Source organism: Vibrio sp. B183, assembly GCF_000740665.1.
Classification (GTDB): domain Bacteria; phylum Pseudomonadota; class Gammaproteobacteria; order Enterobacterales; family Vibrionaceae; genus Vibrio; species Vibrio coralliilyticus.
The window spans coordinates 1-57,671 of the sequence record NZ_JPQB01000011.1 but is presented as its reverse complement, the minus strand read 5'-3'; the positions used below and the strand labels follow the sequence as shown (position 1 = coordinate 57,671).

At 42.2% G+C, this 57,671-nt stretch carries 50 protein-coding genes (1 of these 50 running past the window's edge); 35 read left to right on the top strand and 15 right to left on the bottom strand.

What is annotated here, in order from left to right:
* On the top strand, positions 1-477 hold the 3' portion of the coding sequence (locus IX95_RS12755) for a YhgN family NAAT transporter (protein WP_006957309.1). Its footprint begins 108 nt before the window's first position; the window shows 477 of its 585 coding nt (coding positions 109-585); its start codon lies off the left edge, out of view; its stop codon occupies positions 475-477.
* Positions 478-530: 53 nt separating this feature from the next.
* Here IX95_RS12755 and IX95_RS12750 read toward each other — a convergent pair whose 3' ends face one another.
* Together IX95_RS12750 and rsmD are read right to left on the bottom strand one after the other, a co-directional pair.
* A complete protein-coding gene (locus tag IX95_RS12750; protein ID WP_006957308.1) occupies positions 531-797 on the bottom strand; it encodes a DUF1145 domain-containing protein in 267 nt (88 codons plus the stop codon).
* Positions 798-809: 12 nt separating this feature from the next.
* On the bottom strand, positions 810-1,409 hold the full coding sequence (rsmD, locus tag IX95_RS12745) for a 16S rRNA (guanine(966)-N(2))-methyltransferase RsmD (RefSeq protein ID WP_038160648.1): 600 nt from the start codon (positions 1,407-1,409) through the stop codon (positions 810-812).
* Between the two features lie 209 nt (positions 1,410-1,618).
* Here rsmD and ftsY point away from each other — a divergent pair, with 209 nt between their 5' ends.
* The 6 genes from ftsY to glpG all read left to right on the top strand — a co-directional run bounded on the left by ftsY (position 1,619) and on the right by glpG (position 7,033).
* The gene (ftsY, locus tag IX95_RS12740) at positions 1,619-2,764 is read left to right on the top strand and encodes a signal recognition particle-docking protein FtsY (RefSeq protein WP_038160644.1); all 1,146 of its coding nucleotides are present in this window, start codon (positions 1,619-1,621) and stop codon (positions 2,762-2,764) included.
* Positions 2,765-2,791: 27 nt separating this feature from the next.
* On the top strand, positions 2,792-3,466 hold the full coding sequence (ftsE, locus tag IX95_RS12735; protein ID WP_019274063.1) for a cell division ATP-binding protein FtsE: 675 nt from the start codon (positions 2,792-2,794) through the stop codon (positions 3,464-3,466).
* A complete protein-coding gene (gene ftsX, locus IX95_RS12730; protein WP_038160642.1) occupies positions 3,456-4,424 on the top strand; it encodes a permease-like cell division protein FtsX in 969 nt (322 codons plus the stop codon). Before ftsE ends, ftsX begins: the two co-directional genes overlap by 11 nt.
* 170 nt (positions 4,425-4,594) lie before the next feature.
* On the top strand, positions 4,595-5,452 hold the full coding sequence (gene rpoH / locus IX95_RS12725; protein ID WP_006957304.1) for an RNA polymerase sigma factor RpoH: 858 nt from the start codon (positions 4,595-4,597) through the stop codon (positions 5,450-5,452).
* Between the two features lie 415 nt (positions 5,453-5,867).
* Positions 5,868-6,194, top strand: coding sequence for a thiosulfate sulfurtransferase GlpE (glpE, locus tag IX95_RS12720; protein ID WP_006957303.1), 327 nt, complete (start codon positions 5,868-5,870; stop codon positions 6,192-6,194).
* An 8-nt stretch (positions 6,195-6,202) separates the two neighbouring features.
* Positions 6,203-7,033 (top strand): rhomboid family intramembrane serine protease GlpG, encoded by an 831-nt coding sequence (glpG, locus tag IX95_RS12715; protein WP_038160639.1) that lies wholly within the window; start codon positions 6,203-6,205, stop codon positions 7,031-7,033.
* 36 nt (positions 7,034-7,069) lie between these two features.
* On the opposite strand, the gene IX95_RS12710 is transcribed toward glpG, so the two are convergent.
* A complete protein-coding gene (locus tag IX95_RS12710; RefSeq protein WP_006957301.1) occupies positions 7,070-7,477 on the bottom strand; it encodes a flagellar basal body-associated protein FliL in 408 nt (135 codons plus the stop codon).
* 165 nt (positions 7,478-7,642) lie between these two features.
* Here IX95_RS12710 and IX95_RS12705 point away from each other — a divergent pair, with 165 nt between their 5' ends.
* Together IX95_RS12705 and ubiA are read left to right on the top strand one after the other, a co-directional pair.
* Positions 7,643-8,182: a chorismate lyase gene (locus tag IX95_RS12705; protein ID WP_019274065.1), complete on the top strand. Its 540-nt coding sequence runs from the start codon at positions 7,643-7,645 to the stop codon at positions 8,180-8,182.
* Entirely contained in the window at positions 8,183-9,037 is an 855-nt protein-coding gene (gene ubiA, locus IX95_RS12700) for a 4-hydroxybenzoate octaprenyltransferase (protein WP_019274066.1), read from the top strand. It abuts the gene before it with no gap.
* A gap of 60 nt (positions 9,038-9,097) precedes the next feature.
* Here the strand turns inward: ubiA and plsB are convergent, their stop codons facing one another.
* Positions 9,098-11,530: a glycerol-3-phosphate 1-O-acyltransferase PlsB gene (gene plsB, locus IX95_RS12695; protein WP_029235941.1), complete on the bottom strand. Its 2,433-nt coding sequence runs from the start codon at positions 11,528-11,530 to the stop codon at positions 9,098-9,100.
* A 203-nt stretch (positions 11,531-11,733) separates the two neighbouring features.
* Between plsB and IX95_RS12690 the strand changes: the two genes are divergently transcribed.
* From IX95_RS12690 to dinF, 4 genes are all read left to right on the top strand, one after another.
* Positions 11,734-12,096 (top strand): diacylglycerol kinase, encoded by a 363-nt coding sequence (locus tag IX95_RS12690; RefSeq protein ID WP_021458056.1) that lies wholly within the window; start codon positions 11,734-11,736, stop codon positions 12,094-12,096.
* Between the two features lie 98 nt (positions 12,097-12,194).
* The gene (gene lexA / locus IX95_RS12685; RefSeq protein WP_006957296.1) at positions 12,195-12,812 is read left to right on the top strand and encodes a transcriptional repressor LexA; all 618 of its coding nucleotides are present in this window, start codon (positions 12,195-12,197) and stop codon (positions 12,810-12,812) included.
* Positions 12,813-13,004: 192 nt separating this feature from the next.
* A complete protein-coding gene (locus IX95_RS12680; RefSeq protein WP_038160635.1) occupies positions 13,005-13,817 on the top strand; it encodes a class I SAM-dependent methyltransferase in 813 nt (270 codons plus the stop codon).
* A 27-nt stretch (positions 13,818-13,844) separates the two neighbouring features.
* Positions 13,845-15,200, top strand: a complete 1,356-nt coding sequence (gene dinF / locus IX95_RS12675) for an MATE family efflux transporter DinF (protein ID WP_081885434.1) — start codon at positions 13,845-13,847, stop codon at positions 15,198-15,200.
* Positions 15,201-15,242: 42 nt separating this feature from the next.
* Here the strand turns inward: dinF and sthA are convergent, their stop codons facing one another.
* Positions 15,243-16,673, bottom strand: coding sequence for a Si-specific NAD(P)(+) transhydrogenase (gene sthA / locus IX95_RS12670; RefSeq protein ID WP_080568950.1), 1,431 nt, complete (start codon positions 16,671-16,673; stop codon positions 15,243-15,245).
* Positions 16,674-16,926: 253 nt separating this feature from the next.
* Between sthA and fabR the strand changes: the two genes are divergently transcribed.
* Together fabR and IX95_RS12660 are read left to right on the top strand one after the other, a co-directional pair.
* Entirely contained in the window at positions 16,927-17,574 is a 648-nt protein-coding gene (gene fabR / locus IX95_RS12665) for an HTH-type transcriptional repressor FabR (RefSeq protein WP_006957289.1), read from the top strand.
* Entirely contained in the window at positions 17,574-17,954 is a 381-nt protein-coding gene (locus tag IX95_RS12660) for a YijD family membrane protein (RefSeq protein ID WP_006957287.1), read from the top strand. Before fabR ends, IX95_RS12660 begins: the two co-directional genes overlap by 1 nt.
* Before the next feature lie 61 nt (positions 17,955-18,015).
* On the opposite strand, the gene trmA is transcribed toward IX95_RS12660, so the two are convergent.
* Positions 18,016-19,125, bottom strand: coding sequence for a tRNA (uridine(54)-C5)-methyltransferase TrmA (trmA, locus tag IX95_RS12655; protein ID WP_038160627.1), 1,110 nt, complete (start codon positions 19,123-19,125; stop codon positions 18,016-18,018).
* Positions 19,126-19,504: 379 nt separating this feature from the next.
* On the opposite strand from trmA, the gene IX95_RS12650 reads away from it, so the two are divergent.
* From IX95_RS12650 to IX95_RS12635, 4 genes are read left to right on the top strand one after another with little or no spacing between them, the layout of a single operon-like run.
* A complete protein-coding gene (locus IX95_RS12650; RefSeq protein WP_038160624.1) occupies positions 19,505-20,911 on the top strand; it encodes a tyrosine-type recombinase/integrase in 1,407 nt (468 codons plus the stop codon).
* A gap of 4 nt (positions 20,912-20,915) precedes the next feature.
* Positions 20,916-23,384 (top strand): hypothetical protein, encoded by a 2,469-nt coding sequence (locus IX95_RS12645; RefSeq protein WP_038160622.1) that lies wholly within the window; start codon positions 20,916-20,918, stop codon positions 23,382-23,384.
* An 11-nt stretch (positions 23,385-23,395) separates the two neighbouring features.
* Positions 23,396-25,573 carry an integrase gene (locus IX95_RS12640; protein WP_038160619.1) on the top strand — a complete coding sequence of 726 codons (2,178 nt, stop codon included), beginning with the start codon at positions 23,396-23,398 and terminating at the stop codon, positions 25,571-25,573.
* A 3-nt stretch (positions 25,574-25,576) separates the two neighbouring features.
* Positions 25,577-26,122 carry a hypothetical protein gene (locus IX95_RS12635; protein ID WP_038160614.1) on the top strand — a complete coding sequence of 182 codons (546 nt, stop codon included), beginning with the start codon at positions 25,577-25,579 and terminating at the stop codon, positions 26,120-26,122.
* Positions 26,123-26,430: 308 nt separating this feature from the next.
* Here IX95_RS12635 and IX95_RS26660 read toward each other — a convergent pair whose 3' ends face one another.
* The 4 genes from IX95_RS26660 to IX95_RS27060 form a co-directional block, all read right to left on the bottom strand.
* Positions 26,431-26,640, bottom strand: a complete 210-nt coding sequence (locus IX95_RS26660; protein WP_234352380.1) for a hypothetical protein — start codon at positions 26,638-26,640, stop codon at positions 26,431-26,433.
* 40 nt (positions 26,641-26,680) lie between these two features.
* On the bottom strand, positions 26,681-26,965 hold the full coding sequence (locus tag IX95_RS12625; RefSeq protein WP_038160611.1) for a bacteriocin immunity protein: 285 nt from the start codon (positions 26,963-26,965) through the stop codon (positions 26,681-26,683).
* Between the two features lies 1 nt (position 26,966).
* Complete coding sequence (locus tag IX95_RS12620) at positions 26,967-29,543, bottom strand: T6SS effector antibacterial DNase (protein WP_038160608.1); 2,577 nt, start codon at positions 29,541-29,543, stop codon at positions 26,967-26,969.
* Positions 29,544-29,972: 429 nt separating this feature from the next.
* The gene (locus tag IX95_RS27060; RefSeq protein ID WP_038160605.1) at positions 29,973-32,180 is read right to left on the bottom strand and encodes an SEC-C metal-binding domain-containing protein; all 2,208 of its coding nucleotides are present in this window, start codon (positions 32,178-32,180) and stop codon (positions 29,973-29,975) included.
* Positions 32,181-32,535: 355 nt separating this feature from the next.
* Between IX95_RS27060 and IX95_RS12610 the strand changes: the two genes are divergently transcribed.
* Positions 32,536-34,641, top strand: a complete 2,106-nt coding sequence (locus IX95_RS12610; RefSeq protein ID WP_152562028.1) for a tetratricopeptide repeat protein — start codon at positions 32,536-32,538, stop codon at positions 34,639-34,641.
* A 347-nt stretch (positions 34,642-34,988) separates the two neighbouring features.
* On the opposite strand, the gene IX95_RS12605 is transcribed toward IX95_RS12610, so the two are convergent.
* Positions 34,989-35,195 (bottom strand): helix-turn-helix domain-containing protein, encoded by a 207-nt coding sequence (locus tag IX95_RS12605; protein WP_011149149.1) that lies wholly within the window; start codon positions 35,193-35,195, stop codon positions 34,989-34,991.
* Between the two features lie 92 nt (positions 35,196-35,287).
* Between IX95_RS12605 and IX95_RS12600 the strand changes: the two genes are divergently transcribed.
* The 7 genes from IX95_RS12600 to IX95_RS12570 all read left to right on the top strand — a co-directional run bounded on the left by IX95_RS12600 (position 35,288) and on the right by IX95_RS12570 (position 40,462).
* On the top strand, positions 35,288-35,830 hold the full coding sequence (locus tag IX95_RS12600) for a hypothetical protein (protein WP_011149150.1): 543 nt from the start codon (positions 35,288-35,290) through the stop codon (positions 35,828-35,830).
* The gene (locus IX95_RS12595; protein ID WP_038160595.1) at positions 35,824-37,206 is read left to right on the top strand and encodes a DEAD/DEAH box helicase; all 1,383 of its coding nucleotides are present in this window, start codon (positions 35,824-35,826) and stop codon (positions 37,204-37,206) included. The genes IX95_RS12600 and IX95_RS12595 overlap by 7 nt, the downstream gene beginning before the upstream one ends.
* Positions 37,207-37,249: 43 nt before the next feature.
* Positions 37,250-37,555, top strand: a complete 306-nt coding sequence (locus IX95_RS12590; RefSeq protein ID WP_011149152.1) for a hypothetical protein — start codon at positions 37,250-37,252, stop codon at positions 37,553-37,555.
* 19 nt (positions 37,556-37,574) lie between these two features.
* Positions 37,575-38,099: a hypothetical protein gene (locus IX95_RS12585; RefSeq protein ID WP_038160589.1), complete on the top strand. Its 525-nt coding sequence runs from the start codon at positions 37,575-37,577 to the stop codon at positions 38,097-38,099.
* Between the two features lie 399 nt (positions 38,100-38,498).
* Positions 38,499-39,059, top strand: a complete 561-nt coding sequence (locus tag IX95_RS26855; RefSeq protein WP_235202634.1) for a hypothetical protein — start codon at positions 38,499-38,501, stop codon at positions 39,057-39,059.
* Positions 39,056-39,481 carry a hypothetical protein gene (locus tag IX95_RS26850; protein WP_235202633.1) on the top strand — a complete coding sequence of 142 codons (426 nt, stop codon included), beginning with the start codon at positions 39,056-39,058 and terminating at the stop codon, positions 39,479-39,481. The genes IX95_RS26855 and IX95_RS26850 overlap by 4 nt, the downstream gene beginning before the upstream one ends.
* A gap of 114 nt (positions 39,482-39,595) precedes the next feature.
* Positions 39,596-40,462, top strand: a complete 867-nt coding sequence (locus IX95_RS12570) for a hypothetical protein (RefSeq protein WP_038160585.1) — start codon at positions 39,596-39,598, stop codon at positions 40,460-40,462.
* Positions 40,463-40,584: 122 nt separating this feature from the next.
* On the opposite strand, the gene IX95_RS12565 is transcribed toward IX95_RS12570, so the two are convergent.
* The 3 genes from IX95_RS12565 to IX95_RS12555 are packed head-to-tail and all read right to left on the bottom strand — an operon-like array spanning position 40,585 to position 43,953.
* On the bottom strand, positions 40,585-40,887 hold the full coding sequence (locus IX95_RS12565) for a cyclic-phosphate processing receiver domain-containing protein (RefSeq protein ID WP_038160583.1): 303 nt from the start codon (positions 40,885-40,887) through the stop codon (positions 40,585-40,587).
* A gap of 56 nt (positions 40,888-40,943) precedes the next feature.
* Complete coding sequence (locus tag IX95_RS12560; protein ID WP_038160581.1) at positions 40,944-42,776, bottom strand: ATP-binding protein; 1,833 nt, start codon at positions 42,774-42,776, stop codon at positions 40,944-40,946.
* 1 nt (position 42,777) lies between these two features.
* Entirely contained in the window at positions 42,778-43,953 is a 1,176-nt protein-coding gene (locus tag IX95_RS12555) for an SIR2 family protein (protein ID WP_038160579.1), read from the bottom strand.
* Between the two features lie 385 nt (positions 43,954-44,338).
* Here IX95_RS12555 and IX95_RS12550 point away from each other — a divergent pair, with 385 nt between their 5' ends.
* The 8 genes from IX95_RS12550 to murI all read left to right on the top strand — a co-directional run bounded on the left by IX95_RS12550 (position 44,339) and on the right by murI (position 56,724).
* Positions 44,339-47,020, top strand: a complete 2,682-nt coding sequence (locus IX95_RS12550) for a class I SAM-dependent DNA methyltransferase (protein WP_038160576.1) — start codon at positions 44,339-44,341, stop codon at positions 47,018-47,020.
* A gap of 31 nt (positions 47,021-47,051) precedes the next feature.
* Positions 47,052-49,079 carry a DEAD/DEAH box helicase gene (locus IX95_RS12545; protein ID WP_038160573.1) on the top strand — a complete coding sequence of 676 codons (2,028 nt, stop codon included), beginning with the start codon at positions 47,052-47,054 and terminating at the stop codon, positions 49,077-49,079.
* Positions 49,080-49,082: 3 nt separating this feature from the next.
* The gene (locus IX95_RS12540; protein ID WP_038160569.1) at positions 49,083-50,345 is read left to right on the top strand and encodes a GIY-YIG nuclease family protein; all 1,263 of its coding nucleotides are present in this window, start codon (positions 49,083-49,085) and stop codon (positions 50,343-50,345) included.
* 125 nt (positions 50,346-50,470) lie between these two features.
* Complete coding sequence (locus IX95_RS12535; protein ID WP_038160567.1) at positions 50,471-51,565, top strand: nucleoid-associated protein; 1,095 nt, start codon at positions 50,471-50,473, stop codon at positions 51,563-51,565.
* A 6-nt stretch (positions 51,566-51,571) separates the two neighbouring features.
* Positions 51,572-52,771 carry a hypothetical protein gene (locus IX95_RS12530; protein WP_038160565.1) on the top strand — a complete coding sequence of 400 codons (1,200 nt, stop codon included), beginning with the start codon at positions 51,572-51,574 and terminating at the stop codon, positions 52,769-52,771.
* Positions 52,772-53,344: 573 nt separating this feature from the next.
* On the top strand, positions 53,345-55,165 hold the full coding sequence (locus IX95_RS12525) for a TonB-dependent receptor domain-containing protein (protein WP_038160563.1): 1,821 nt from the start codon (positions 53,345-53,347) through the stop codon (positions 55,163-55,165).
* 50 nt (positions 55,166-55,215) lie between these two features.
* Entirely contained in the window at positions 55,216-55,887 is a 672-nt protein-coding gene (locus IX95_RS12520) for an ATPase (RefSeq protein ID WP_038160561.1), read from the top strand.
* A gap of 45 nt (positions 55,888-55,932) precedes the next feature.
* Entirely contained in the window at positions 55,933-56,724 is a 792-nt protein-coding gene (murI, locus tag IX95_RS12515) for a glutamate racemase (RefSeq protein WP_038160558.1), read from the top strand.
* Here the strand turns inward: murI and IX95_RS12510 are convergent.
* A complete protein-coding gene (locus IX95_RS12510) occupies positions 56,690-57,130 on the bottom strand; it encodes an RNA recognition motif domain-containing protein (RefSeq protein ID WP_029235943.1) in 441 nt (146 codons plus the stop codon). The genes murI and IX95_RS12510 overlap by 35 nt on opposite strands.
* Positions 57,131-57,671 lie beyond the last annotated feature (541 nt).

Below are 57,671 nucleotides of genomic sequence, written 5' to 3'. Positions count from 1 at the left end.
AAAGTTCTGGTGCGCGAGTTGTGCTTCGCACTGATTATCCTGATGCTGTTCCTGTTTGCAGGTCAGGCGATTCTGAGTTTCCTTCATGTTGAGCCCGAAACGCTGAGTATTTCTGGCGGTATTATCCTGTTCATCATCGCGATTAAGATGATTTTCCCGAGCGCGGGCAGCATTACAGGCCTCGCGGCGGGCGAAGAACCGTTTATTGTCCCTATGGCTATTCCTATGATTGCGGGGCCATCAGTGATTGCGGCACTGTTACTCCTGTCGACCCAGCACCCAGACAAATTGCTTGAGTTGTCTGGCGCTGTCTTGTTGGCGTGGGGGGCGACCTTCTTTATCCTGATGTTCTATAACTTCTTCCACCGTATCTTAGGTGAGCGAGGCTTAAAAGCCATTGAGCGCCTGATGGGACTGCTGCTAGTAATGATTTCGACTCAGATGTTCCTCAACGGAGTGAAGAGTTATCTAAGCTAAGAAAAAAAACGCCGCTCAAGATGAACGGCGTTTTACATTGGATGGTGTGGGTTTTACATCATGTACTTGCGACGAATATCGAGCAGGGCAAAGATGCCGAAAATCAGAATCGACCATTTTTCCCAACTGGTCATCTTAATCTTGTCACCAAACGCGCCGATAAAGATGGCTGATTGCAAACCATGCATGATGAACAGGAAGGCCGTCATAATGTAAAGCGCAATCGCCGCTTTGCCCGGAAAGGGCATAAAGAAGTTCAGGATCAGGATGAACCACACAAAGCCAATCGCGGCTTTGGCAAGAAAAAGTAGAGCTTTCATGAGACTTCCTTTTTAGTCTTGTTGTCTTTCAAATAATCGGTAACTGACTTGGCCTGCCGTTTTTTCTCGGTGTAGGTGCCAGTTGGTTGGAATGCCTTCCAACGCAAGTTCTTTCTCAGTTTCAATGTAAATCATGGCATCGTTGGCCAACCAGCCATTGCTTTCCAGCAAAGTGACGGTTTGTTCCAGCAAGCCTTTGCGAAATGGTGGGTCGATAAATACCACATGATGCGGAGTACCTGCTTGTTGAAGAAAGCTCAACGCATCGCTGTTAATTGCGGTAAGGTTATTCGAATTAAGAGCCGCAATGTTTTTTTCTAACTGCTTGAATGCATTCGGGTTGAGCTCAATCATGGTGACCTTATCAGCCTGACGCGAAGCTGCTTCAAAGCCCAATCCGCCAGAACCGGCAAACAAGTCGAGGCATTTTGCCTGAGGCACATCCTGAGCCAGCCAGTTGAAAAGGGTTTCTTTGACGCGATCCGTTGTCGGGCGTAGCCCTTCTGCATCATGAACAGGCAGTTTTCTTCCTCTCCATAAGCCGCTAATAATTCGAACAAAGCCCGTTGAAGGCTTTTTTTGTGATGTGTTTTGCTGGCGACGCCGTACCATAGATTTTTTGACCGCTAATAAAGTGATACTATACCCAGTCGCTCAGTGAGTTCGTCCTGAGTACAGCCCAAATTTTGTTGATGACAAAGTGTATACCATCGTTATTACGCTGGAAACTTTTCACTCTGTTGTCATTTTTCTTTTCTTTACCGGGACAATACCCGGCGAAAAGTGTCAGAGTAAATTAAGACAATCTAGGATATCCCCAGATGACGGAAAAAAAGAAGCGCGGATTACTTTCTTGGCTTGGCTTCGGTGATGAGGAGCAACAAGCCAAGCAAGCTGCTGAAGAAACCCAATCGGAAATAGTTGAAGAAGTTGCAGAAGAAGCGCAAACCGTTGACGACGTTCAGCCAGAGCCTCAGGCTGACTTAGCAGAAGCAGAAGCAGAACAGCCACAAGAACCTCGTGTGATTGAGCAAGAGAAGCCAACCGAAAGCTTTTTTGCCCGCTTAAAGCGTAGCTTAGCGCGTACAAAAGCTAACATAGGTGCTGGCTTCTTTGGCTTGTTTAAAGACAAACAAATTGATGATGAGCTGTTTGAAGAGCTGGAAGAGCAGCTACTGATTGCCGATGTTGGTATGGATACCACGGTGAAAATCATCGACAACCTGACAGAAAAAGCCTCACGTCAAGAACTGAAAGATGGCGAAGCACTGTATGGTCTGTTGAAAGAAGAGATGGCAGGCATTCTCTCGACCGTTGAAAAGCCGCTTGAAATTGATACCAATAAAACCCCTTACGTTATCCTGATGGTTGGCGTGAATGGTGTCGGTAAAACGACAACAATCGGTAAGCTGGCTAAGCAATTCCAATCTCAGGGTAAAAAAGTCATGCTGGCTGCAGGCGATACCTTCCGTGCTGCGGCCGTTGAGCAGCTCCAAGTATGGGGTGAGCGCAACCAAGTACCTGTTGTGGCTCAGCATACCGGCGCAGACAGTGCATCGGTTATTTATGACGCCATTGAGTCTGCAAAAGCCAAAGGTGTTGATGTGGTGATTGCCGATACTGCGGGTCGTCTACAAAACAAAGCTAACCTGATGGAAGAGCTGCGTAAGATCGTTCGAGTGATGAAGAAGGTCGATGACTCTGCACCGCATGAAATCATGCTGACATTGGATGCGGGTACGGGCCAGAATGCTATTAGTCAGGCAAAACTGTTCAGTGATGTTGCACCGTTAACCGGCATTACCCTCACCAAATTAGATGGTACCGCTAAAGGTGGGGTTATCTTTGCGTTGGCCGATCAGTTCCAGATTCCTATCCGCTATATTGGTGTGGGTGAAGGCATTGATGATCTACGCCCATTTGAAACTCAGGAATTTATTGACGCATTATTCAGCCGCGAAGACTAATCAGTAGCTCAGTAAGAGGAACGACGAGTGATAAAGTTTCAGCAAGTAAGTAAAGCGTATCGCGGAGGCAGACAAGCGCTGCAAAAGGTGGATTTCCACCTACGCCGCGGAGAAATGGCTTTTCTCGGTGGCCACTCCGGCGCTGGAAAAAGCACTTTGCTCAAGTTGATTTGTGCCATTGAGCGCCCAACGGACGGAAAAATCAGCTTTAATGATCACGATATCACTCGTATTCCCAATAAAGACATCCCGTTCTTGCGTCGAAACATCGGCATTGTCTTTCAGGACCACCGTTTACTGATGGATCGTTCGGTATTTGATAATGTCGCATTGCCGATGCGTATCGAGTCTATCTCTGAGAGTGAGATTAAACGTCGAGTTTCTGCAGCGCTGGATAAAACGGATTTACTGGATAAAGCTAAATGCTTACCCAGTCAGCTGTCTGGCGGTGAACAGCAGCGTGTTGGTATTGCTCGCGCTGTAGTCAATCGACCAACGTTGCTGCTGGCGGATGAACCTACGGGTAACTTGGACCCTGAACTGTCAAATCGAGTCATTAAGCTCTTTGAAGAGTTTAACCGCGCTGGAGTCACCATTCTGTTGGCGACGCACGATATTGGCCTGGTCAACACACGGCCACAATATCGCCACCTTGAATTGAACCAAGGTTTCCTGAGTGAGGTAGAAGATTATGGCTGCTAATGTGCGCAACAAAAAATCGGCTAAAGGACGCCCGAAAAACCGTGTAAAGCGTGACAGTTTCTTTACCGTTCATTTCAAGCAGGCCAGAGCGTCTTTTGCTGTTATGTGGTCTCGGCCTCTGGGTAACATTCTTACGTTGGCGGTGATTTCGATGGCGTTAGCCATGCCCGCGGCTTTGTACCTCCTGGGCAAAAACCTTGCAGCGGCTTCAAGCGATGTAACCAGTCCATCGAAAGTGAGTGGTTACATACAAGAACAAACGCCAGAAGCTCGCATTATGGTGTTGAAAGACCAACTGGAAAGTATGGAAGAAGTGGCCAAGGTAGAATATATCTCGCCACAACAAGGTCTTGATGACCTGAGCCAGTACTCTGGGTTTGATCATGCAATTTCTTTGCTGGATGACTATGCGCTACCGGGTGTGCTTATCGTCACGCCAAGCGTTGAAGATAAAATAAAGATCAAACAGTTGGCAGCAACATTAGCGGGTGAAGAAGAAGTGACGGATGTTCGCCTTGACGAAGATTGGCTGACGCGTCTTGATGCGATCAAGAATCTGGTCGGGGGCATAGTGATCACCTTGTCTGTTTTGATGCTGGGTTCGGTATTTTTGATTGTCGGTAATACCCTGCGTTTCAATGTCCTTGCCAATAAAGAAGAAATTCAGACTATGAAGCTGATAGGGGCAACCAACAGCTTTATTCTCCGACCGTACCTGTACTCAGGGATGTGGTTTGGTCTGTTGGGAGCACTTACTGCCTGGATCATGACGGCGATTATCACTGTGGTACTGAACAGCAGCGTAGAGCAATTGGCTCTGCTGTACGATAGTCGTTTCCGCCTGATTGGACTAAGCTGGGATGAAAGCTTGTTATTATTGATGCTTGGCACCTTCTTAGGATGCTTGGCAGCGAAAGTTTCAGCGCAGCGTCATTTGAAAGAAATTGAACCTGTATAAATAGTTGTTGTCCTAATTATTTGAAAAAGTATACGCCACCGTGTACTTTTTTACTTGTATAGACGAAAGGTTTATGCATAATAACTTTCCCCCGCTTGAATCTTGTTCATTTTAGGTTCAAGATTGATGGGCTAAAACCTACTCCAGATCAGAAATTGATGAGGAATTGAATGACTAACCAAGCGTATCCAATGGCTGTAGTTACACAAGATAGCTTAGATAGCTATATCCGCACAGTGAACGGCTATCCAATGCTGACCGCTGAAGAGGAGCGTGGACTGGCTGAGCGACTACACTACAACGGCGAAATTGAAGCGGCAAAAGGCCTGATTCTTTCGCACCTTCGTTTTGTGGTGCACGTAGCTCGTGGTTACTCTGGCTATGGCTTGCCAATGGCAGACTTAGTACAGGAAGGCAACATCGGCCTGATGAAAGCAGTAAAACGCTTTAATCCGGAAGTCGGTGTGCGTTTGGTGTCATTTGCGGTGCACTGGATCAAAGCTGAAATTCACGAATACGTACTGCGTAACTGGCGTATTGTGAAAATTGCGACCACTAAGGCTCAGCGCAAATTGTTCTTCAACCTGCGTAAATCGAAGAAGCGCCTTGGCTGGTTTAACAACGGTGAAGTTGAAACTGTTGCTAGAGAGCTGGGTGTTGAGCCATCTGAGGTGCGTGAGATGGAATCTCGTCTTGCAGCTCAGGATGCGGCATTTGAAATGCAGAACGATGATGACGATTCAGGTGTTTCTTACACAGCGCCAATGCTGTACTTAGAAGATAAAGCCTCGGATGTTGCCGACAATGTCGAAGCGGCCAACTGGGAAGCGCATACGAACAACCGCTTAAGCTTAGCCTTGTCGAGTCTGGATGAGCGTAGTCAGCATATTGTCCGTTCACGATGGCTTGAAGACAATAAGTCGACGTTACAGGAATTGGCGGAAACCTACAGTGTGTCTGCTGAACGTATTCGTCAGCTTGAAAAAAATGCCATGAAGAAGTTAAAGGCTGCCGTCGGCGACTTCTAATTCTCATCGCGATCGAATTTAAAAACCGAGATCATTTGATCTCGGTTTTTTCGTTTTATCGATCCAATAATACCCTGAGGCCTAGACTTTTCTGGATCGAATTTTGCCAAGCAGCCTGTGGGTAACTCTGTGGTAAATTTCTTCGCTATATGTCAGAAAGGCGGGTGAATAAAGGTATCAGAGGCATTTTTCTCATGGGGATACTTTTACTCTTACACACAAAAAAATAAGGATCATCACTACATATTGTGGATCCAACTTCCTTTGGATACTTTATCAACGTAATCCACAAATTTATCCACAGATGGTGAAGAAATGATCGCAAGTGGATAACCTTACTGCGCTGGTGTACTTGTTGACCACTGGATAGGTTACAATGACGCCCAACTCCCTATTCCTATTTAAGAGACAGTAAATGGACCAGTTTCAACACATTGATGTAGCAGGTGCACAGGCCTTACTTGAACAAGGTGACGCTCGTTTAGTCGACATTCGTGATCCACAATCTTTCGCCGTTGCTCATCCAGAAGCCGCCTTTCATCTGACGAACGACACTATTACTAAGTTTATGGATGAAGTGGAATTTGAACAGCCTGTACTGGTGATGTGTTACCACGGTATTAGTAGCCAAGGGGCGGCACAATATTTGGTTAACCAAGGCTTTGAGCAGGTGTATAGTGTTGATGGGGGCTTTGAAGCCTGGCAACGCGCTCAGCTGCCTGTTGAATCCAACCTGCCATAGGAACCGCTATGATAAGACTGATCTCGATTTCCAATCCGCGCATGGCGCAAGCGTTTATCGACTATATGGCATCACGTCATATTGATATAAAGATGATGCCGGAAGGAAGTGGTCAGTTTGCATTGTGGCTTGCCGATTCTCAGCATCAGATTGAAGCAGAAGCAGAGCTGCAACATTTTCTCGACAATCCCAGCGACGCTAAATACCAAGCTGCGTCATGGGACATGGCTGAAAGTCGAACCAGCCAGTTTAGTTATCAGTCTCCCAGTATGTTAGCGATGGTGAAGGCCAAAGCTGGTCCTGTGACGTTAGCTGTGATGTTGGTGTGTATCATCATCTTTGCCTTACAGCAGTTTGGAGCAGGCCAGGCGGTTTTCTCAGCCTTGCACTTTCCCGCGCTCGCCGGACAAGAGTGGCAGCTGTGGCGCTGGGTCAGTCATGCGGTTCTGCACTTCTCGGTCGTGCACATTGCGTTTAACTTGTTGTGGTGGTGGCAACTAGGGGGAGACATTGAGCAGCGATTGGGTGCGAAAAAACTCCTTCAGTTGTTTGTTGTGTCAGCGGCATTGTCAGGTGCAGGCCAATACTGGGTAGAAGGGGCCAACTTCGGTGGCTTATCTGGCGTAGTGTATGCGTTGGTCGGCTACTTATGGATGCTGGGATACAAAGCACCACAGCTTGGGCTCAATATGCCAAAATCTATTATAGGTTTTATGCTGGTCTGGCTGGTACTAGGGTTTGTTCAACCCTTTATGGCGATTGCCAACACGGCCCATCTGGTTGGCTTGATTTCTGGTGTCGTATTTGGCTTGGTGGATGCCAGTCGAGCAAAGAAATAAAAAAAGCGGCCGAAGCCGCTTTTTTGCAAAATGTGGTTACTGGTAGAGGTATTTGGTAAACAGCAAATCGGCAATGATCGTTCTACCTGTTTCTGGCAGCAAAATAGAGTTCAGCTGCTCAACGAGGTTTTTGCGTAAATCTTCGCGGCCCGCTAATGAAGTGATCGTATCCGAGGATTGTTTACCCAGCAGCTCAATCACTGCATCGCGGATGAGTGGTTGATGTAATTCGATGATCGCCAGATCAGTCTCATTCGCCACCATAATATCAATACGTACCTGAATGTAACCGAGCTGTTTGCCTTTGGTATAAAAATTTGTTGTCAGATCCGGCTCTAGGGTAAAGTAGGCCAACTTAGGTTCGCCGCCTTCTTCGGCGATAGATGAGAGGCTAACCAAGACGCTCAAAGCGACAAATATTTGGACTAAGTAACGTTTAATCATATTTCTGTCTTTTCTTTCTTCTAATCACGATACTCGAATCGTCTGAGTCTTGTTACAATAGAGCATCTATTTGTAATAATTATGCGTTAAGCACTCGATGGGGTGGTTAACAACTAAGATCGAAGCTTTATTGTACGACGATAAAGCTACTTATTGAATACTAGTATGAATCAATTTACTTCGCTTTATTTATCTGCTCTTCGCCAAGTCGAATGGCAAGATCCTGATAAGTTTAGCTTTCCTACACAAAATGCGAAAAATTGGTTGTTGGAACAGGGCTCATTGTCACGTTTATTAGAAGCCCACTGCCAGACATTAAGTGTAGATTTGTTGCATAACAAAGTAGTTAAAGCAGAGAAGCTCAATCCGCAGGAAATTGAGCTTCTTGCACAAGAAGAATGCTTGCTGCGCAAAGTCGTCTTGAAAGGGGATGGTAATGCTTGGGTTCTGGGCAGAACCTTAATCCCGCAATCCTCTATGGATGGTCAGCAATTCGATTTGACGCGCCAAGGCGAAATTCCGCTTGGTTTGACGGTATTTAATGCTGAGAACGTTAAACGCGATGCGCTGCAAGTGGGTTGGGCTGAAACGCCAGACGGTCAGTTCCTTGCTCGCCGTTCTCGTTTATGGATGAATCACAAACCTATGCTGGTGGCAGAGCTGTTTTTGCCAACCGCACCGATGTACTCGAAGGAGAGCGTTTAGATGACTGCGGCAAAAGCTCAGGCTTATTGGCAATTAATGCGCATGGATAAGCCGATTGGTACCTTGCTTTTGTTATGGCCGACTCTGTGGGCTCTGATTATTGCAGCGCAAGGCGTGCCTGATCTGACGGTTTTAGTCGTGTTTATTCTAGGTGTGGTGTTTATGCGCTCTGCGGGTTGCGTGATCAATGATTTCGCAGACCGCAAAGTCGATGGTCATGTCAAGCGCACCAGTCAGCGTCCTTTGCCTTCAGGAAGAGTGACGTCAAAAGAAGCGATTGGGCTTTTTATTGTCTTATCTGTCGCGTCTTTCCTGCTGGTACTGACCATGAACCCACTGACCATCAAACTCTCTTTTGCCGGCCTGTTTCTCGCTTTTATCTACCCATTCATGAAGCGCTACACCCATTTACCGCAACTATTCCTTGGGTTAGCGTTCAGTTGGTCGATTCCAATGGCTTGGGCCGCTCAGGCTAATGAATTGCCTGCGATGGTGTGGTTTATCTTTGCCATCAACGCACTTTGGACGATTGCTTACGATACTCAGTATGCCATGGTGGATCGCGATGACGACCTCAAAATTGGCATCAAGTCGACAGCCATTCTGTTTGGCCGCTTTGACAAGATGATTATTGGGGCGTTGCAGTTAGTGACGATGGCGATGCTTATTGCTGTTGGGAATTGGTATGAGTTAGGCGCCAGCTATTATTGGAGCCTGCTAATCGCGGGTGCGCTGTTTGTTTTTCAGCATCACCTGATTCGTCATCGAGAACGAGATTTGTGTTTCCGCGCTTTTCTGAATAACAACTATGTCGGGATGGTGATCGCCGCTGGATTGTTGATTGCGTTCTGGTAAGAATTTGAAAAAATAAAAAGGGCATCCAATCGGATGCCCTTTTTGTATCTTGGCTGTCGATTACGCTTCGCCGACCTGACAGATACTTTCTTTAATCGTTAGGCGAACTTCTGGGTAAAGCATAGAGTAAAGCAGCTCGGCCAGAATCTGACTTTTCTCTTTATCGCAGTTACCGTCTTTGTCCAGATACGCTTGTTGCTGCAGCGTGGTAAACATAGCGGAGAAAACCCCTTTGTCGAAGAACTCAGGCGCATTAATGCCGTGCAGTCGACCCAAACGCTGAGCGATGTCTTGGCTCTTTTGCTCAAGATCGGCTTTGCCCAATTCCGGGTTGGCGGTTAGCAGGTTAAGTGCAATCGAGTAACGTTGCAGGGTTTCCGTAATGGTGCGACCAAGCAGCATCAAGACCTGGGTGTTAGCCTGCTTGAGTGCCACATTCTGCTCTGTGTCGATAGCAACCAGACCAAGACGAGCGATCTCCTCGATGTAGGCTTCCGTGACATCACCGAGCTGTTCTTCTTCAATGCTCAGGAACAATTCCTGTTTCAGGAATGGATACACCAAAGCCACATTGGCTTTGATTTGCTCCAAGCTAAGCTGCTGATGACGGATCAGCATCTGAGCTATCAAAGATGGAATCGCGAACAGGTGAATAATGTTATTGCGGTAGTAGGTCATTAGGATCGACTGATTGCGATCCAGTGACACGATCTCGCCCATGGTGTCAGACTCGATGACAAACTTGTCCAGCGATTCTGCGTGTTTGACCAAGGCTTCCGCATCTTCGTCCGGCACCGTGAAAGTAGACGAATAAGGTACGTTCTTAAGTAGCGACAGATAACATTCGATTTGTTTGACTAGGCTGTCACGAGAAAGAGCACGTTGACGTGAAGCAAGCAGCGCAGTAGCACACAATGTCAGTGCGTTGGTCGCAGCCGCATCGTTTATGTGCGTCATCATTTTAGTCGCCAAGTCGTTAACCACTGGGTTTAGCCACTGTGGCTTGGTGCTCCCCATAGGGTCAATATCTTGTGTCCACTCTGGCGCGTTTTCATTCAGGTACTGGTTGAGTGGAATCGGCTCGCCAAAGTTCACGTAGCCTTGACCAAAATTGCGCAGTTTGCGAATCGTACGTAGCACTAGGCCAGCGTTTTCTTTTTCTTTACGTTTGCCGCGAAGTTCTTTGGCATATGTGCTCACTTCCATGACGTGTTCATAACCAATATAGACAGGCACCAGAGTGACTGGTCGGTTGAGGCCGCGCAGCATCGCCTGAATGGTCATTGCCAACATACCTGTTTTAGCCTGAAGCAGTCGGCCCGTGCGCGAACGTCCACCTTCACTGAAGTATTCAACTGAATAGCCTTTGGTGAACAGCTCCGCCAGATATTCGCGGAAAATAGTGGAATAAAGTTTATTCCCCTTAAAGCTACGGCGAATAAAGAACGCGCCTCCGCGACGGAATAGTGGCCCCGCTGGGAAAAAGTTGAGGTTAATACCTGCAGCGATATGTGGCGGTACCATGCCTTCGTGGAATAAAACGTAAGACAGAAGTAGGTAGTCCATGTGGCTACGGTGACAAGGCACATAGACGATTTCATGCCCATCTTGAGCCAACTTACGTACCGTGGACGCATTGTTAATATTCAGGCCCTGATAAATGCGATTCCACAGCCAGCTCAACAGTCGGTCGCCGTTTTTCACCAAGGAGTATGAAAAGTCTGCCGCAATCTCATCCATGATATCTTGCGCTTCTTTACGCGCTTTCTCGAGTGAGATATTTTTGGCTTTTGCTTCGTCTGCAATCGCTTTTTCAATCGCTTTGGACTTCATCAAGCGATTAAACAGCGCCTGACGGTTAGGCAAGTTTGGTCCAGATGCCGCCAGTTTCTGACGAGAAAAATGGATTCGAGCAACGCGAGCCAGCTTGTGGGCGATGGAAGCATCGGTGCCGTGAGAATCGGCCATGTAACGCAGAGATACGACAGGGCTAATCCGAACCAGACAGTCACGGCCTGATTTAAGTACCGCCATCGCTTTTTCAGGGCCATTGAGCGCTTGAAGATAAGGCGTTTGCTGGGATTCTTTGCCTGGCTTACGGCCCCAAAGGACCGTAGCCGGAATCACTTGGACATCCAGTTCACTGTCAAATTTATGCAGCTCAAGCAGCTCAGAAAATAGAGCGACGGACTCACTAGGGACATCCTGATCATTGCTCATCACGGTTTGACGTGAAGAAATAAATACATAACGTTTGAATGACTTGCCGTTGATCTCAACTGGCTCAAACGGATCAGGCAAACCAAGGCGCACGACCTGTGTTTGGAGTGTGACTAAATCAACGCTCGAACGATAAGGTAGGGCATAAATGATGGGTTTGGCTGCATCGATGTTATGATCTTCAATAGGATTTGAAGGAATCGCGGTTCCTTTTACCATCACTGACAAGGGCAGTTTTAGTAATGAACTCGATAATGATTGTCCGGAAGACATAAGGTTCTTGGCCTCAAAAAACAGATAAATCGCATAAGCGTTTTCCATTTCTTTTATTGTAGGAATGGAAAAGCGTTCAAGCTGATATTTTTAAGGCTGCAAGGATATCAGAAACTGGTCGAACCTTTTACTGGTAATTGGGCGTAAAAGCATCAATTTAGCCAAAATCAAATCATCTATTTAATTATTCAAGAGAAAAGTCTGTGCCGCAAAAATCACTTCATGGATTCAAACGTATAAGAAATGCAACCCGTTACTCATGCCAAGGCCTCAAAGCGGCGTTTAAAAATGAACCTGCATTTAGAGAAGAAATTTTCCTCGCAGCGGTTATGATTCCAACCGCACTATTGCTTGATGTTAGTCAGCTAGAACGCATCTTACTGATTGCCACTGTGGTGCTGGTATTGATTGCCGAACTGTTTAACAGTGCTATTGAAGCCGTTGTTGATCGTATTAGTGAAGAGCAGCATGAGCTGGCCGGCAGGGCGAAAGATATTGGGTCGGCGGCAGTCATGATGACCATGCTACTGACAGGTTACGTGTGGCTGGAAGTATTGTTTTTGTAGTCAAAAGTTTAACTCTATCAAAAAACCAGCAATTGGCTTTTCATTTAAACAATTACTGGATATACTCACAGTTAACTGTATAAAAAGACAGGTGACTTATGAAGCCGTTAACGCCACGCCAGCAACAAGTATTTGATCTGATCAAGAGTAAAATTGATGACACAGGTATGCCTCCTACGCGTGCTGAAATCGCCCGCGAACTGGGCTTTCGTTCTGCCAATGCCGCAGAGGAGCATTTAAAAGCTCTAGCGCGTAAGCAAGCGATTGAAATTATTCCAGGCGCATCGCGTGGAATCCGCATCTTGCTAGAAGACGCTGCCAATGATGATGGCCTGCCTTTGATTGGTCAGGTTGCGGCAGGTGAACCGATTCTGGCTCAGGAACACGTTGAAGCGCATTATCAGGTGGATCCGGCCATGTTCAAGCCTCAGGCTGATTTCTTATTGCGCGTCAACGGCGAAAGTATGAAAGACATCGGTATCATGGATGGTGATCTGCTTGCGGTGCATAAAACCCAAGACGTTCATGATGGTCAGGTGGTTGTTGCTCGTGTCGATGACGATGTCACCGTTAAGCGTTTGGAACGCAAAGGGTCAACTGTTTTACTCCATGCAGAAAACGAAGAGTTTGAACCTATTAAAGTTGACCTGTCATGTCAGCACCTAGCGATTGAAGGTCTAGCAGTCGGAATTATCCGCAATACCGACTGGATGTAATCACTGCACTGCTCACAGTGGTATTGAATGGCTTTTAACGTCAGTGAGCGTGCTTTCTGACGTTGTTTTGTCACTTCAGTCTGTGAGTTGTGGCTCGAGATTTCATATTTTAGTTGAGATCTATTCTCAATTACTTGTTTTTGTAATTGATATTCATTATCATCTTATTTCTGGTATGAAAGGAAGATGATCATGGCCGCTAAGCAAAAAGCTTCAACACATCGCTATCAAATCCCGGCCAATTTGTTGCAACCTCTCTGGCTTCGCAGCCGAGAAAGCTTGGTCGACAACGGCTTGGTTTATGACCCAATCGCGGCTAACGCGTGTCAGCGTTGCCAACTCGCACCAGAGTGCCTCTCTGGTGATATCGATCAGAAACAACTTCTTCATGCCACCCTGACTCAAATCTGTGACGATCAGGTCAATCACTTCATTTCGCGCAATCCCGACGGTTGGATAATCAATGTTGGCGCTGGCCTCGATACACGTTTCTACCGAGTTGACAATGGTCGTTGTCACTGGCTTGAACTTGATGTGACGGAAAACCTCCTTTGGCGTCAGAAACTGTTCCATAAAAGCGAACGCTACCAACATATGTGCGGCAACGTTGATGACTTGTCATGGCTGGATTATTTGCCTGTACCGGAAAAGGCACCGGTATTGATTGTCTGTGAACACGCTTTACTGGATTGCAGTGAAAAACAAGTTGGTAAGTTCATTCAGGCCCTTGGTTGGCACTTTGATTCAGCACGAGCGTGTGTGGTGCTGGCGGGGGATCTTGCGGCAAGCAAGCTTGGTCAGAAAATGGGCGCAGGCAGTTATAACCATGGTTATGCAGCACCCGGGGATGCAACACTTAATTACCTGCCATGGGCGCGATGGGCTAAGACCTTTTCTCCATTAGATAAACACTGCGGGCGTTGGAAGTTATGGCAACGCTGGCTCACCAAATTCAATTCCCTTAAGCATAGGCTTACTCCGGTAGTGGTTCAGCTTCGCTGGTAATCCGGTTACACTTTGCACTCTTCTTTTATGATGAGTGCAAACGTGCAATTACTTCAGACCCTTTCCAATAAAGCGCTACATAAGCAGGTTCTACTGCTGGCGATCCCCATGGTTCTATCGAACATAACCGTACCTTTACTCGGCTTAGTTGATGCGGCGGTTATTGGCCACCTTGAACATGCTTGGTATCTGGGCGGAGTTGCGCTTGGCAGTACCATGATCAGTGTGACTTTCTGGCTACTGGGTTTTTTGCGGATGTCGACCACTGGGCTGGCGGCGCAATCGTATGGTGCTCAAAGTGGTAAACAACTCGGCTTAGTGTTCACTCAGGGTGTCGCGATGGCCTTGGGTTTTGCATTGCTGTTTCTCCTATTTCACCAACCGATTGCCAATCTGGTATTTTCGCTGAGCAGTGCGAGTGATGAAGTCAAATTTTATGGTGAGCAGTATTTTGCCATTCGTGCTTGGAGCGCTCCTGCTGCCTTAGTTAACTTTGTCTTATTGGGCTGGTTGCTAGGGACGCAGAACGCACGTGCACCGATGTGGATGGTGATCATTGCAAACGTCACCAACATCGTTCTCGATGTGCTGTTTGTGATTGGCTTTGGCTGGAAAGTGGAAGGTGCCGCACTGGCGTCGGTGATTGCTGATTATAGTGGTATGAGCTTTGGCCTATGGTGTGTTTGGCGTACGTGGCATAAAAGCCATTTACCCTCGATTGCTTCGTTGCTGAAAGACACCACCCATGGATTAAGCCGTTTCGTAAAGCTTAACCGTGATATTTTCCTGCGGTCTTTGTGCCTGCAAGCGACCTTTACGTTTATGACGTTCCAGGGCGCAAGCTTTGGCGATGATATTGTGGCTGCCAATGCGGTATTAATGAGTTTTCTGATGATCATTTCCTACGGCATGGACGGATTTGCCTATGCGATGGAGGCGATGGTTGGTAAAGCGATAGGCGCTAAGGATAAGCAACAGCTCAGCGTGTCATTGGTGGGAACTTTCTTCTGGAGTCTGATCATCTGTTTGGGGTTAACGGCTGTGTTTGCTTTCGCCGGATCGTCCTTGATCAGTCTGATCACCGACATCCCGAAAGTGCACGATACAGCACTGATATACCTTCCTTGGTTGATGGCGATGCCTTTAGTCTCAATGTGGTGTTTCTTATTGGATGGCATATTCATTGGGGCAACGAAAGGGAGAGAAATGCGCAACAGCATGTTTTTCGCAATGTGCACTTTCTTTGGGGTATTTTTCGCCTTGGCCAGTTTCGGTAACCATGCATTGTGGCTGGCTATGTTGAATTTTATGGGGATGCGTGGTGTGACACTGGCGGTGATTTTTTATCAGCAGTGGCGCAAACGACAATTTTTGACTGCTTAACAAAAAGCCGCAGCGATGACTGCGGCTTTTTTATTGCTCGACTTAGAATAAGCGATTGAGGCCATTCAGCGCCGCTACGCGGTACGCTTCGGCCATGGTCGGATAGTTGAATGTGGTATTGACGAAGTATTCAATCGTATTGGCTTCGCCTTTTTGCTCCATAATCGCTTGTCCGATATGGATGATTTCCGCAGCACGCTCACCAAAGCAGTGAATACCAAGGATCTCTTTGGTTTCACGGTGGAAGAGAATCTTCAAGCTGCCGATGTCTTTACCTGCAATCTGAGCGCGAGCTAAGTGCTTAAACGAAGATCGGCCTACTTCATAAGGGACTTTTGCTGCCGTTAGCTCTTGCTCTGTCTTACCTACTGAACTGATTTCTGGAATGGTATAAATACCGGTCGGGATATCTTCAATCAGATTGCCATCGGCTTGGCCTTTATTGATCGCCTGTGCCACGTATCGGCCTTGGTCATAAGCGGCACTAGCTAGGCTAGGGTAGCCAATAACATCGCCGACTGCGTAAATATGGTCGACTTCTGTCTGGTAGTTGCTGTCAACGGTGAGCTGGCCACGAGAATCGGCGTTTAAACCCACAGCCGATAGGTTGAGTTTGTCGGTGTTACCCGTGCGGCCGTTGGCGTAAAGAATACAATCGGCGCGCATTTTCTTGCCTGACTCGAGATGGATAATCACGCCATCTTCGGTGCCCTCAATTTTCTCGTAAGTTTCGTCGTTGCGGATCACAACACCGCTGTTCCAGAAATGATAAGACAAGGCGTCTGATACTTCATTATCAAGGAAAGACAACAGTCGGTCTCGAGTGTTGATTAAGTCCGTTTTTACGCCCAAACCACGGAAGATTGACGCATACTCACAGCCGATCACGCCGGCACCATAAATGATGATATGACGAGGGTCATGCTTGAGACTGAGAATAGAATCGCTGTCATAGATGCGTTCATGCATAAAGTCGACATCAGCTGGCTGGTATGGGCGTGAGCCTGTTGCAATCACAAATCGATCAGCGCTGTACAGCTCCTCTGTGCCGTCTGCTTGAGTGACGGCAATAGTGTACTTGTCCGTAAAGCGTGCAGTACCGAAAATCAAAGAACATTGATTACGATCGTAGAAGCCTTGTCTCAGGCGAGTCTGCTTATCAATCACAGATTTAGCGTGGCCCAAGATATTGGAGAACGTAGAGTGTAAGCTGGTGTTGTTATGGCAAAACAGCGGGTTATTGTTGAATTCAATGATACGGCTGACCGCATGACGCAGCGCTTTAGAAGGGATGGTTCCCCAGTGGGTACAACCGCCACCGACGCTGCTCTCTTTTTCCACTATGGCGACATTGAGTCCCGCTTTGGTTAGCCCCATCGCTGCCCCTTCACCGCCAGGGCCACTACCAATAACGATCACGTCAAAGTGGTTACTTTCCGCCATAACTTTTCCTTTGTTATATTGTCTTAACATTGCTTTAGCGAGATTTTAACTGATTTCACGATAGAGCACACGGTCAGCGCACTAGAGAGTGGAAGCGATCACGCAGAATGTTTCATATCTGGTATTTGCGCGGTGATAGGTCTCTAAACCAGCGTTAAGTGATTGAAAAAGAAATCAGGCTGAGTTTAATTGTCACGCGGTAGTCAAAGGTTACGATTTTGGCTTATGTCCTTAAGGTAATCGTTGTATATTAACTGCTACTAAACCAATAAATAGAAAACAGATGAAATCCATGGGAATCCGTGCACAGCAAAAAGAAAAAACGCGTCGTTCACTAATTGATGCTGCGTTTAGCCAGCTTAGCGCTGACCGAAGCTTTTCGAACCTGAGTTTACGAGAAGTTGCCCGGGAAGCAGGGATTGCTCCAACCTCATTTTATCGCCATTTCAAAGATATGGATGAGCTGGGGTTGACCATGGTTGACGAAGGTGGCTTGCTGCTTCGTCAGTTGATGCGCCAGGCGCGACAGCGAATCGTCAAAGAGGGGAGTGTGATTCGCACTTCTATCGAGACGTTTATGGAGTTCATTGAAAGCAACCCCAATGTGTTTCGACTATTATTGCGAGAACGTTCGGGAACATCGTTTGACTTTCGTACCGCTGTGGCGAGAGAGATTCAGCATTTTGCCGCTGAACTGACCGAGTATTTGATCAGCACAGGAATGACGCGTGATGAAGCCTATACCCAGGCTGAAGCTTCCGTCACCTTAGTGTTTAGCTCAGGCGCAGAAGCACTGGATTTGAATCGACGCGAGCGAGATGAGCTTGCGGAACGATTGATTATGCAATTGCGAATGATAGCCAAAGGGGCTTTATGGTATCGCAAAGAACGTGAACGTAACCGTAACCGATTAAAAGGTGGGATTGATTAATGTCGAATGAAGTAAACCAAGTTAATCGTGGTTCTGAGAAGAAGACGCTCGTACTTGCATTGATTGCTGGTATGTGTGGAGACGCATTGTTGTCATGGCTGACAATGAGCGAAGTTTCTTTCTCTATTTTTCCACTGATTGCGCTTGTGCTGTCTGTGCAGGCGCTGTACCAAGAATATCTACGTAACCCTGTCTCCGAAGACATTCCGCTGGTTGGCCTAGCGTGTTTCTTCGTTGGCGCCTTTGGCCACTCTGCTTTTGTCAAAGCGCAGCACCCAGATGCGGGGTCTAACTTCTTTGCCATCATAGTGTCGCTATTGCTATTGCTATGGATTGGCAAGAAACTGGGTTTTATGAACCGCTCCGCTAGCGCTGAGTAGCCTGACCCCAAATATAAAAAAACGAGCTAAATGGCTCGTTTTTTTGTGTTTTCTTATCAAGCTACGCTTTGCGTTCCAGTAGGACACCCGCTTCCATATGGTGGGTATAAGGGAACTGATCAAACAGAGCAAAACGCGTGATGTTGTGTGTTTCGCTTAAAACGTCAAGATTGTCCTTGAGTGTTTCTGGGTTACAGGAGATGTAAAGGATACGTTCATAGCCCTGCACCATCTTACACGTACCGATATCCATGCCTGAGCGAGGAGGATCGACAAAAATCGTGTTGCAGTTGTAGCTCTTCAAATCGACACCCGCGTCTTTTAGGCGGCGGAATTCACGTTTGCCTTCAATAGCCTGAGTAAATTCTTCCGCGGATAGGCGTAGGATCTGAACGTTATCAATGTTATTGGCCGCAATATTGTACTGCGCAGACTCGACGGAAGGTTTTGCCAGTTCGGTTGCCAGTACTCGGTTAAAGTTCTGCGCGAGTGCCAGTGAGAAGTTACCGTTACCACAGTAAAGCTCAAGTAAATCGCCTTGGCTTTCGTTGGTACAGTCGATTGCCCACTCCAGCATCTTTTCAGCTACTTTGACGTTGGGTTGCGTAAAGCTGTTCTCGACTTGTTGGTAAACGTACGGTTGGCCATTGACGTCGAGTTTTTCAATCACGTAGTCGCGATCGAGAACAATTTTCATTTTACGTGCACGACCAATCAGGTTCAGGTTGAAGCCTTCATCGTTCAGACGTTGCTTGAGTGCTTTTGCATTCTTCGTCCACTCATCATCCAATTGACGGTGGTATAGCAGAGACACCAGAATCTCACCGCTCAGTGTCGATAGAAAATCCACTTGGAACAGTTTACGACGTAGAGAGTCGTTGTCTTTCATTGCATCAATCAGCAATGGCATCAAGTCGTTGATCAGACGGCTCGCCGCAGGGAACTGGTCAACGCGGTATTTTTCACGCGTTTCCTGATTGAACATGATGTAGTAAAGGTCTTCCCCTTCATGCCAAACACGGAACTCAGCGCGCATACGATAATGTTGCTCTGGGGACTCAAACACTTCCAGTTCTGGAACGTGGTAGGGAGCAAACATCTCATTTAGACGTTCGACCTTTTCCGCCAGTTGTTCTTGGTAGCGCTGTGGATTTACTTCAAGAGTCGCCATGTTTATTACCTTCAAGTGCTGAGTGCGTTTGTTTTAGGAGCGCAGATTTTATTCAATATCTGCGACATGTCCAGCTTTGTCACTCTCCTGTGATCAATATAGTGTGTAAACCCGTTATCAGGCATTAGTGATAAAGCGGCTGGTTATATAAAAGCACAATATTGGCTGGACAAAGGAATGATAGCTGAATAACATTTGCGCCTAGCTGGTGCTATCTAGCAGTATAGATGGCTGAAAAGGGAATCTGGTGTGAATCCAGAACTACGGTTGGGATCTTTATTAGACGACGCAAGTTAATAAGTTTTTAGTATAAAAATTAGACATAATGGATTTATTAGCTTAGTGTAGTGCTATAATTGTCTGATTATTTGGTGCTAATTTGATTGAGCAGAGTGAGGCATTTCCAGAGGACTATTGTGTTGATTACTGTCTTATGTGGATCAACACGGATAAATATCCTTCATTTACCAGTAGGGCGGCCCCTGATAGTGGAGAAATAGTCCACGAAGTAAATGACAATTCAAAACCATTTATTTATAAACTTCCGATTTTAGTTGACCCAGATGGCATTAATGTAGTGCCAGTCAATTTATACCTGCACTCTCTATTGTCAAATCCAGATATATCATCCGTTGATACAATTGAATCTCATGCAAATGCCTTATTAAGCTTCTATCGTTGGATGAGTATGGAAATCCCAGAACATACTGACAAAAGAACAGGTGTCTTGATTGAAGAGAAGCTACCATTAACAATATTTGACTGCACAGAGAAAGTAGAAGAAAGCCCAGTCGTTAGATATCGTGATTACTTATTAGAGAATCTTTATACCGAAGATGAAAATGGAAAAATCGGTGGTTCTCCAAATACGGCTTCTAGCTATGTACTAAAAGTAGTTGCTTACTACACCTATCTTCATCGCCAACGGATAGTCCCACTTAGCAAAACTTTTCGCCCATTTGAGTTTTCAGCCAAGAACGTTCGTATACAGAACAAAAATAAGAGAGCGCAACATGACATGCTCTCACATCTCAATAGTTATCGCGGCAATATTACCGTGTATACGACGGGTCTCACCAAGCCATTTAAGAACAGACAAAAGCCTCAAGATGCTGATATCCGCGAGCTACGTCCCTTGCGTGAAGATGAAAAACAAGCCTTTTACCGATATATCGATGTGGAAAATTCATCTGATACTAAGGACTTAATGTTGTACACGGCAACTGAGGTTGGGGTAAGACTTGAGGAACTGATAACTTTTCCTGCTTCTGTCGTAGAGAGGCCAAAATCTAAAGTTATGAAAGTGCCAATTGGTGAGCGCATCAATGGTTGTCTTACCAAATACAGAAAAGAGAGAACGATCGAAATTCCAGACTACGTTATGGATCTTTTGTATGAGTACAAGCTAAGTAAGGCAAGGAAGGAAGCTATTGACAGTGGGTTATTGCGTCATAATCACTTATTCGTTCAATCTAATGGCAGTATTTACGCACCAAACACAATTCAAAAGCATGTGGAAGCTGTACGCAATGATATGATTCTTAGCGGGCTTGATATTTATTTTGTTACGCATGATTTAAGAGCTACTTTTGCGACCGATTGGCTGTACAAGAGACATATTGAAACAGGTAAGCCCTTTGAGGCACTCATCTCCGAACTAGCATACTTGATGGGGCATGAGAATACAGGTACTACTCAAAAATACATTAACTATCTAAATGATGATAAAACATGGTTTGAGTTCTCTCAGCGAAAAAATCAATTTGCACAAGAAGTGTTGAAGTGAGCATATGGCAAAAAGTCGATTAGCAGCATCTAGAAATAAAAATAAACTCATTACTCAACCAAAAGCGAAAGATAACGTTACTTCATTAGATTTGAGTTTTAAACTGCATCGAAAAGAGAATGCGTATGGTTATCAATTCAATCTTCTTGATTGGTGTCATGAGCAGTGCGATCCCCAAAGGCCATTAGTAAAACCATCTCGCTTGGAAATAATGCAAAAGCTAAGGTTCTGGGTTGATCAAGAGAAAAAAAATAACAGTAGTGAAGGTTCTATATTTGCTAGGTTATCCATTTTAAAGCAGTACCTTGTTTTTTGTGACTTTAAAAAGAACTCCCCTTTTTGTCAGGCTGGATACCTTTCTTATGTTGGGAACGCTGGTGAATTGTGGCGTTTAGTTCATGAGGGGCGTGAGCAGAAAAAATATAGCTTTCAATACTATGATGGTGAAGAAGCTGGCATATTGGAATCCACTGCTTGTAGGAGAAAGATATTCCTCGATAATCTTCTTTCGGTGCTTGGTGTTGATATATCTGAGTGGCAAGCCACGCTTAAACCTTTTTCTTCTATGGAGGATGAACCATCAACACAACCTTATATATCAAGTGAGTGGTATGGATTAGTTCGGCGCACTCAACTTTTCTTTTTTTCTTTGGCAACTCAACTTATTGCTCTAAAAGAGGAGAACCCTGAAGTACTTCCCCCTCGATGCTTAGAAGGTATTGTCGTAGATAGGGCAAATAGTCGTGACATTACAATTGAGTTGGGGGGTGGTGATGTAAAAGATGGAGGTGGGAGTCCTTTTAATCAATGTATGGCCGCAGCTTACACCTTATTTGCCTACTACACCGCATTTAATGACACTCCGATCAAAGAGGTTCGTCATCCTATTAAAGTAGTAGTATCGAAGGCAGAAAATCGTACATCGAAAACAGCTCAAGTTCGCGCATATAAAGGTCGTGCAGCAAAAGACGTAAAGGCGTTGTTTTCAGGTTCAGAAGAAAACTTGCATCCCGAAGCTAGTGAAAAAAGTGCTGGGTTTATTGTTGCTAATATTAATAAACGAGACAGTGTCGGGAAAGCCGACGGCATCACATTTCTCCAGACCTTTGAATTACTCTCAAAAACGTACAGTGATGACCCGTTTGATACCTTAATATATTTTCTCAATAGCCAAGGAGAAAAAGCTAAGGTGGATATGGGGCATGCTCTATCGGCGTTATCAAGGAATTTAAATTTACTTTCTAGTGACAGAGGTGAGCTAGCCGATCACTTAGTTAAAACCTATACCGATATTGTTGAAAATCAAAAGATGACCACTTTTAACTGGGTTCAGAGAGAAGATAACTCATTGGTAATGGACAGGCAGGTCATCGAACTAGGTAAAAAAGTTGTAACACAAAGAGCAATTCCCATAGCTTACGCTGCCATCTCATGTATGACGGATGTTTCACTTCGAAACGTACTGATGCCACTTAGCTATTCAGATAAAGATACAGATGGAAATATCACGATTTCTTTTAAATATCTTGATGGCTCAAAAGGCGATTTTACTGTTGATTCTAAATACCGCCGTTTTCTTCAATTAGTTGAGCGCTATGCAGCAACGAGAAACCCGATACCTGGTATAACGCGAGTTGGTCTGAGTAATCGGCGTAGTGGTGGAACCAAACCTCCTTTTCTACTGCCTTTGGGGAAGCAAAATCATACTTACCAGTGGCCCGAAGGAAAGGTGCCTATAAGCTCATATTTGTTGAATTTGTGCGGTATAGACCATGGAGACTACTTTTTAAATATAAATTCAAGTCGAATTCGAGTTACTCACTCTGACTTAGAATACAAACCAGAAGAGCGTGGGTTGACTGCTCAAAAGATTTTGCAGCACAGCATTGAAACGGCTGATAGGCGATACCGAAATGGGCATCCTGTTTCAAATAGTAAGCAAACATCGCAAGGAATGATGGTGCTAAGTCACATCGCTGCGGGAAAGACACGCAATGAAGCTATAGAAACAGTTGAGAAAGAGCTAAAAATTCCTGTCTTAGAATACGAAATTTGGAAAAAACGCAACCGACCCACTAACCCTAACGGTGTTGATTGTGACGGTCAAATTGATCTGAGTTCAGAAAAAGATTGGCATTATGCGGCGCGTAAATTTGCAGAAGAAAAGGGGATTATTGAAGAAGGGCAGGATATCACCTGTTATCAATACGATCTTTGCCCCTTTTGCAAAAGCGCCAAGCTTGTTGATGATCCCTACGCTATTTATAAATTGCTGAGTTTTCTCGATGCGCTAAGTGAAGGTATTGATCAATATCCAGAACGAGCGTCCATCATCCAATCGAAGATAGAACGCTTTCAAGCCCATCTTGATGACGTACCATTAGAAACAATTGAACAAGCTGAAGATTTGCTAGAAGAAAAAGGGCGTTATTTACTTTTTAACTCATTATCTTCTGTTACCCAATACCTATAAGGAACATACTTATGTTGTCTTTTGAAAATTCGCAAGATTTAGAATTAACTTTAGATGCCATGCGTTCCATTGGTGGTCAAAAAGATTATTTGCAGCAAGTGCTTTTCCCTGCGCTACTGCGAGGTAATTGGGAAGAGTTGGACAAAATGGTGGTCTATCAAGATGAGAGAAAGACAATCTTGTTTGGGGAAGATGCTTGGATGTTGGCACAGTCTGCTTATAAAGGAAAAAATAAGTCAAATATTTACTTTAATATAAAGTTAGAACAAGGTAATAACGTCATTGTACTTCGTCAAAATGAACGTCATTTAGTTAATCAAGTGAAGTGTGTCGCTGTAGCGGATATGTGGTTTTCAGGTCAACATATTGAGTTAAGTTCTCTCAAAAGCAAGATAGATCGTTTGCGAAATTGTATTGTTAAACTGTTTAATCGTGGCATTACGTCTTTTGAAGAGTTAAACCAAAAGCATCTAGAAACTTTGGTTGAAGATGGATTATTTGATATGTCTAACCCCCAAGTGTTTACTGGGTTAAATTATCTTCCCGCTTTAAAAGGTTTGTTGCCCTTTGCTGTTAATTTTAATCGCCTAACGCATAAAATGTTTAACGCAAGACCTGATGACACTGAAGGAACATTGGTTATCCCTCCGCGGATATATTTTGCGGCATTAACGGAGTATAGCGAAGGGATTGCAAAAGCCTATGGATTAAGAGATGAAATCGAACAAGCGGTTGAGCAGATGTTTTCCTTTTATAAATATGAAGAAAAAAGGAGACTTTCAGATATAAGAAATGGAAAGAGATATAAACCTATAAAGGGTTATGAGAAAAACTGGTCGCGATTCACTCAAGCATTAGAAAGCGAGGGAGTTGCTTTAGTCGATAAAGGCAAAAATCCACGATGGATGGAAATATTCACCTCTCTTAAAACTCGTATTCTTTTAAAAGATTCACAATTTCACCGTTTTAATGTGTACATCGGTGATACTTTTTATGACTGGGGTAAATTTAGACGGTATTTAGTTAGCCTTAGTGCAAAGGCCTCGTGGTTATGTCTGGCGTTATCAGGGATGAGGATAGATGAGTTGTATCGAATTAGTCCTGTATATGGAGCGCAAGAAAAGAAGTTTGATAAAAATGGCGATGAGTCAGATACAGGCAAGGAACAAATTTACTTTCTAACAACACGCCAATCAAAAATTACACTCAACAGTCAAACCAAAAATGATGTTTTTGTTACCACTGAAACTGGTTGGAAAGCCTTTCATGTGTTAAATGCCATTCATACACCTTATCGAAACAGGTTTGCTGAGAATGACAGTCATCGAATGTTCGCAAACTTGCAAAAGGTTACCTATTTCAAGTCTGTAGGAAAGTCTGCGTTGAGTAAAGGTGTCGTAAATAATTTTAATAAAAACAACGTTGATTCTATTCTGACATTAGATGATATGGGCTATTTACAAACATCAGATCCAACCCAGACATCTTTTAAACAAGGTGACAAATTTCACTTTACGTGTCATCAGTTGCGACGTTCACTTGCATATTACCTCATTGGCTATGAGTTGTGTTCTTTCCCGGCTTTGAAGCAACAGTTGTCGCATTTGTCGATGGCGATGACACGCTGGTATGCTCGAAACGCCTTTTCATTTGAAAAAATTTACAGCGAAATTCAAAAAGAGCGGATCACGCAACAGGCTGAGATTTTTGCTCGTATATATCAAAAAATGGCAAACCGTGAACGTATTGCCGGAGGCAAAGGTCAAGCAATCAGTCGTGAAGGTGAAAGCTATTTTGAAGATGGAATAAATAAACGCAAGTTGTCAACGGAGTACTGGATAGATCTGTTGACCAATGGTAAAGCTCATTTACACGCTGTTGCTCCTGGTATGTATTGCACCAACACCCAATGCTCAATGCGTATAAATATTGATTTAACTGAGTGTGTTGACTGTGAATATGACTTTATTGAAAATGCTGTTTACGCTGAAGTATCACGCATGGATGCGATGAGAAATATTGAGTTTTTAAAAGAAAACAATGAGTTAAATTCAAGTGCTGCAACCAAATACTATATGCAAGTAAAAGCTGCTGAAGAAATAATGGATGATTTAGAGTTCGAGCATGATAAGTATGAATTTGCAGAAGATGTGTTGAGTTTGGTTATACCAACAAAAACGGTAGTGTAAGATATGACAGATGAAACTGAATTAAGCCCGACCGAGAGGCAGTTAAGAGACGCATTAGCACGCCTTGTTGCCAAAAGGCCAACCCACAGGGAATTAAAACAGAAACTTAAAGCCAATAAGTTGAAAATTACTGTTTCAAATGTCGAGAAGGAAGCTGGATTATCGAATGGTGTAGTTAAACCTGAACGTTATCCAAAACTAAAGGAAGATATTCTGAGCGCTGAAGCTGCTCGTAAATATGGTCCTGTAAAAGGTGTGTTTGATGATGACATCCGTAGGCATCCTTTATACATTAAAGCTAAAAATGATCTAGATAAAGCTAAGGTTGAAATAAAAATGCTCAAGGCAGAATTAACGTCGAAAAACTCAAAGTTAGAGAGCTATAAAGAGCGTATAAAAGAGCAAGCAGTAAGAATGCATCAAATGAATGTTGCCATGTGGGGGCAGATTCCTGATGAAAAAAAACATGTTGAGTTGATGATTGATGTTCAAGATATGGGAATGAACAGTAACGTTTTAGACTTTAAAACGCGTGAAAAACTAGATTAGTTGTCAGAAGACAATATAGTTTGAACGAGTCCAATAAAGTCTGATCATTTACAATAAAGTTTGTCACTTTTCCTCTGTCAGTTCACTTGGCAGAGGTGTTGCGAACCGACTATAGCAAACACGCCTTTGCCCCATTATAAGACAGAGTAAATACTCATTCATATCCTGTTAATTGGTTTTATCCTTACTAAAAGTAATCCATTCTTCTAATGCTATTGTTGTCAATCCTCGTGTTGTATTACGGGGGCTCTTAAGTTATCAACATCGTACACAGAACCACCATGTTGTATTTATTCAACATGGTGCATTTAGAAAGAACGTCTTCCCTCAACGGTATCCTTAAACCTTGCTCGAGGAGCTTTGCCATCCATCATCCGTTTAAGGTTCGCAGGTATAAATTGACTTGAATCGGGAGTTTGCCAACTTGCTTCACCGTTTTCTTCTGGCGTCCAATTGATGGTTGGTACGTTATCTTCAATCGCAATGGACAAAATATTGAGTTCACCGAGAGCAACCATAAGGTTCTGACACAAGAGGATTTTGAGCGGCTTTTACTTTTTACTCTTTGAAGCAAGGTTCTCCTTGCTTAGCGCACCACTCTTTTATTTCTAAAATAACACCGTCAGGAGAGTCCTCTCTATCTGGGGAAGGGTGGAAGATCAAAGCATTACCATCAGGGTGAGATACTAACTCTGAAAAATGAGCGGATAGATTTGATATATGCAAGTCATAAGCTTCATCATCTAAATCGTTAGTGTCGGTGTCTTCAAAAAATTCTTCTAAGAAGCGATAGAATTCCGCCTCGGTGTAGTCTTGTAAGGCATCTTTAATTACAAGCTTCATATTATTGATCCTTATGTATGCTGATATGTCGTTTCGGGGTAAGGACACATAAATTATCTACATGGAATACTTCTCCACCATGCTGTACCTCTTCTTTGTGGTGTAACTCATACCTTTGCCTCCCTCCAACTTGTTCACTTGGTTGCGAAAAAGGAGAGCGGCCTCTCTTGATCAAACGTTGATTCGCACGGCTGAACTGGTTGATTAAAGTTTGGTCTTCACCAACGGCGTACCAAAATCCCTCTCTAAATGCATCAAAGCTACTGAACTCTCTTCCTCTTAGCTTATCAGCAATTTGGGAGGGTATTGGAGCACCAAAATCTTTACCCGCATCAGCTAACCAGATACCAAAGATATCTTCGCCCTTACCAGTAACAACTCCGGGCTTATCTCTCGGGCTTTCTTTGTAAACCACATAGAGCGGTGCAATGCCTGAGCTTTCAGGGAATACCAAGATCGCATCGCGCCAGTCTTTCTCTTCTGGCGCAGGCGTAACGGTGACGTTTGCATCACTATCCGAGTGAATTGGCGTGACAAGTATATCGTCTTTTTCAAACCCATCACTATGATCGGGGGTAGTTTGCCAACTTGCTTCACCGTTTTCTTCTGGTGTCCAATAGATGGTTGGTCCGTTCTCTTCAATCACAACGGACAGCTGGCCATTGATCCCTTGTTTCACGTATTTGATAGGGATGCGGGTATCGTCTATGTGATAGCCCTGCACATGCGGGTAAAACTCCCCATCTTGGGGCTCGGTAATGTGGACACGAACGCGGCTTTGCGCTGTGGTCACTTGGCGTAAATCTTGGTCTGTGTATTGGGTGTTATCGCCAAACAAGCTTTGCTGCATGGCAAACAAAGCGCCAATGCCTTCTACTTGCCAGCGGTAGCCCTCAACGATTTTATCTTTCAATGTACCTGACAGTTTATCCAACTGCATCGCCGCGGTTTGGGTTTGTTGCGTTTGCTCTGGTGAGCCCGCGACAGCTGCGGAACTTCCCATGGCCATTTGTGCTTGTGTTGCTTGAATGGCAGGCATGAAAGCAGCTGGGGTCGCATTTGCTTGCGCAAAGAAGAATGACCAAGGGCCGAAGTTACTGATTGACTCTTGTTGGTCACCAATTTCAATACACCCTTCTGGCCTGGTGCAGGATTTAGCGAACACGAGCGAGCTTGTGGCGTCTTTTAAGTTAAGAATAGCTACGTCGCCTTCGACGAAATCAGCGGCGTTGATGGCTCGGTATTTGGTCAACCCAAGCAATGTATCGCTGTGTTGGTAATGACTGTTGCGGATGTTGTTGTAGGTTTGCGGGTGCAGAGGCGGAAAAGTGTTCTTTTTGTCCGGTGCTTGTTGTTGCTGTGCTTCTGCAACAACTATTTCATCACCAATTGCGAGTGATAGAGGGTCGGCCTCAAACACAGGGTTAAGCGAGAGCAAGGCTTTAGCACCCATACCATACCGTTCAGCTATGCTCTGCCAGTTTTCCCCTGCAACTACGATGTGCGTCGCTGCGGTCTGTTCGGCTTCGGTCTCATCGTCGATATTGTCTGAGCGTGCCTCTTCCGGCTGTTTGACCGCATCAAACAGTGCGGGGATATCCAACTTTATCCCGTTTTCGCTCAGCCAATCTTCACTGAGATTATCGAGCTCTTCACGCGTGATTTGGCGATCAAGGTAAACGATGTATTGGTTCTCAAGGACTTGGTTGGCCAACTTCCAATACACCAATATAGCGCTTTGGTCTTTGGTAAAACCGCGCTCGTCATTGAGCGTCTCTTGTGTCGATCGCGTAGCGTAAAACGCCCATTTTTCTTGTCCGAGAATTTTGTACTCTTGGACCAGTTCACCATCATTAAAGTGGTAGTAATAGCCCTCTGTCGGCAAGCCTAAACGTTCGCCCAATAGCACAGCAGGGACAACAGGTATAAAACCTTCCTCAGTTTTATGGCTGCCAGCTTTTTGTAGTGTGATGGCTTCAAGTGGCGTCAGCCCGAGATTGTCATCAGCTATGTGAATATTTAAACGCTTTGGCTCATCAAATACACATAACGTTGTGTAGCGGGTGCCTTGCTCGGTATTGGTTTGTTCCCAGCGAGTTACCGCGTTCTCTTTTTCAGTTTTCGCTAAAGCAAAGTCACTGTGCACCATTTTCTTTATGGTGGCATCCGAGCAGCCAACTTCGAAGCTGTACTCAAATTCCTTGCTGATTTCCTCTTCACTTTCGACTGCGATTGGCTGCGGCGTATACGCTTGTTCGAGTATCGCGGTATCTCCAATACGCGCACTGTACCCTCCCGTTGCTCTGGGGATTTTCGTTTTTGCTAACAACTCCTCAGCCGCATTATCCGAAAATGCAGAGATAACCTCAGAGTTCAGCCGCCATGTTTTAGGACCAATTGGGTCGTTGTAACTCAGAAGTGCGGGAGTTTGAGGTGTATCACTCACGAGTACGAGCTTACCCTCGTGGAGGTGTTGTTTTAGCTGCTCAAAGGTAAGATGAGCAGGAATGGCAGAGGCGATATCTGCTTCCGCGAGGTTGTGGAAGTTGCCCTCTATCAACCCGAATTCATGGGACATTACTTCCGACAGTGGAAGGGTTTTATACGACACACAAATACCTAAAGTAAATACTAATTATCACGACAATAAGCAGTAAGCGTGCCATTAACTTTCTTCTGCAAAATCAGCTAGGTAGGATGATAGTAGTATACGCCGATACAATTATTTGGTTATCGAGCCAAAAAGTTGGATATAAATCCAAGAAGTTGGTCGGTGTTGGCTGTGGCCTTTGTGTACGGAACCTGTTTAGTTGAAGCGATACATATGGTGTTTTTGCCCGTGAATACATTCGTATGTGGACACGTTGTGGATGTAATAGTTCTAAGAAGGTTTTGCCCCAAAATGGGTTTTAAATACTATTTTAATCAATAAGCAATTCTAATACGAACAAGCCTCGCGATGAATGCGAGGCTCACAAGCGACTGGATTTTTACCACTAAATCAGAATTATGGTATACAGCATCGTTTATATTTCTTACCACTGCCGCATGGGCAAGGTTCGTTTCTTCCAACTTTTTTACCTTCTATCTGCGGCTGCTTACCAAAGGAAATTTTTCTTACGTCTTCTATGTGATGCTCTGGTGAAATAGGCTTAAGATCCGCAACTAAACTATCCATCTCATCTGATTGGCTCCACTTGCTTTCGTGGTATGAAGCAAATCGGAACTTATCTTTAGTTGGGCTAAAACAACATCCAACCCAAGATTCTGCTTTGCATGTATATTTTCGTTTCTCACAATGTGTAACCAGTCTCTTATAGGCAGTATCATTGTCATCTTCATTACAATGGACAGTTAAGCCAGTTTTTTCCTCTAACAAGGGAAGAGATATATCATGGTGCTGATGATCTTTTTTAAATTGAGTAATCATCTTTGAAATTGCTTTATTGAGTAGATCGATACTATTACCACTCATAGATAGAAGGTGTAATCCTAGCTTCTGAAGACAATAATCTGGCGAAAACTCAATATCATCGATAATCCTTCCAACATGAGACTTTCTAGGAACTGTGAGAAAACCTTCAGGAGTTTTGGGGCCATCATGACCATCTCTTCTGGCTAACATAGCTAATTCAAGATCTGTGGAAATATCATCGTCAAGCATAACTAGCGTTGGATCTTCCTCAAAGTATAAGTTTTGTTTGATGTAAGTTGAAAGAATTACTAGTTCATGATTAGAAAGAATTGAATCACCATAGTCACTCCGTTTATTAAGATAGTCGATGACCCAAAGAGGAGATGGTAACATTTCTGTAATCATATCCATTAAAAACACATCCATTACATAAGGGTGTTTTATTACATTGGTTGTTTTATATTTCAAAAAGTGCCGAGCTTGGGCAGCAAGAGCTGGGAAGTGATCTGATACGATACAAACAGGAAATATCGTCTTGAAATCTGATTGAATATTAACTTCGTTGCCAAATTCGTCTTTGAAAATATAACCTTCTTTTTGCAACAGTTGGCTACACAAGTCAGCTTGGTCATAGGCATCTTGAATCGCTTTCTTAAAATCACCTTCAAGCTGCTGACTGTTACCTTTACGAGCTTCAATAGTGAGCTTCTTGGACTTGGCTTGTACTACTATCGCGAAACGACCAAATGTGACTAAAACGTCAATTTCGCCAGCTTTGCCTTTACCATCGAAGATATCGATATTGGTTAATACATTCTCTTTACCAAATACTAATGCTAGGCGTTCAGCGGTAAAATCCTCAGTAAAAGCACCTCTGTGTTTGCTTGCAATAGACTTGTAAGCTTTGTCTTCGTTAAACCAAAAGAATGGGCTTTCATAAAGAGCCTCCCATAAACTGTAGGCTTGAAAACTGACGAAGGTGTCTTCACCAATTTTTATTATAGGGAACGCATTCTTATGATTAAAATCATCCACAGATTTAAAGCATTTCATTCCTTCTTCGGGCTTGGCTGATAAAGCTGCGATCACAGCCTCGACAACCTCTTCGCCTAAACCACTTCGTATTACAACTTCAGAGATAGTAAAAATGAACATAGGTAGGTGGTATGGCAATGGCCAGCTTTTTGCTGAAGAGGCTAACTGATTGGCTTTTTCTAGTTGAATTTGCTCTATAGCCGAAATAACATCAACTGCTTGAGGGATTTTGAACCCTTTGTTTGCCTCAACCCAATCCTCATCAAGAGAATATCTACGCTTGGCTAAATCTCTATATTGATGTTTAAAAACCCCATCCCCTCCGTAAAAAATAGCTTCTCGCATAAAGTGATTTTTATCTCTGTTTGGGGCTAGTTCTCGCATGAACTCACCAAAATTAGGGATATCATCACCATCCTTGGAACCAAATTTTTCAGACAAGGCAGCAAAATCTAGTGGTGGATAAAAGCTATGATGTAATTCATCGAGAAGATGCCAGACATGTTCCGCTCTTTCTTTTAATTCATCTAAGCTCAGTTGCTGATCGCTGAATCCGCTTTTACAAGCTAAACCAATGAGTGTTGAAAGCTCAGTTCTGGATAAGCGAGTTCTATCAAATGCCTGTGCGAAGGCTTCAGCGTCCAACTTTTCACCAGAAAAATGAATAAAAGTGTCTTTCCAACAGAAAAAAGCAATAACTTCCCAGAAACCTTCTTGGGCAGCAATTACCTCTAGTTCATCAAAAATTTCTTGCTCAGTTCTCATAGTGTTCCGTGATGTGTGTGGGTACTTATACTCAATTTAACACATACTTAAGCATGGCAATTAGAAGATGACCCTGTTTTTCATTAGTTATTTTTATCAATAGCCACGGTATTACGGCAATGATACAAACTCGTTTCTGTCCAAAACCTTCACATGCGGCACTCTGGGTCACCTTTGACCCCATAGTGCGCCAGAGCGGAATTTGATTTCTATTTCCTAAATTTGACTTATTTTTTCTCATGAGAGTAATTGTAGAAGAACCATAATAGGTGGATGTAAACGCAACAGATTTCATCTGTAAAATCAGATACTATAAGAAAATCAGTATATATTTAGCAGTCTTTGTAAGGGTCGTATGAAAGAGCAGAATAAATCAGGACATAGATTTACCATGACAACTTCAGATTCAAGGGCTTTGGGAACTATTGATAGTCAAAACCCAGAGGTTGTAGATATTGGTCGTAAGATTCATGACTCCTTACAAGGGCTTCCACAAAGAATTGCACAAGATGTTCTTAAAGATGCACAGGCCAAAATTGATGCAGGGGAAGCTTCAGAAGCAATATCTTTATTAATCGAGAACAATTTCTTTTTATCGAAGATTAAAGATAGGAAAATTTTGGATCTCATTGGTTCAATCGATAGTGTTGGGCTAGATAAAGAATCTAGAAAAAACCACCTAAAGCTAGGGCTTGCGTTCTCTTCACATTTGAGAGAATTAGACCAAGCTGTACATTACATTGAACGACTAGAGAGTGAGTTTTCAGATAGCTTAACTGATTGGATCTTAGATGGTTTTATTGTTGAAAAAGCAAGGTATGCGAAGCAACAAGAAAAAAGAAACCTAGCGGTAATATTGTATAAGAGTCTAATCAATAAAGATAATGTCAATGCTGGCCATTTAGCAGTTACTTATCAAGACTTAGCCTCTCTATCCAGTACAGATGAAGACAAAGGTTATTATCGTAAATTAAGTGCTGATAAGTATCTTGAGACAGGCAACAAGAAAGCAGCTATTGCTAACTTGTTAGCACTGTCGAAAATACAGGCCAAGAGTAATCCGACTATTGCTTTGGAAACATTGGAGACCTGTATAAAGCTAGTTTCTTCAGGTGATTTACTTGAACGTCATGGTAAAGCTAGTCTATTACAGGATAAAGCGAATTACCTATATAGGCAGGGAAAGAAGAAAGAGGCATTAGACACAATAGAAGAGGCTTTTGAACTAGATGAGGGTGTTTTCGGTGCTGAAATAAGCCTACATGCCTCATATAGCGTAGCATCTGTATATGCAAACGAGTTGGGCATTAATGACAAAGCTAGCCTTTATAAGCAAAGGGCTATTGGTATAGCTTCAGAAATTACAGATAAGTTATTCATCCTACAAACCAAAGTAGCGGAGTTCTATGAAGCTAATGAACAGATAAGTAAGTCTCTTTTAGATGAAGTTTTGAACTTTGGAGATTCAGGTCTTATAGGTACTGTCTTACTCAGAGAATCTATGAAATCATCTAACTCTACATCAGATACCATTGAATTGTTGGATGATTCTCTTGCTTATTTGGAAAAAAGAGATGATCGAGGCCTAATTGATTTGGTTCACTTTCATTTTGGTCTGGTTTATCACAAGCAAGACCTTAAAAATTATGCGGAAGAAAGTTACTTAAAGTCGTTGGAGACTAATCCATTCAATTATCCAGCAGCAAATAACCTTGCAGTCCTTTATATGGAAGATGAGAACTGGGTCAAAGCGGAAAGTTTCTTAAAGAAAAGAATTGAGCTACTAGGCGAGCTACCAAACCTTTGTTATATCTGCGGTAAGGCACTTCAGAAACAACATAAATATCTTGAGGCTTTGGAATACTTAAATAAGTCGACTTCAGATACTGAAGAGTTAAAAGATTTAAAAGAAGAGTGTATTGCAAATATTCCCAACGCAGTAATAGCGACAGACTTTAAGCCCGAGTTGTTTATGCAAATAACTAGTGATGATATTCTGGCTGCACTGAAAGAGTTTTCAGAAGCGATATCGGCAAATTCTCGGATGCACTTTTGGACTTTTGATAAATCTAAAGGCAAATATAAATGGAGTTCTAAGCCCGAAGAGATGGCGAAACAATTACTCATACAATTTCTGTCAGCAAAGTTTGGTAAGGACAACATAGCAATCTTGCCAGAACAGCGTGCTGGGGCTGGTTTTATAGACTTATACTTGTTATTTGGCGGATTAAAAGTTGTTGTAGAGCTTAAGATGTGTGGTAATGGTTACTCAAGTTTATATGCCATATCTGGTGAAGATCAGATCATACATTATCAAGAGAATACAGGTTCAAATTTAGGATATTTAGTAGTATTCGATAGTAGAACGAGGGACTATGCTAAAGGGTTTAAAGAACTTCAGGTGATTGGGAATAAAACAATTTATTCCATCGCGGTTGATATGCGTAACAATGTCAAATAATACTTTTGTAGTAGATGGGTTAATTTGGCCACTAGAGGAGAGGTTTTGTAATACCTTTAGTAATCCATGAAATGCTAATTTAGGGTAAAATGTAACTCATTCCTGTCCAAAACCTTGCTAGAGGATAGATCAGACTTTATTGTCATTTCCATCGTGTTTCGGGTAGCAATGTACCTTAAAAATGATCAAACTTTAGTTTTTTATAGCCTACGAATCGCTTGAAAAAGCACGTTTCCGATCAAATTTTATTGTCCTCTGACAGTAGTTTTGCAAAACCTTATCTCTCGATTTCTCCAATAATATTTTACTTCCATAGGTGTTTATAAATTTTATAGTTAGGGTTTCCCTTATGGCAGCAAATCACGCACATCGCAACCAAGTATACTTGCCAACTGGTACGCTTTTTCTAGAGTGATGTTGACCTCTCCTCTTTCGATTCGACCGACATAGCTTCGGTCGATGTCTGCTGAAATAGCCAATTTATCCTGAGATATACCTTTAAGCTTACGCTCTCTACGTAAGTTATCCCCAAACCGTTTCGCTAAGTCTTTCATTTTTAATGGTACTCAAAATGAAAGAATATCCTTCATTGCGGATTTTATAGCCACGGACTATAATCCGCATTTTGGTTCGTAGTTGAGCTCTTATGACGAAGAAAACAGCGATTAATGAATATATTTTTACCTTATTCATCGAGAAAGGACTTGATGGATTAACGGTTCCTGCCTTAAGGGACGAACTACTAACGATTACGGGAGAATTTGAGGATATAACGGAAGCGCGTAAATTTCTTTATCGTCAGTTATTGCCTTTAGAAAAGAAAGGGCTGCTTTGGACTAATGGCCAAGGGCGGACAAGGACATACCACAAATCAGAGCAGTTTAAAGAAACTGTATTCAAACCGAAAAAGCGTAAGCAACAAAAGCTAAAAACAGTCGTAAAAAATTCGGATGAAGCACTTACCCTTGATGAGCTGACTTTGGAACGACGAAAGTATGAAGCTGAACTTGCGATAGCTTTAGCTGAGATCGAAGAATTTCAACTATTGTCTGAAAGGTTACCTTTACAGAAATCATCATTGTTAAAACTATCCGAAGAAACTAGAGAACGCTCTGTTAGATATCTAGCCAAAATAAATGTTCTTAATCACGCCCTAAAGCTTAGTAATTGTGGGGAAGTAAAATGTTAAGACTATGGCAAGAGGAGTGTGTTGGATCGGCTTTAGAAAAGTATCTAGCTGGACATTCACATTTTCAGGTTCAGGCGACTCCAGGGGCTGGAAAAACGGTGGCCGCTGCCGAAATTGCCAAAAGGCTGTATGACTTAGACAAAATTGACCTAGTCCTCTGTTTTTCGCCATCATTAACGATTGCTGATGGTATCAAAAATACCTTTTCATGGCGATTGGGATGCTCTTTTTCCGGTGGACTTGGTTCAATAGGTGCATCGTTTACATATCAGAGTATGAAATACCTTAGAGATAGCTTTTGGGAAACAATTAAAAAGCACCGCGTATTGGTTGTATTTGATGAGATTCACCATTGTTCAGGTGATGAAATTGAAAATGCCAATGTATGGGGTGAGCAAATTTTGAGACAAATTCAAGGGATTGCTGCGTTTACATTATCCCTATCTGGCACTCCTTGGCGCTCAGATTTATTGCCAATTACGTTAGCACAGTATTCTGACGCAGAAGGTCGTATCCACTGTGATTATCAATACGGTTTAAAGCAAGCGATTATCGATAAGGTCTGTCGCTCACCTAAAATTGTACTAATTGATAATGATCGCTTATCTATTTCAGAAAGTGGACAATCAAAGTCATTTTCGTCAATTCCTGACCTTTTAAAGCAATCAGCAACTCCGTATCAAAGCATTTTGCAAAATATTGATGCAATGACTTATGTACTTGGCCTTGGTTGCAAAAAGCTAGCAGATATACGTATGGATAACCCTAATGCCGGTGGTTTGGTTGTTGCTTCATCAGTAGGACATGCAATCGAAATTCAGAAAGTTTTGACTGAGACATATGAGCAAAGTACAGAGATAGTCACTTACTATCATGAAAATCCACTAGAAAAAATCAATGGGTATCGAAACGGAACGACTCAGTGGATTATCAGCGTCGGAATGATTAGTGAGGGAACCGATATCCCACGTCTACAAGTCTGTTGCCATTTAAGTTTTGTGAAGACAGAACTTTATTTCAGGCAAGTTTTAGGACGAATTTTGCGAACGCATGAATCCTCGAATCAGCAAGCTTGGTTGTACACTTTTGCTGAAGAAAGCCTAGTGAGTTTTGCTGAGCAGATCGAGCAAGATATTCCGGACTCATGCTTATTTATCAAACCAGATAATTGGCAAGATAGACCTCAAGCTTCTGTTTCGTTAGATCGAGCCTATTTCTCTGATCAACAAAAGAAAAAAACTGATATTGGGAAGACACAGCTTAGTTGGGATAAAGAACGTTTGGAAAAACCGTCAATCATAACTGCATACTCAGCTTCTTCTGGTCAATTGAACTTAGGAAATTTCAGAGAGCGTGTAATTGCTGCATTTCAGTAATAAATATTTTTAATATTAGACAATATGTTAGCGAGGTATTGATATGTTCTACATCGGTGTTAGCCATTATTACGCAACAGGTGAAGGCCTCACAATGTATGTTGCTAGCGGTAGCGAAGAATCAATACGGGCAGCCATTCCAGAATATTTTCATCTTGGGCTCACTATTTTAACACCTTCAGAGTGGCTAAAAGCTGCTGCAGGGGACTGTGAGGATGAATATCATCAATCGGAAGCGGAAGATCTGAAAGCCTATTTACCACTCTTATGGAAGCAAATTGAGGAAAGAGCGTTAGAAAGAGGATGTCATCTGGACTTTTTCATGAAGCACCATTTTAACTATGCCTAATACGAACTAGGTGGTTTCAGTGAAGGTTTTATATTTTGATACGCTTAGTTTGCTTTATTCGAATGAGTATTTTCAACGTAATGCAAGTGTGCACACTAAGTATAAAGAATGGTTCCATACTCGCACAAAGACACTGTTAGAAATGGTGGAACCGGATTTTCAAGCTATCGCAAAGCTAAAAAATGCAGCGTCAGAATCGGGGCTACTACTTTACCCGTTAGGGATTTTTTATGATCGTTCATACCTTATTGAACATGGTGTGTTTTCCGCTGATGAATTAGCGCCTGATACAGAATTACCCTTCAGGATGCAAATGGACGACAACGACCCTGTGCGTCGGATGATAGCCCACGCACATGGATTGAATGCCCAATGGTACGCCTGCGGCGAAATTGGATCTGAAGAACTATTACAACCCTATCCGGAACGTCACTTACGTTCAGAATTTGGAAAAGGAGTAACGAGTGAATTACTCGCCCAGATTCTAAGGTTAAAAGCGACCAAGATGCCAAATTTGACTGATAACATTTTACGGGACAAATGAGGGTGTTTTTAAGAAAGAGCGGAACCGTAGAGCAGATTCTCGCTTCTATCAGGGGCAGAAATTACGTTGATGAACTTCCTTCTCCAGAAAGACTAAAGCTGTACGAACAGTGGAAACCAGGAATTGCTCAAAAGGTACGTGATGGCGTCTTATTGTCTCAAGAAAAGAGCATGCAGAGAGAGCAGGACGAACTTTATGAGGTAATTTATCAAACCTATAAGAGGGTACCTATAGTCTTTGCGATAAAACTGTCTGCAATTTTTATAGTCATGATAGTTGCAATTCAGTTCATTTAAAAATGAAAGTTGTGGGGTTGGTCTGACTTCATTCATTCGGTATCAAGCTTCTCAAAACGCCATTCGCCAAAAAGTTTACTTATTGATAAATATAGGAAATTCAATGTTAGGTAACTCATCAAAAAATAGTGCTATGAAAAAAAACGTCATGATTTCAGCTCTCACTTTAGCGATATCTGGATGCGCAAGCACTCCCAATGAGTCCATTGAATCTCAGGGTAAATATGCGGATGACTATGCGCTCAATGTGGAAGAATTTTCCGAAGCTACACGGTTCTACTATCCACTAAGATGGATAGAACCTGGACGTAATGCCAACAACTTAGACAAGTTTTATTACGATACAAATTCACACAAAGAACTGGCTAATACTTCTTCTGTGGCTACAGTTGTCGCCGCTGGATTAGGAAGTATCACCTCATTTGATGCGGTGATGGGATTACTAGCTCAACAAGGTTCGCGATCTGGCTATAATTCCCTTTTAGGCGAACAATATCTCTACACAATTATTCAAGTGGATAACAATAAAGACTTGGATACTCAGGCACAATACGTTAACCGAATTGCTGTAGATACCATAAAAATGGCAATGGGAAGTGAAGCGAAGGAAGAATATCAAAAAGTGGGCTCAGAAGGTTTTTATTTCTTGGACAGAATTAAGTGACCAGTACTTCAGATGAGAGTTGTACTGCTGTCTATTCGCCTTGCTACTCACTCACAGCCAGAATTCCTATGCTTATCCGCGACAATAATGGTTATATCCCGCTAGTGCCGCAAGGTGGCGATTATATGGCTGCTAAGACTTACTTGCCGATTGGTTTTCCAATAGAGCAGATAAAATTTGCTAACGTTGCTGGGGTTGAGCAATTCCTTTATGTACCAGCTGTAAAAATGAATGGGCACAAAGACCTCTGGAGAAAGGAAAATCTTTCCTATTTTACAGGCTGGTATAATCAGCAGCGCATATCGATTAACCCGTATATCAAGCGATTAAGCGACGATACGGTGTTTTACTTCAACCCTAAAATTACTGCAAAACAAAGAGATCGCTACTCGTTGTACAGAGTCTTTAATCTTAGTGATTAAGAGGGTGATTAACGGCAGAGTCTTATTTTATCGCAAGGTAAAATCTAATAAAAAACAGATAGATACAAAGATAGGTTGTTTATTAGGTTTAAAATAAAAAGGTGAATGTAATTTATGAAAAAGCAGGGGTTGTTTGTAATTGGGCTGTCTATATTGGCTCTCAGTGGATGCTCAACAACGAGCGAGAAAAAAGTAGCAATGTGTTTGGGGGAACCTTGTGTTCAAGCCAATGACAACACGTCGCCAAAGCCGACATTTTACGTGAATGATAAAGAAGAAAAGTTTACTCACTTTGATGATGGTTCGATAAGTTCTCATACACTGGAAAACGGGTTGTACCGGCTCAGAGAGTATTTCAACCGCGATGGTTCACTTCAAACGCGAAATGCAAGATTCGTTGATCCTGAACGTGGTTCATTGAATCAAAAGCCAACTGGTCGCCAGTTAAAATTCAACGGTGATGGATTCGTAGCAAGTGCGAAGTATGGATACAACTTAGAGTTCAACCGGCCGACACAACTGGATAGTTTTTGGATGAAAGAGTCACATTCATTTTATCCGGCATTCAGTGCTAATGACGATTTGATCGCTATTTTATATGCGAACCGAGAAAATCAATACACTGACTATGGTGTTCGATTTGGGGTTGTCAATTTAGAGAAACCAACATGTGAATTAGGCAAACTTAGAAGTCAGGCTTATGGTAAAGTTGGTGATAAACATATAACCTTTAGCCGTAAGTGTATGAAGATAGGTAATAAAGTAGCTTTGGTATATAAACCCGCTTCAAAATCTGATGCTCAAAAGATGATAGACGCGATTGTGATGCCAATTGCTCGTTCGAAAGCTGTTGTTGGTGCAAAGCTAGGTTATTTGCATATAGATATACAAGGTAAACAAGTTCCATTTGATACTCGTGGCTGGGACGATTATTACCTTAAAAACAGTGAGCTGAACGTATCTCCGTACCGATTATTTTGAATCTTAACTGTGTGATTCATAGATATGCTTTCAATTTTCGTCGTTGCAGATCAAGATTGCGATTCTGTTCTTGAAACCTCTATTCCTATATCAGGTAGCGCTGTAATACATGTCATGTGGTGTTAACCCAACATATTCAAACGTTTGATATTGGCAATCCCAAACTCCATTTTCTGCCTTGCAGATGAATTAGCGCTGTGAACTCGTATAACCGGTGGTTGAAAACCTTGAGTTGCAACCGCCTCTTCAATCCATAAAACAACATCATAGCCAGTGCCGTGTTCATCGTTGCCAAGATCATGATCGAGGCTTATTTCAGTAACATGTCCTTGCTTCAAAATGGCAATGGCCTCTTCAGGCCAGTAAACCCTATGCCATCCTTCCGGAGTTGGTCGTTCTGCAGCGCAAACCTGATTTTGGAGCAATCTGTTAGTTTTATTGAATCATGGCTTATAAATTAACAGATTGCATCCTACTTAACTTAAGAACACATTCTTCGAGATATATCTTCAAGTTCTTCTAGATCTAATCGACCTTTTGACCAACCAGAAGCAAACGGAATGGTACTAGATTTAGGTAACTGATCTTCTTTCAAATCTTTAACTTTAACTCTACAGGGTAAAGCGGCCCCTTCCCCAACAAAAATGGCTTCCTGCTGAGACAAGATAGGTAAGGCTCCAACCATCCCGGATAGACCATCAGGTAAGAAGCGAGCGACATGCTGCTGGTCAGCAGAGTTTGTAAGCCTTAATACTACCCATGTACCACATTGAGATATTACAGTGCTGTCAACATCGGCAGGTCGTTGACTTACCAACATCAATCCTATGCCATATTTTCGACCTTCTCGCGCAATCCGTCGTATCGCTCCCTGCGCAGCTGCGTATTGAGCCTCCCCATGATCTGGAACGTATCGGTGGGCTTCCTCGCATACCAATAGAATGGGATCTTTTTCTTTTTCATCTTGAGTTTGGAACACTTTGTATTGAAAAAGTAATCTAGCTATTAATGCTGCTAGAGGTCCTGCGACTTCGTTAGGCAGGCCAGAAATATCAATAATTCTGATATCTTTACCTGCTTGTTGAGGTGCCCCAACAAATTGATTTAGAACTTGATGCAATTTTATATCACCATTGTTTGCCCAGTTTTTCATCATAAATGCCAAACGAGTATCTCTACGAAGAACTTTCAATTTCTCAAGTACAGAGGGAACTGGAGATTTGGCTAAATCTGAATTAGTTAAACTCTCATGCTTACCTTTGTTTATTCTGCCTCCTTGTATGTATCGGACATGGTTTTCAAATTCGTCCAAAGAAAAAGGTCTCGGTTTGTCACGGTCAAACTCTAAGATATCAGACGTATCTTTATCGTCACATAAATCCGGGTCATCCATATTAATTAGATGAACCAGCGCATCAGTACCAAACTCATTAGGGCAAGGCTTCACAATACCACATGCCACCATCCGGGCATGTGCGAGAGCCTTTTGAACCACGTTATTTTGGCTAGTAGCACTATGTTCTGTTTTTCCAATTACCAAATTAGTAAATTCATCACTAGACATTAACCAGTAAGGGAGTTTTATTTCCTCTTGTTCATCTTGCCCAGCCGCAATATTGTATGCACGATATTGAATAGCTCTTTCTTTAAATGCTGTACCATATTCTCCATGTGGGTCGATGATTACTATTTGTGGTGATAGCTCTACTTGGTTGTGCTTATGGGAAAGAACACTGTGAATAATGGCTGCTACCGTACCTGATTTACCAGAGCCTGTTGATCCCAGAACGGCACAATGCATACCAAACATCTTATTAATATTAGCTCTGCAAGCAGTTGACTCCGATGCACTGTATGTTGCGAAAGGAACTAATGGATCGACCTCTTCATCTCTTGTTCCTTCAGCTGAGCGATACACACAGGCTATTTCTTCACTTGTTAGAAGAAATACGCCTTGTTGTGGTAGAGGATAGGTTTTAATACCACGGCGAAAGCTTAGTTTTTCCTTAACAGCATTCCAGCTACCTTCAGCTAATAATTGAACTTCCATTACTCGCTGATCGGCATCTGCATTAACTGGTTTACCAGCTTCAATTAATTCCTCTGAACGCATTCTAAGCATGGTTACTAAGCCAAAAATTACTTTTCGGCCATAGTGAATCTTAACCATGCTTCCTATTTGTCCTATCGAATAAACTCGTCCATCAAAAGTTCGATTCAACTCGGAAATTTTATCAGATATCTCAACTTTAATATTGGTGCCTGATACTTCAACAACTTGTCCTATTCTCAACTCGTCAACTGGTGTGAACATGTTATACCTCGCATCCATTTTCTAATATTGATGTGACACCTTTGAAAGTCCACCAATAGTCATCGCCATCCTTTCTTGTAAATGGTCCTTCATTGCCCACATACAAACCATGTAAGGATGCGATGATAACCCTTCGACCAAAACTTGAATTGCGCCATTTCTCAATGCAATTAGGGAGGGTTTGATCTCTACATTCCAAGAATGCGATGAGTACTGTTTTATTTTCTTCTTTAGACAAAGCAAATTCGATTTCGTTATTAATGTGTTCATCACCAAAGCTATAGCCGCATACAGCGAGAACATTACTGCTATTGGAATTTAGAGTCTTCCTAAAAAGATCAAATTGTGCCGAAAAAGGGTCTTGCTGAGTTGCAACATATTTTGTCGCTTGGGGATAGATTAAAACTCTACGGTTTACTTCTGGGTAGCGGTCATTATCTCTAACTCGCCATACATAACCTTTTTCACATAGAAACCAGTCTATAGAACCATGCATTTTTATTACGTTGGCGCGTTGACCGTTCAAAGGAATAGGCTCGCCGTATCGTTGAGTTCTATGTGCTACAGCGCCTCCTGCAAATCCGTCCCAGTACGGAACTTTATTCAGAGCTAAAGCGTCTTCCAATAAAGTGTCATAATTGGTAGTAAAAATATTGACCGTTTTTCTTCTTTCATAAACTCCAGCGGATGCATGGTTGAAAAGCATATTAATGAAATTTAGGTGAGCCTCGATATCAACAATTGGTTCAGATAATGTACCTTCTTCAACTGTGTTACCGTCTTTGTCTTCGACATAACCACATCTAATAACGTTAGAAATAGATTCCAAAATGGCGTAATGGATGTCTTCAAGACGAGATAACTCTATTTCTTTGCCATTAATCGTTGTCTTCTTTTCCTTGTTTCTTTCCGCTAAAGCAGCATAATCGCCTAGGTGACTGAGTACGTGTTCTATATGGCATTCCAGCGGTAATTCATTGAACAAAGGAACAACAATATCGTTGAACAACTCTTCATGCTTGTTTTCCAAGTCTTTTTTAACTTTGTTGGTTAAGGGATACATCAAAGGTAATTTAGCATCGAAGCTAATTCCTGCACCCAACAGCCAACTTTGTTCACTGCACTTTAAGTGTTCTTCTATCTGAGAAAACAATTCTTCCTTTGCTAAGTCTTCCATTTATAACCTTCTAAACAATGATTGTTGTGCCAGTTGTTACACGATCTTATGGCAGGTTTTTTGCTGACTATTTTTTGGTAGTAACGAATAGTCGTCTCCATAATTATCACCAATATAACACCACACACATAAGAAAGGGTTGATTAACCTCTCGTGTAAAGGTTTGAACAATATCTACAGAGACTTAAGTCATTAGCTAGTCATGAGGGGGAGCGAACGTATCAATGAGCGGTTTATCTGATACGACTCATGGGATTGCATAACTGACTTGATGTATAATTGGTAGCATTTTTAAAAGGAAATCAATTCCTTTGATAAGAATTGATTGCCGTTAGACAAGATTGCTACTGAATTGCAGATTAGCAGCTTTCATAAAGGAAAAGGCATGGCCGTCAATCAGGCAAAGATTTTTGAACAACTTGAATCTCTTGTTGAATCAGTAGATACCAATGAATTTATATATGGATTCCTAACAGCCTTTAATTTCCCCAAGGCAACGATTACTCAGGTTCGTCAGGGCGGTGCTCGCAATGTGGCTAAGATTCCAGGCCATGTTGGGCTGAAGAATAAACTTTATTATTTTCCAGTAGAAGAAGGTCAGGATATTGATGCCGTATTGGATGAACGTATTGACGATCCATCGATCGCTAAGAACAAAATCCGCTTTATTCTGACTACCGATTTCGAACGTTTTCTTGCGTGGGATACGGCAACCAGTGAACGGTTGGATATTGACTTTGAAGTGCTGCATCGCAACTACAGTTTCTTCCTGCCACTAGTTGGCTTAGAAAAGGCTATTTTGAACAGCGAAAAGCCTGCAGATGTAAAGGCTGCAGTCAAAATGGGTAAGCTGTTCGACTTAATCCGTGTGAACAATCACTTAAGTAAACCAGAAGATATTCATGCGCTAAACGTGTTTCTTACACGGTTATTGTTTTGCTTATTTGCTGAAGATACCGGTATTTTCAAGCAAAAAGGTCAATTTACTTCTGCTATCAAAAGTTGTACGGAAGAAGATGGAAATAATTTAGACCAGTTTCTTTATCATCTATTTTCAGTAATGAATAGTCCTGATGGTAGCGATCTCCGTCAGCACCTACCTAAACATCTTACTGATTTCCCATATGTTAACGGTGGCTTGTTCTCTAGTGACGAACCGATACCAACGTTAGGTAAAAAAGGACGCCGTATTCTTATTGAATGTGGGATGGAAGATTGGAGTGCTATTAACCCTGATATTTTCGGCAGCATGTTTCAGGCTGTGATTGATGTCGATCAGCGAGCTCGCCTAGGTCAGCACTACACATCCTACAGTAATATTATGAAAGTGATTCAGCCTCTGTTTCTTGATTCACTTCGCTCCGAACTGGAAAAACAACGCTCCAGTATAAATGGTCTTAAACGTCTACTTGTTCGATTAAGCCAAATCAAGGTCTTTGACCCCGCATGTGGTTCTGGCAACTTCCTGATCATTGCTTATAAAGAACTCAGACTCCTTGAAATTGACGTTATTAAAGCGTTGATGAAAATCGACCAAAGTTTTTTCATGAGCAATATTCATCTGGATCAGTTTTATGGTATCGAGCTTGATGATTTTGCCTGTGAGATTGCACGCCTTTCACTTTGGCTTGCAGAGCACCAAATCAATAAGCAGTGGGAAGAACATATTGGTCCTGCAGAACCCGCTTTACCATTAAAAGCAACAGGTAAGATTGTTAGTGGAAACAGTTTAAAACTTAACTGGAAAGAGGTTTGTCCTAAAACATCGGAAGACGAAGTTTATGTAATCGGTAACCCACCATTTCACGGTACTGTTGGTCGTTCAAGTGAACAGCGTGAAGATATGAAACGAGTGTTTGCTGATTTTAAATCACTCGGCACACTTGATTACGTAGCATGTTGGTTCTGGAAAGGTGCAAAATTTATTGAAGCATCTAAAGCTGAATTGGCTCTAGTATCAACCAATTCAATATGTCAGGGTGAACAAGTTGGAACATTGTGGCCTCAAATTTTTAAATTGGGATTACATATTCAAATTGCCTATCCGACATTCACATGGGCAAATAATGCACGTGATAAGGCTGCTGTTCATGTTGTTATCGTTGGTTTATCTGGAAGAGCTAAAAGTCGCTCTCTTTACCAAATGATTGATGGTGAATGGCATTGTAAGTCTGTTAAGAATATTAGTCCTTATTTGACAGAAGGTAATAATACTTGGGTATCGGCTCACAGAAAAATATTGTCCGATAATGTTCCACCATTATTGTTTGGTAACAAACCTAATGATGGCGGTCACTTACTCTTAGAGCGTTCAGAATATGAGCTCCTTCTAGAAAAAGAACCTAAAGCTGCTCAATGGATAAAAAAAGTAATGGGAGCTACCGAGTTCTTAAATGGAAAAGAAAGATGGTGTCTTTGGCTAGCTGATATCCAAGAACCTGAATTAAAGTCCATGCCTTATGTAGTTGAACGGGTAAAAAAGGTTGAGGAAGTGAGGACTGCTAGCCCTGACAAAGGAGCTCAAAAGCTTGCTCAAAGACCACATCAGTTTAGGGATTTAAATAATCCGGACAGTTTTATTTTGATTCCAAGTGTATCTTCTGAAAGACGAAAATACATACCAATCGGTTTTTTTAACTCTGATGTAATATCTACAAATCTAAACTACATTGTTCCTGACGGGGGGCTTTTTGAATTTGGTATATTGACTTCGATAATCCATAACGATTGGATGCGTCTCGTCGCAGGGCGTTTGAAAAGTGATTATCGATATACAGCTTCAGTTGTATATAACTCTTTCCCGTGGCCGGAAGTTACTGAAGAACAGCGTTCTCAAATTGAAAGGCTTGCTGAAAATGTGCTCTTTTCAAGAGAGGACTATCCTGGAAAAACCTTAGCTGAGTTGTATGACCCAGAAAAAATGCCGCCAGAATTACAAATTGCTCATCAAGAATTAGATGAAGCGGTTGATAAACTTTATCAGGATAGACCATTTAGAAATACTGCTGACCGTTTAAGCTGCCTATTGGCTCGCTATGAAGAGTTGGTCGCTATAAAAGAAAAATAAGTTCAATTTAGTTGGCAAAAGGTTTGAAGGAATGAATAACAATATTTTGGAAGTCAGTTATAAACAAACTGGGCAAAGTACGCATCATAACGACATGGGGATGCGTGAAATGCAGGCGCGGGCATTCGCCCAACGTGATAATCAGTATCTTTTGATTAAAGCACCTCCGGCCTCTGGGAAATCTCGTGCTTTGATGTTTTTAGGGTTGGATAAACTGATTCATCAGGGACTGAGAAAAGTGATTGTCGCCGTTCCTGAAATGTCTATTGGCGGTTCATTTAAAGATACCAATTTGACCGAATATGGATTCTTCTCTGATTGGACGATTAAGCCAGAATACAATCTATGTATCAGCGGTAGTGAATCAGGCAAAACGAACGCATTTAAGCGTTTCATGGAGAGCGAAGAACAAACATTGGTTTGTACGCACTCAACATTGCGCAGTGTATTCGACAAGTTGTCTCCGACAGATTTCGATAATTGTCTTGTCGCTATAGATGAATTTCATCATGTGTCTGCAGATGAGAATAGTCGATTAGGGAATCTTATCGATGTCTTGATGAATGGCTCTTCTGCTCACATTCTAGCGATGACTGGTTCGTATTTCCGTGGAGATACAATACCTATTTTATTGCCAGAAGATGAAGCAAAGTTTACTAAGGTAACATACACCTACTATGAACAGTTAAATGGCTATAACTATTTAAAAACATTGGGTATTGGCTATCACTTTTATCAAGGCCCTTATGTAGAGGCTTTGCCATCAATTCTTGACCCTTCTAAAAAAACCATCATTCATATTCCTAACGTGAATTCTGGCGAATCGACCAAAGATAAGCACATGGAAGTCGACCAAATTCTTGAAGTGCTTGGCGAAGTTATTCTGCAAGATCCCAATACCGGTATATACCAAGTAAAATGCAAGCAAACAGGGCGAACTCTGTTGGTTGCCAATTTAGTTGACGATAACGTTCACCTGCGCCCTAAAGTTCAAGCACATTTAAGAGATATCGAGTCTGCTGAACAGATGGACATCATTATCGCTTTGGGGATGGCAAAAGAAGGGTTTGACTGGCCGTTCTGTGAACATGTTCTAACCATCGGCTATCGTAGTTCAATGACCGAAATTGTTCAGATCATTGGTCGAGCAACTCGTGATTGTAAAGGTAAAACACACGCCCAGTTTACGAACCTAATCGCTCAACCGGATGCGCAAGACGACGATGTTAAGGTATCGGTTAACAATATGCTTAAAGCGATTACTACATCGTTACTTATGGAGCAGATTTTGGCTCCAAGTATTCAGTTTAAACCTCGTTCTCAATGGCAAGGGGAGTTACCAGCCAACACTCTTATCATCGATGACACAGCTACACCAGTATCCCAGAAAGTTCTAGATATTTTAAATGGTGATAAAGGCGAAATATTGTCGGCATTAATGGCAAAAGAACCTGTTGTAAAAGGTGTCATTACCGAAACAACACCGCCAGAAGTTATCAATGAAATAGAGCTACCTTCTGTGATTCAAACTTTATATCCAGACTTGGAAGAGCATGAGATTGAGCAGGTTCGCTCAGGGGTTCTTCAGAGCCTGTATATTGGTCAACATGGTGGTGTTATCGATGAAAAAGATTTGCCAGATGATGCTGATATCGATGATGGCTCAACATCAGGACATGGTAAAAATAATCAGCCTGGGAATAATGATTCTGGTGCGAGTCGGCAATTTATTAAGATGGGTGATAAGTTCGTCAACATTGAAAATTTAGATATTGACTTGATAGATGCTGTAAACCCGTTTCATGGTGCTTATGAAATATTATCTAAGTCTGTAAATGCCGCAATGTTGAAGACGATTCAAGAGACGGTAAGAGCCAGTCAAGCCAAAGTCTCAGAAGAAGAAGCTGTGATGCTATGGCCTAGAATTAAAGCTTTCAGTAAAGAACATCAACGAGAACCATCATTAACTGCATCTGATCCTATTGAAGTCCGTTATGCGGAGGTGCTTGCTTATATTCGCAAGATGAAGCAACAGAGAATGGCAAAACAAGAGGGATAAGGTGTGATTTGTTTACGTTCTTCTAAGAAAACGCCAAAGCGATACTTAGATGATATTTTTTCTGAAGATGATGACTTGGGGCTACTTGATGTAGCTCCTTTAAAGGCAAAAGCACCTGCTGGTAACCTAATCGCGAGCCAATTTGAGGAAATTACAACATTCTTTGAAAAGAATGGACGGATACCAGCTAGTGATGCGGATTCATTCGATGAAAAGCGTTTGGCCAGGCGTTTAAAAGCCTTTAAATCAAACGGTGAACAGAGAGAATCTTTAAAAGAGTTTGATTCTTATGGCCTGTTAGCTGATGAGTCATCATATATACCATCAATTGAATCTGTCGGCTCTTCAACCTACGAAGTTCAAGAATCAACACCCTCATCTGAAATAGATAAGTCTGAATTAGTTACGTCTTTGGATGATATCTTTGACGATGATGATGATCTGCTAGAGTTTGATGCCCCTGACATTTTCACTATTCGCCATGTTCCTGCAGAAAAAAAATCGCAACCGGAAGAAATTGCCAAACGTCAGCCATGTGCGGATTTTTCTCGATATGCTCCTATTTTTGAAATAGTCCAAAAAGAACTCAAAGCAGGCGCTGCGTCACTTGATCGTTTTCGCCATGAGCTAAAAATACAGGTTGGTGATTTTTTTATTCTTAATGGCTTGATGGGGTATGTTCATTCTGCTGGAGAAAGACTGGAAGGTTACAGTAGCTACAATGCGAGGCTGCATTTGGTCTTCGAAAATGGCACAGAGCTACATATGCTGTTTCAGTCTTTGACACACGGATTAGTTCGTGACGATCATGGATGTAAAGTTAATCGTGAGGGAGCATTGCTTGAGCCTGACAGTAACCCAGTTCCTACCGGGTTGGTATATGTGCTTGCTACTAAGAGTTCAGATAGTGTTCTAGCAACCTATAAGTCGAACCTTTACAAAATTGGGTTCACCGAAGGTAGTGTAGAAGACCGTATTAAACATGCAGAGAAAGATCGTACGTTTTTGGAAGCGCCTGTTCGCGTAGTAATGATAACCGAATGCTACAACATAGATGCTCATAAGCTAGAGACTTTAGTTCATGGTTTCTTAGGATACCAGCGACTGAATATCACCCTCAAAGGACATGATGGACAGAGCTACAAGCCTAGAGAGTGGTTTAATGTACCACTGGCGACAGTAGTTGAAGTAATAAAACACATTTTGGACGGAACGATCTCACAGTACCGGATGGATAATACTTCAGGGAAAGTTATGAAAAAGTAGGCAATTCTTAATCTTTGTTTTTATGTGTAAAGTGCAAAAAATGTAAGCGGGTCTCATTTACTCTCTCGTGTGGCTTTTATATAGTAAGACGATTGCATATTTATAATTATCTTCAAGGACTTTACATGGCAATCACTATTCATCGAGCTGTTGTGCATGAATTGATAAAAGAAAAAAATGAAGAACCTCAACCATTGCATTACCGACAATCCCTTCTACCTGTAGATAATGAGAGTGTACAGAATGTAATTGCTGGCGTTGTTAATATTTATGGAAGAAAGAATAACAGTGCCAGATATGGTGTTTTTCGGGACGATGAGGCCTCTGGAAGTGTACCCGATTCATTTTATGAATACTCAGAACTAGAAGATGTTAGTGATGAAGACTTCATGGTTCTATCAAAGTCAGTCATGCAGGAGTTATTTCGAGAAGCTACTGGGGTTGCATTCGCTACTGGTGGACATATCTTATTTTCGGATTATGAGAGTGATGGAGTTAGATTCTATTTAGCTGCGATGATCAAGCAAAAGTCAGGATTCGCATTCTCCGATACACTCGGTGTGGAAGATCTTGAATACATTGATTTAAGTAAGCTTCATCAAGCAATTAAAATTAATTTTTCTAAATACAGCGCCTATCAAAACGCTGATGATATTGAACGTCAGGACTCTACGTATTTAAGTTTTGTTAGTCCACAAACAAGTCAGTCAGCAGCTGGATATTTCATTCAGGCGATGGGATGTAAAGCTGGTGCACCTTCAGCAAAAGCAACTCAAGCGGCTGTTGATGAAAGTGTTGGTTTTTTCGAGTCTAAAGAAGATTTGAAAGCGCATGCTCCAAACTTAAAAAGAGCGTTGACTGTATATCTGGAACAAAAAGCTGAATCTAATGAACCAGCAACTTTACCTGATATCGAAGGAATCGCCCGACGTTTTTTTCCTACCGATGATGAAGAGCAGGCTGATAGATATGCTGATGAGTTTGTTACATATTTAAACCGCGAAGAAAGTGGTGTTCCACCTGAGTTCCCTGTTAATAAGACAAAACTCAAAACAATGACTCATTTAGTCTACAAAGGTGACGATTTACACCTAGAATTTGATAAGGAAGATATAGGTGGTAATCCCAGTGCAAGGGTTTACTTCGATGGAGCTAAAGTTATAATCAAGGATCTTCCACAAGATCTGATTGATAAACTAAATCAGCAAATTAATGGGTAGCAACCAGTGTCTTTTTATCCTTTAGTTCAGTTACGCAGAGCAGCATCTCAGCATAGCTTTAATCGGCCTGTGTTTAGTTGCTCTGTTCATGTTACTGAGGGTATAGCTGAAATTCTTGAGCAATGTGAATACCTGCGTGAGATAAATGGTAGTGATATTGATGGAAATTCAGTCAATTTTAATGATTATATAGACCAAGAAATTGAGTTAACTTTTCGAACGCCTAGAACTAATGAATCTCAATTTTACCAAAACTTAAATGCTTTTCTTGATAACTTTACATTTTCTTATTCTGAAGATGTTGAATTGCCTGAATTTTATTTATTCGATGAAGATTTATATTATTCATCTAACTCAATAGAATCTGATGACGATGATATTTTTAGCCGGCTGAAATTACTAATTAGAAGTGTAGCTAAACTTGAAAACTTAGCTCATTATCATGATGAAAAAATGGGTGATTCTCGGACTTTAGTTTATCTCTCAGGTGAACATCGAACACCTATAGTTTTAAGTGTAAGTATTTCTGAAAATTTACTATCGAAAGACATTAATTTCTCTCTTTTGAATGAGTTGACTTCAGCCGAATCCGAATTGAATATGCACTACAGTGATAAACTGAGTGTTTTTTATGCTTCATTGCATGAATTTTTAGGTGGAGGTTATGCCCCAGATGAAGCCTTTAACAAATTGATTGATTCTTGGGGAGCATTCGTTGCTTTATATCAGAATAATCTGTCTACTTACTTAAGTGGTTTTTCGTTTCATAAGGCTAAAAAAGAAGTTGCTGAAGCTGAAATTGAGCTATCTGAAAAATTAACTAATCTGACTAGTGACATTGTTTTTAAGCTTTTTTCCGTCCCAGCCTCTGTTATGGCATTAGCCGCAATTATGCAAAAGGGTCAGTTAGACGCACTAGTTTTTGTCCTGCTAGTAATCGGAGTTATTGTTACGATTCTGCTTATGTACGGATTGCTTAAAAGTCAAAAGAATAAGTATGAATCATTGGAGAAAGCTAAAGATCTTGTATTTAGCTCTATTGATGGAAAAGAAGCTGAGTACCCAGATGAGTTAAATACTGAAATTACAGCAATGAAGAGTCGCTTAAACAAACATTTTAAGTCGACAGGTAAATGGCTTGGTTACTATAAGGTCGCCATATTTTCTCCATTGATAGCACTTATATTATTTATAATCATCGCTTAAGAGTTATGAGTGGTACTAATTCCCGATTTCTAATTTTATCTCCAATTGCCCCCTGAATAGTTACTATTAATAAATTTCATAAACAACTTTATTTAATTTCAATAGATTAAACTGGTAATCAAGTTGGTTTTGATTAAAATCGATTTTTTTGGCAGGTTTAGGTTTTCTGTCCGTCTATGTTGCAGGGAAAGTAAGAACGCGAATCTCATGATTCTCAATGGTCTAATTGAATAAAAAGTTAGACAGACCATAAGAGAATGTGAAAAATTTAGACAGTGATACGGATTGGGCAGATATTTTCAGTTTTAGACGCACTAGCTCCCATTATTAAAGGCTTTATCCTTATCTAATCTATTTTTTAAACGTATTCTTTCCCAACTGTAAGTCTGTGACGCGCAGCGGTAAAAGAGAACGAACACTCAACAGACACTGCATAGAGGACTATGTGGGAAGTCGAGTTAGTAGGTGGTGCAAACTGAGCTCTTGAGTCCGAATACCTGCCAGCAGCTGAGCAAATCACTGGAAGCAAGTGCTCCAAGCTCGGTAGGATTTACGCGATTTAGGATTATAAAAATGAACCGTTCTATTCTGGCGATAGCAGTGGCATCGCTACTTCCTCACGCCTCCCTTTCATACGCCCAAGAAGCCTCAGCTGATGAGACTATGGTAGTCACGGCAAGTCGATTTGAGCAGTCTGAAGCAAGTGTCTTAGCTTCGGTTACTACGATTACACGAGAAGAAATAGACACTCTTCAAGCTAAATCTTTAACAGAAGTTTTTAAGTACGTTCCTGGCGTTCAGCTTGGGGAGAGTGGAGACTCCTTTCATTCGACGTCTATTTTCATTCGGGGCTCTGAAAGTAAACATTCGCTCATTCTTTTGAATGGAGTAAAAGTAAATAGCGCATCTCAAGGTGGCTTTGACCTTTCTTTATTGCCTGTTGAGATCATCGAGAGAATTGAAATTATTCGTGGACCTCGTGCTGCAGTATACGGTGCCGACGCTATTGGTGGTGTTATCAACTTCATCACCCATCAGGCTGGTGACTCACTACATCAAATTAAAACGAGTATGGGGAGTGATAGTTATTATCAGACTTCATGGCAATCCCGTGGACAAATAAATGAAAAAACTTATGGGACGTTTTTTGTAAATTACAAAGAGACGGACGGCTATAACATTAAGGAAGGTACATCAAAAGACATTGGTGGTGAATACGGAGGAGAGTCGAAAGATTTTACTGCTTCACTTTTTCATGAACTTTCTTCTAAGGTTCAGTTGAATCTAGATGTGTTCTACAGCGATAGTTTATCTGAATTCAATGGTAGCAATAGTTCATTTGCTACAACTCTAAATGAACGAGATGCAGAGTTCTTCCAAGTAAGTGGTGGTGCATTATATAGTAATAATGCTATGTCTAGCCGCCTTAGCTTTTCGAAATCTATCCAAGAAAGTACTTCCTATCCTGTAAGTGAACGTGAGCACGTATCAACCTATAAGACGAATCGTACATCTCTAAATTGGCTGAATTCGTTTTTCGTTGAAGATGGCTTCAAAGTTAATGCCGGTTTAGATGTGGTAAATGAAGATGTTTCTAGTGGTACAGTTGACTATGTAAAAAAAGACAGAACGAATACGGGCGTATTCATCACCTCAACTAAAGAACTTGGCCAGTTTACGTTAGATGGTAGTGTAAGATTCGACGATGATACTAGCTTTGATAACTTCACAACTTGGTCTGCTGCTATTGCATATGATTTCAATGAAAAATTGAGGGTATATGGCAGCTATGGGACAGCGTTTAAAGCTCCTTCTTTTTATGATTTATACGATCCAACTTCAGGCAATCCAAATCTGAAAGTTGAAGAGTCTGCTTCATCTGAGATTGGCTTAATTGGTCAGTTTGAACTGATTGATTGGAGATTGAGTGCTTACGTTTCTAAATTGGAAGATATGATCATTTACTATGAGCACTTAAACTGGGCACCAACAAATACTGATGCTGACATTTCCGGTATTGAGTTTGAAGGTAGCTTTGATACTGGTCCTATTTACCATACTGTTGGCCTTGCTTATATGGACCCTGAAGATTCTGAAGGAAAGCAGCTGGCTCGAAGAGCAAAAGAAACGGCATCTTGGATTGGTACATTTACCCAAGACTCGTGGGATCTATCTTTAAGCATGGTGTACCAAGGTGATCGTTATGATGATTATAGTAACAATAACAAGTTAGAAGCTTACTCATTATGGAATCTATCCACAAACTACTATGTGACGTCGAATATCACCCTGTCAGGAAAAGTTAACAATTTGTTGGATGAAGATTACCAAACAGCGAAAGAATACTTAACACCGGAACGTAGTTACTATCTAAGTGCGTCATACCAATTCTAATTAACTAAACCGCCTTCGGGCGGTTTTTTTCTTATCTATAGGCAGTAACAATGAAAAAGAACGTCATTATCAGTTGGTCGAGCGGAAAGGATTCGACCCTCACTCTAGAAAGGCTAGTCGATAGTGAACACTACAATGTTGTTGGTCTTTACACCACTTACGTAAAAGATGAAGTCCCATTCCAAGCCACTCCTGTTGAAGTGCTCGACATGCAAGCGGCCTTACTTGGGTTACCTCTAATAAAGATCAAACTGCCGAAAACATTTCCACCTAATGACGTCTATCAGTCGGTCATCATTGATGCACTAAAGAGCAGCGATCTCGATATTCAGACCGTGGCCTTTGGTGACATGTTCTGCAATGGTATTGAGGCCTATCGCCGCAGCTATATTGAACCTGCTGGTTGGGAGTGTGTTTTTCCTCTCATTGGACAACACAGTCAAGACCTTGCGGATGAGATCTTAGAGCGAGGGATTAAAACCCTGGTTGTGACAACGGATGGCCAAGCACTTGACCCTGAGTATTGCGGGCGATGGTATGACCGAGCATTCATTGATTCTCTACCGAGTGGTGTGGACCCATGCGGTGAAGACGGCGAGTTTCATACGCTAGTCACTCAAACCCGTAGCTATCAAGGCAAGATTGAGTTGAGTTTAACGACTCGTGACGTCGGAGAGCGTTTCTCTCATCAACGTTACCAAGCGAAGATATTGCCAAACTGATTTGTGTGAGTATGATTGCCACATCGAAATGTGTGGGTATATCAAGTGTCACTACAATCAAAAGTACTAATTTTTGACTCTGGGGTCGGCGGGCTTTCTGTTTTCCAAGAGATAGAAAAAAAGCTCCCTCAACTTGATTATGTATACCTTTTTGATAACGCAGCCTATCCCTACGGTGAGTTGGATCATGAAACTTTAGTTTCTCGCGTGGAAGCATTGGTTTCGCAGTATGTCGCTGATCACCAAGTGGATTTGGTTGTGATTGCATGTAATACCGCAAGCACTATTGTATTGCCTTCACTGAGAACTTTGCTTCCTATTCCTGTTGTCGGTGTAGTACCTGCTATTAAACCAGCATCTAATTTAGCGAATAAAGCGGTTGGTCTGATAGCAACCCCTGCGACGGTGACACGTCAGTACACTCAGGAATTGATTCGTGACTTCTCGCAAAGTAAACCCGTTGAGCTGTTAGGCTCTACTCGACTGGTCGACATGGCAGAAGAAAAACTTCGTGGTACCCCGGTCTCAACTCAAGAACTAACGGCAGTACTATCTCCCATGATTGGTAAAGTCGATGTTGCCGTATTAGGGTGCACACACTTTCCCCTTATCAAAGAAGAAATACAGTCGGTGCTGAGTGAACAGGTTGTGCTGGTGGACTCTGGTGAGGCGATTGCTCGTCGAGTACAACAATTGTTGAACCTTGAGGATGAGAAAGAAGGAAAAGGTCTGAGGGAAATTTTTTCAACGGCTCCCCCTTATGCAGAAGGAGCGCTGAATAGAGCATTACAAAACTTAGGCTTTAGTCCTGTTCAGCTTGAGATTTTGGATCATTAGCGATACGTACCTTTAATGTACGCTGCATATAATCCTTTTCATTTAGTCCTTCTATAGCACCAGCAGCATCCGTCGCTGCCATGACAACAAAACCAAATCCTCGTCTTTTACCTGTGCGTTTATCTTTCATCAGGCGGACGGCAAAGACTTCACCATGCTTAGCAAACAATTCCTTCACATGGGATTCATTTGCTTTGTAAGGAAGGTTGCCGACATAAAGGGTCTTGGTCGCGGGTTCATTAACGGTTGCTGGCTCAGTTGTGGTGTTTGAAAATTTAAAAACAAAAGCAGAAGCAAAAACACCGATAACAAAGCTGAGCGCAGGAGAAATAGCAACCTGCGAAAAGATGATTCCACCTAAAACCGCTAAGGCGAGAATCATTAAGGTCGATTTATTAGAACTCATATTTGAATACAACTTCGTAGTTTAAGAAAAAAGTGCCTAGGTATTAACAAAATAGACACACGGATCTTACGTATATGGTTGTTGTTTTTCCAACCTATTGATGTGACGTGACTCAAATGTTGAAATTTTATTCTATTTCCGGCGTTTTGATTTGTTTTTAACCGAATGAAAAATAAATTCAAAAAAACACTTGTCATCCTTTCTAAGCTCCCTATAATGCCGCCTCACCGACAAGGAGTGAGACGAAAGTCACAAACCGAAATCGGAATTGAAAGAGGAAAGAAAGTTAAATAAAACGCTTGACTCTTAAAATGGGAAGCGTAAGATACGCACCCCTAACGACGAGGCGCTAAAGCGCAACGGAAATTAGAAAAGCTCTTTAACAATATAAACCTATCAATCTGTGTGGGCACTCGTTGATGATAATCCAAATAGTTTCTTCGGAAACAATTTAGGTTTCAATGATACGAAGTGACCATTGAATCTTCGGATTCAGCACAGTCAATTCAAACATTACTAATGTAATGTTCAGTATTCATTG

Coding starts and splice junctions, on each gene's coding strand:
- IX95_RS12620 (WP_038160608.1), bottom strand. CDS start 29,543: ATGTCCCATGAATTCGGGTTGATAGAGGGCAACTTCCACAACCTCGCG.
- IX95_RS12645 (WP_038160622.1), top strand. CDS start 20,916: ATGGCAAAAAGTCGATTAGCAGCATCTAGAAATAAAAATAAACTCATT.
- IX95_RS12520 (WP_038160561.1), top strand. CDS start 55,216: ATGAAAAAGAACGTCATTATCAGTTGGTCGAGCGGAAAGGATTCGACC.
- IX95_RS12635 (WP_038160614.1), top strand. CDS start 25,577: ATGACAGATGAAACTGAATTAAGCCCGACCGAGAGGCAGTTAAGAGAC.
- rsmD (WP_038160648.1), bottom strand. CDS start 1,409: ATGGTACGGCGTCGCCAGCAAAACACATCACAAAAAAAGCCTTCAACG.
- IX95_RS26855 (WP_235202634.1), top strand. CDS start 38,499: ATGTTAGGTAACTCATCAAAAAATAGTGCTATGAAAAAAAACGTCATG.
- sthA (WP_080568950.1), bottom strand. CDS start 16,673: ATGTTAAGACAATATAACAAAGGAAAAGTTATGGCGGAAAGTAACCAC.
- fabR (WP_006957289.1), top strand. CDS start 16,927: ATGAAATCCATGGGAATCCGTGCACAGCAAAAAGAAAAAACGCGTCGT.
- IX95_RS12640 (WP_038160619.1), top strand. CDS start 23,396: ATGTTGTCTTTTGAAAATTCGCAAGATTTAGAATTAACTTTAGATGCC.
- IX95_RS12545 (WP_038160573.1), top strand. CDS start 47,052: ATGAATAACAATATTTTGGAAGTCAGTTATAAACAAACTGGGCAAAGT.
- IX95_RS27060 (WP_038160605.1), bottom strand. CDS start 32,180: ATGAGAACTGAGCAAGAAATTTTTGATGAACTAGAGGTAATTGCTGCC.
- IX95_RS12590 (WP_011149152.1), top strand. CDS start 37,250: ATGTTCTACATCGGTGTTAGCCATTATTACGCAACAGGTGAAGGCCTC.
- lexA (WP_006957296.1), top strand. CDS start 12,195: ATGAAGCCGTTAACGCCACGCCAGCAACAAGTATTTGATCTGATCAAG.
- IX95_RS26660 (WP_234352380.1), bottom strand. CDS start 26,640: ATGGTTGCTCTCGGTGAACTCAATATTTTGTCCATTGCGATTGAAGAT.
- IX95_RS12560 (WP_038160581.1), bottom strand. CDS start 42,776: ATGTTCACACCAGTTGACGAGTTGAGAATAGGACAAGTTGTTGAAGTA.
- IX95_RS12535 (WP_038160567.1), top strand. CDS start 50,471: ATGGCAATCACTATTCATCGAGCTGTTGTGCATGAATTGATAAAAGAA.
- trmA (WP_038160627.1), bottom strand. CDS start 19,125: ATGGCGACTCTTGAAGTAAATCCACAGCGCTACCAAGAACAACTGGCG.
- IX95_RS12705 (WP_019274065.1), top strand. CDS start 7,643: ATGAATCAATTTACTTCGCTTTATTTATCTGCTCTTCGCCAAGTCGAA.
- IX95_RS12680 (WP_038160635.1), top strand. CDS start 13,005: ATGGCCGCTAAGCAAAAAGCTTCAACACATCGCTATCAAATCCCGGCC.
- IX95_RS12610 (WP_152562028.1), top strand. CDS start 32,536: ATGAAAGAGCAGAATAAATCAGGACATAGATTTACCATGACAACTTCA.
- IX95_RS12600 (WP_011149150.1), top strand. CDS start 35,288: ATGACGAAGAAAACAGCGATTAATGAATATATTTTTACCTTATTCATC.
- IX95_RS12625 (WP_038160611.1), bottom strand. CDS start 26,965: ATGAAGCTTGTAATTAAAGATGCCTTACAAGACTACACCGAGGCGGAA.
- glpE (WP_006957303.1), top strand. CDS start 5,868: ATGGACCAGTTTCAACACATTGATGTAGCAGGTGCACAGGCCTTACTT.
- IX95_RS12550 (WP_038160576.1), top strand. CDS start 44,339: ATGGCCGTCAATCAGGCAAAGATTTTTGAACAACTTGAATCTCTTGTT.
- ftsX (WP_038160642.1), top strand. CDS start 3,456: ATGGCTGCTAATGTGCGCAACAAAAAATCGGCTAAAGGACGCCCGAAA.
- IX95_RS12750 (WP_006957308.1), bottom strand. CDS start 797: ATGAAAGCTCTACTTTTTCTTGCCAAAGCCGCGATTGGCTTTGTGTGG.
- IX95_RS12605 (WP_011149149.1), bottom strand. CDS start 35,195: ATGAAAGACTTAGCGAAACGGTTTGGGGATAACTTACGTAGAGAGCGT.
- IX95_RS12570 (WP_038160585.1), top strand. CDS start 39,596: ATGAAAAAGCAGGGGTTGTTTGTAATTGGGCTGTCTATATTGGCTCTC.
- IX95_RS12660 (WP_006957287.1), top strand. CDS start 17,574: ATGTCGAATGAAGTAAACCAAGTTAATCGTGGTTCTGAGAAGAAGACG.
- ftsY (WP_038160644.1), top strand. CDS start 1,619: ATGACGGAAAAAAAGAAGCGCGGATTACTTTCTTGGCTTGGCTTCGGT.
- IX95_RS12525 (WP_038160563.1), top strand. CDS start 53,345: ATGAACCGTTCTATTCTGGCGATAGCAGTGGCATCGCTACTTCCTCAC.
- IX95_RS12555 (WP_038160579.1), bottom strand. CDS start 43,953: ATGGAAGACTTAGCAAAGGAAGAATTGTTTTCTCAGATAGAAGAACAC.
- IX95_RS12710 (WP_006957301.1), bottom strand. CDS start 7,477: ATGATTAAACGTTACTTAGTCCAAATATTTGTCGCTTTGAGCGTCTTG.
- ubiA (WP_019274066.1), top strand. CDS start 8,183: ATGACTGCGGCAAAAGCTCAGGCTTATTGGCAATTAATGCGCATGGAT.
- rpoH (WP_006957304.1), top strand. CDS start 4,595: ATGACTAACCAAGCGTATCCAATGGCTGTAGTTACACAAGATAGCTTA.
- plsB (WP_029235941.1), bottom strand. CDS start 11,530: ATGTCTTCCGGACAATCATTATCGAGTTCATTACTAAAACTGCCCTTG.
- IX95_RS12595 (WP_038160595.1), top strand. CDS start 35,824: ATGTTAAGACTATGGCAAGAGGAGTGTGTTGGATCGGCTTTAGAAAAG.
- IX95_RS12510 (WP_029235943.1), bottom strand. CDS start 57,130: ATGAGTTCTAATAAATCGACCTTAATGATTCTCGCCTTAGCGGTTTTA.
- glpG (WP_038160639.1), top strand. CDS start 6,203: ATGATAAGACTGATCTCGATTTCCAATCCGCGCATGGCGCAAGCGTTT.
- dinF (WP_081885434.1), top strand. CDS start 13,845: ATGATGAGTGCAAACGTGCAATTACTTCAGACCCTTTCCAATAAAGCG.